Annotated in this window: 49 protein-coding genes; 31 read left to right on the top strand and 18 right to left on the bottom strand. The window is 65.5% G+C overall.

Going from position 1 to position 57,671, the window contains the following annotated elements:
• Positions 1–134: 134 nt before the first annotated feature.
• The 5 genes from U5A57_RS04710 to U5A57_RS04690 form a co-directional block, all read right to left on the bottom strand.
• Positions 135–557: a hypothetical protein gene (locus U5A57_RS04710; RefSeq protein ID WP_321908658.1), complete on the bottom strand. Its 423-nt coding sequence runs from the start codon at positions 555–557 to the stop codon at positions 135–137.
• Between the two features lie 238 nt (positions 558–795).
• Entirely contained in the window at positions 796–1,416 is a 621-nt protein-coding gene (locus U5A57_RS04705; RefSeq protein WP_321908656.1) for a 2-hydroxychromene-2-carboxylate isomerase, read from the bottom strand.
• A gap of 86 nt (positions 1,417–1,502) precedes the next feature.
• Positions 1,503–3,086: an efflux transporter outer membrane subunit gene (locus U5A57_RS04700; RefSeq protein WP_321908655.1), complete on the bottom strand. Its 1,584-nt coding sequence runs from the start codon at positions 3,084–3,086 to the stop codon at positions 1,503–1,505.
• Positions 3,083–6,238, bottom strand: a complete 3,156-nt coding sequence (locus U5A57_RS04695; RefSeq protein WP_321908653.1) for an efflux RND transporter permease subunit — start codon at positions 6,236–6,238, stop codon at positions 3,083–3,085. Before U5A57_RS04695 ends, U5A57_RS04700 begins: the two co-directional genes overlap by 4 nt.
• Positions 6,235–7,371 (bottom strand): efflux RND transporter periplasmic adaptor subunit, encoded by a 1,137-nt coding sequence (locus U5A57_RS04690; protein ID WP_321908651.1) that lies wholly within the window; start codon positions 7,369–7,371, stop codon positions 6,235–6,237. Before U5A57_RS04690 ends, U5A57_RS04695 begins: the two co-directional genes overlap by 4 nt.
• 264 nt (positions 7,372–7,635) lie before the next feature.
• Here U5A57_RS04690 and U5A57_RS04685 point away from each other — a divergent pair, with 264 nt between their 5' ends.
• Positions 7,636–8,253, top strand: coding sequence for a TetR/AcrR family transcriptional regulator (locus U5A57_RS04685; RefSeq protein ID WP_321908648.1), 618 nt, complete (start codon positions 7,636–7,638; stop codon positions 8,251–8,253).
• Positions 8,254–8,287: 34 nt separating this feature from the next.
• On the opposite strand, the gene U5A57_RS04680 is transcribed toward U5A57_RS04685, so the two are convergent.
• The 6 genes from U5A57_RS04680 to U5A57_RS04655 all read right to left on the bottom strand — a co-directional run bounded on the left by U5A57_RS04680 (position 8,288) and on the right by U5A57_RS04655 (position 14,727).
• A complete protein-coding gene (locus U5A57_RS04680) occupies positions 8,288–8,518 on the bottom strand; it encodes a DUF2795 domain-containing protein (RefSeq protein ID WP_321908647.1) in 231 nt (76 codons plus the stop codon).
• A 219-nt stretch (positions 8,519–8,737) separates the two neighbouring features.
• Positions 8,738–9,010, bottom strand: coding sequence for a hypothetical protein (locus U5A57_RS04675; protein WP_321908645.1), 273 nt, complete (start codon positions 9,008–9,010; stop codon positions 8,738–8,740).
• Between the two features lie 247 nt (positions 9,011–9,257).
• Positions 9,258–10,616: a C45 family peptidase gene (locus U5A57_RS04670; protein ID WP_321908644.1), complete on the bottom strand. Its 1,359-nt coding sequence runs from the start codon at positions 10,614–10,616 to the stop codon at positions 9,258–9,260.
• A gap of 162 nt (positions 10,617–10,778) precedes the next feature.
• A complete protein-coding gene (locus U5A57_RS04665; RefSeq protein WP_321908642.1) occupies positions 10,779–12,524 on the bottom strand; it encodes a ClcB-like voltage-gated chloride channel protein in 1,746 nt (581 codons plus the stop codon).
• A gap of 148 nt (positions 12,525–12,672) precedes the next feature.
• Positions 12,673–13,407 carry a glutathione S-transferase gene (locus tag U5A57_RS04660; RefSeq protein WP_321908641.1) on the bottom strand — a complete coding sequence of 245 codons (735 nt, stop codon included), beginning with the start codon at positions 13,405–13,407 and terminating at the stop codon, positions 12,673–12,675.
• A 246-nt stretch (positions 13,408–13,653) separates the two neighbouring features.
• On the bottom strand, positions 13,654–14,727 hold the full coding sequence (locus U5A57_RS04655) for a YeiH family protein (RefSeq protein ID WP_321908640.1): 1,074 nt from the start codon (positions 14,725–14,727) through the stop codon (positions 13,654–13,656).
• Between the two features lie 145 nt (positions 14,728–14,872).
• Here U5A57_RS04655 and U5A57_RS04650 point away from each other — a divergent pair, with 145 nt between their 5' ends.
• The 8 genes from U5A57_RS04650 to U5A57_RS04615 all read left to right on the top strand — a co-directional run bounded on the left by U5A57_RS04650 (position 14,873) and on the right by U5A57_RS04615 (position 22,675).
• Positions 14,873–15,793 (top strand): LysR family transcriptional regulator, encoded by a 921-nt coding sequence (locus U5A57_RS04650; RefSeq protein WP_321908639.1) that lies wholly within the window; start codon positions 14,873–14,875, stop codon positions 15,791–15,793.
• 166 nt (positions 15,794–15,959) lie between these two features.
• A complete protein-coding gene (locus tag U5A57_RS04645) occupies positions 15,960–16,766 on the top strand; it encodes a TIM barrel protein (RefSeq protein ID WP_321908638.1) in 807 nt (268 codons plus the stop codon).
• Between the two features lie 53 nt (positions 16,767–16,819).
• On the top strand, positions 16,820–17,806 hold the full coding sequence (locus U5A57_RS04640) for a sugar kinase (protein WP_321908636.1): 987 nt from the start codon (positions 16,820–16,822) through the stop codon (positions 17,804–17,806).
• A gap of 133 nt (positions 17,807–17,939) precedes the next feature.
• Positions 17,940–19,223 carry an MFS transporter gene (locus U5A57_RS04635; RefSeq protein WP_321908635.1) on the top strand — a complete coding sequence of 428 codons (1,284 nt, stop codon included), beginning with the start codon at positions 17,940–17,942 and terminating at the stop codon, positions 19,221–19,223.
• Between the two features lie 21 nt (positions 19,224–19,244).
• Positions 19,245–20,210: a D-glycerate dehydrogenase gene (locus U5A57_RS04630; RefSeq protein ID WP_321908633.1), complete on the top strand. Its 966-nt coding sequence runs from the start codon at positions 19,245–19,247 to the stop codon at positions 20,208–20,210.
• Positions 20,207–21,304 carry a substrate-binding domain-containing protein gene (locus tag U5A57_RS04625; protein WP_321908632.1) on the top strand — a complete coding sequence of 366 codons (1,098 nt, stop codon included), beginning with the start codon at positions 20,207–20,209 and terminating at the stop codon, positions 21,302–21,304. Before U5A57_RS04630 ends, U5A57_RS04625 begins: the two co-directional genes overlap by 4 nt.
• 161 nt (positions 21,305–21,465) lie before the next feature.
• A complete protein-coding gene (locus tag U5A57_RS04620; RefSeq protein ID WP_321908631.1) occupies positions 21,466–22,275 on the top strand; it encodes a YhfC family intramembrane metalloprotease in 810 nt (269 codons plus the stop codon).
• 34 nt (positions 22,276–22,309) lie between these two features.
• Positions 22,310–22,675 (top strand): DUF3022 domain-containing protein, encoded by a 366-nt coding sequence (locus U5A57_RS04615; protein ID WP_321908630.1) that lies wholly within the window; start codon positions 22,310–22,312, stop codon positions 22,673–22,675.
• Positions 22,676–22,755: 80 nt separating this feature from the next.
• Here U5A57_RS04615 and U5A57_RS04610 read toward each other — a convergent pair whose 3' ends face one another.
• Together U5A57_RS04610 and U5A57_RS04605 are read right to left on the bottom strand one after the other, a co-directional pair.
• Positions 22,756–23,190 carry a PGDYG domain-containing protein gene (locus U5A57_RS04610; protein ID WP_321908629.1) on the bottom strand — a complete coding sequence of 145 codons (435 nt, stop codon included), beginning with the start codon at positions 23,188–23,190 and terminating at the stop codon, positions 22,756–22,758.
• Positions 23,191–23,366: 176 nt separating this feature from the next.
• Complete coding sequence (locus U5A57_RS04605) at positions 23,367–23,912, bottom strand: Spy/CpxP family protein refolding chaperone (protein ID WP_321908628.1); 546 nt, start codon at positions 23,910–23,912, stop codon at positions 23,367–23,369.
• Between the two features lie 225 nt (positions 23,913–24,137).
• On the opposite strand from U5A57_RS04605, the gene U5A57_RS04600 reads away from it, so the two are divergent.
• Both U5A57_RS04600 and U5A57_RS04595 read left to right on the top strand, forming a co-directional pair.
• The gene (locus U5A57_RS04600) at positions 24,138–24,602 is read left to right on the top strand and encodes an Lrp/AsnC family transcriptional regulator (protein ID WP_042265707.1); all 465 of its coding nucleotides are present in this window, start codon (positions 24,138–24,140) and stop codon (positions 24,600–24,602) included.
• 220 nt (positions 24,603–24,822) lie between these two features.
• A complete protein-coding gene (locus U5A57_RS04595) occupies positions 24,823–25,926 on the top strand; it encodes a saccharopine dehydrogenase family protein (protein WP_321908627.1) in 1,104 nt (367 codons plus the stop codon).
• A gap of 4 nt (positions 25,927–25,930) precedes the next feature.
• On the opposite strand, the gene U5A57_RS04590 is transcribed toward U5A57_RS04595, so the two are convergent.
• Together U5A57_RS04590 and cydX are read right to left on the bottom strand one after the other, a co-directional pair.
• Positions 25,931–26,524, bottom strand: coding sequence for an ATP-binding protein (locus U5A57_RS04590; protein ID WP_321908626.1), 594 nt, complete (start codon positions 26,522–26,524; stop codon positions 25,931–25,933).
• Positions 26,521–26,700, bottom strand: a complete 180-nt coding sequence (gene cydX / locus U5A57_RS04585; RefSeq protein WP_321908624.1) for a cytochrome bd-I oxidase subunit CydX — start codon at positions 26,698–26,700, stop codon at positions 26,521–26,523. Before cydX ends, U5A57_RS04590 begins: the two co-directional genes overlap by 4 nt.
• Before the next feature lie 144 nt (positions 26,701–26,844).
• On the opposite strand from cydX, the gene U5A57_RS04580 reads away from it, so the two are divergent.
• From U5A57_RS04580 to U5A57_RS04485, 20 genes are all read left to right on the top strand, one after another.
• Complete coding sequence (locus tag U5A57_RS04580) at positions 26,845–27,315, top strand: hypothetical protein (RefSeq protein WP_321908623.1); 471 nt, start codon at positions 26,845–26,847, stop codon at positions 27,313–27,315.
• A 215-nt stretch (positions 27,316–27,530) separates the two neighbouring features.
• Entirely contained in the window at positions 27,531–28,508 is a 978-nt protein-coding gene (corA, locus tag U5A57_RS04575; protein WP_321908622.1) for a magnesium/cobalt transporter CorA, read from the top strand.
• A 192-nt stretch (positions 28,509–28,700) separates the two neighbouring features.
• Complete coding sequence (locus U5A57_RS04570; RefSeq protein WP_321908620.1) at positions 28,701–29,663, top strand: sugar ABC transporter substrate-binding protein; 963 nt, start codon at positions 28,701–28,703, stop codon at positions 29,661–29,663.
• 282 nt (positions 29,664–29,945) lie between these two features.
• Complete coding sequence (locus U5A57_RS04565) at positions 29,946–31,667, top strand: sugar ABC transporter ATP-binding protein (RefSeq protein ID WP_321908619.1); 1,722 nt, start codon at positions 29,946–29,948, stop codon at positions 31,665–31,667.
• Positions 31,664–32,752, top strand: a complete 1,089-nt coding sequence (locus tag U5A57_RS04560; RefSeq protein ID WP_321908618.1) for an ABC transporter permease — start codon at positions 31,664–31,666, stop codon at positions 32,750–32,752. Before U5A57_RS04565 ends, U5A57_RS04560 begins: the two co-directional genes overlap by 4 nt.
• A 138-nt stretch (positions 32,753–32,890) precedes the next feature.
• A complete protein-coding gene (locus tag U5A57_RS04555) occupies positions 32,891–33,928 on the top strand; it encodes a LacI family DNA-binding transcriptional regulator (RefSeq protein ID WP_321908617.1) in 1,038 nt (345 codons plus the stop codon).
• Between the two features lie 49 nt (positions 33,929–33,977).
• Positions 33,978–34,919, top strand: a complete 942-nt coding sequence (gene rbsK, locus U5A57_RS04550; RefSeq protein ID WP_321908616.1) for a ribokinase — start codon at positions 33,978–33,980, stop codon at positions 34,917–34,919.
• Positions 34,920–35,112: 193 nt separating this feature from the next.
• The gene (locus U5A57_RS04545; RefSeq protein ID WP_321908615.1) at positions 35,113–36,891 is read left to right on the top strand and encodes a methyl-accepting chemotaxis protein; all 1,779 of its coding nucleotides are present in this window, start codon (positions 35,113–35,115) and stop codon (positions 36,889–36,891) included.
• A gap of 359 nt (positions 36,892–37,250) precedes the next feature.
• Positions 37,251–38,012 (top strand): hydratase, encoded by a 762-nt coding sequence (locus tag U5A57_RS04540; RefSeq protein WP_321908614.1) that lies wholly within the window; start codon positions 37,251–37,253, stop codon positions 38,010–38,012.
• Positions 38,013–38,785: 773 nt separating this feature from the next.
• Positions 38,786–40,708 (top strand): PrkA family serine protein kinase, encoded by a 1,923-nt coding sequence (locus U5A57_RS04535; protein WP_069265701.1) that lies wholly within the window; start codon positions 38,786–38,788, stop codon positions 40,706–40,708.
• Between the two features lie 175 nt (positions 40,709–40,883).
• The gene (locus U5A57_RS04530; protein WP_321908613.1) at positions 40,884–42,152 is read left to right on the top strand and encodes a YeaH/YhbH family protein; all 1,269 of its coding nucleotides are present in this window, start codon (positions 40,884–40,886) and stop codon (positions 42,150–42,152) included.
• Complete coding sequence (locus U5A57_RS04525; RefSeq protein WP_321908612.1) at positions 42,149–43,873, top strand: SpoVR family protein; 1,725 nt, start codon at positions 42,149–42,151, stop codon at positions 43,871–43,873. The genes U5A57_RS04530 and U5A57_RS04525 overlap by 4 nt, the downstream gene beginning before the upstream one ends.
• A gap of 194 nt (positions 43,874–44,067) precedes the next feature.
• Complete coding sequence (locus U5A57_RS04520; protein WP_321908610.1) at positions 44,068–45,744, top strand: SulP family inorganic anion transporter; 1,677 nt, start codon at positions 44,068–44,070, stop codon at positions 45,742–45,744.
• Between the two features lie 208 nt (positions 45,745–45,952).
• Positions 45,953–47,356, top strand: coding sequence for a GH1 family beta-glucosidase (locus U5A57_RS04515; RefSeq protein WP_321908608.1), 1,404 nt, complete (start codon positions 45,953–45,955; stop codon positions 47,354–47,356).
• 214 nt (positions 47,357–47,570) lie between these two features.
• The gene (locus U5A57_RS04510; RefSeq protein ID WP_321908606.1) at positions 47,571–48,809 is read left to right on the top strand and encodes an ABC transporter substrate-binding protein; all 1,239 of its coding nucleotides are present in this window, start codon (positions 47,571–47,573) and stop codon (positions 48,807–48,809) included.
• 8 nt (positions 48,810–48,817) lie between these two features.
• Entirely contained in the window at positions 48,818–49,762 is a 945-nt protein-coding gene (locus U5A57_RS04505) for a sugar ABC transporter permease (protein ID WP_321908605.1), read from the top strand.
• Positions 49,759–50,688: a carbohydrate ABC transporter permease gene (locus U5A57_RS04500; RefSeq protein WP_321908604.1), complete on the top strand. Its 930-nt coding sequence runs from the start codon at positions 49,759–49,761 to the stop codon at positions 50,686–50,688. The genes U5A57_RS04505 and U5A57_RS04500 overlap by 4 nt, the downstream gene beginning before the upstream one ends.
• A gap of 9 nt (positions 50,689–50,697) precedes the next feature.
• On the top strand, positions 50,698–51,795 hold the full coding sequence (locus U5A57_RS04495) for an ABC transporter ATP-binding protein (RefSeq protein WP_321908603.1): 1,098 nt from the start codon (positions 50,698–50,700) through the stop codon (positions 51,793–51,795).
• 35 nt (positions 51,796–51,830) lie between these two features.
• Positions 51,831–52,838 (top strand): substrate-binding domain-containing protein, encoded by a 1,008-nt coding sequence (locus U5A57_RS04490; protein WP_199272081.1) that lies wholly within the window; start codon positions 51,831–51,833, stop codon positions 52,836–52,838.
• Positions 52,839–52,960: 122 nt separating this feature from the next.
• On the top strand, positions 52,961–53,731 hold the full coding sequence (locus tag U5A57_RS04485) for an IclR family transcriptional regulator (protein WP_321908599.1): 771 nt from the start codon (positions 52,961–52,963) through the stop codon (positions 53,729–53,731).
• A gap of 73 nt (positions 53,732–53,804) precedes the next feature.
• On the opposite strand, the gene U5A57_RS04480 is transcribed toward U5A57_RS04485, so the two are convergent.
• From U5A57_RS04480 to U5A57_RS04470, 3 genes are read right to left on the bottom strand one after another with little or no spacing between them, the layout of a single operon-like run.
• On the bottom strand, positions 53,805–54,647 hold the full coding sequence (locus U5A57_RS04480; protein WP_321908598.1) for a citryl-CoA lyase: 843 nt from the start codon (positions 54,645–54,647) through the stop codon (positions 53,805–53,807).
• A gap of 3 nt (positions 54,648–54,650) precedes the next feature.
• Positions 54,651–55,850: a CoA transferase gene (locus U5A57_RS04475; RefSeq protein WP_321909190.1), complete on the bottom strand. Its 1,200-nt coding sequence runs from the start codon at positions 55,848–55,850 to the stop codon at positions 54,651–54,653.
• Between the two features lie 21 nt (positions 55,851–55,871).
• The gene (locus tag U5A57_RS04470; RefSeq protein WP_321909189.1) at positions 55,872–57,296 is read right to left on the bottom strand and encodes an MFS transporter; all 1,425 of its coding nucleotides are present in this window, start codon (positions 57,294–57,296) and stop codon (positions 55,872–55,874) included.
• Positions 57,297–57,671: the final 375 nt, after the last annotated feature.

The raw sequence follows: 57,671 nt of genomic DNA, 5'->3' as shown, positions 1-57,671 counted from the left end.
AAACTGTGGGTAACTTCCGCGCTGACTTTTCCACAGTTTTTGTTGAAGCCCCTGTTCATAACCCTGGGATATCGAAGCTAACTGCCTGACGCCAAAGGCATTGTGCGCAGGCGAGCCGCATGAGGCATTGCGCGTCAAAACACATTGTCGTAACGCAGTCCGAAGGTTTGGCTGTGCGAACCGCGCGAATACGTGAGGGCCCAGTGTGCGAGCCACGCACCCGTGAGGGCGCCGAGCGTATCGGCAAACAGGTCCTTAAAGGAGAAGCCGTTGGTCCGGCAGGTCCCGTCGAGCGTTTCCTTCAGGAGTCCCGGGACCGTGCCGATCAGCGTGCCATACACGACCGGGTGGTCCGTGTCGCGCGTGAGCCAGCCTCCGAGCGCGCCGAACGGCGCGGACACCGCGAAGTGCTCGAGCTTGTCGGTGCCGGTCCAGCTATCGTCGGTCTGGAAGCGGAAGCCGCCGCGCGAGCCTTCGCAGTCGAGGCCAGCATGGGCAGCGGCGCTGGAGATAATTAATACTGCGAAGCAAATGCTACGCTTCACTTGATGTCCCATGGTCGTGATCTCCCCGGTTGTCGTGCGTCGCTTCTTTCTCACTGCTCATGCCGATCGAAAGAAGAAACGACTCCCTCTCCGATGAGGGTGTCTCTACATATGTAGGAATGCGAATAGTTATGTGGAGATAAAGTCAGGAAAACCTGACTCACGTTACGGCGCAGTGTAACAGTTCTATCCCGAAAATAAGGGTCAGAAAATCCTGACAGAGCAACGACGGAGGACGCAGGGAAGAGGGCTACACGCTGTCCTGATTCTGCGTCGCACAGAGCGCCGCTTCGATAGCGTCTTCCAGCCGGTCGTTACCCCAGAACATGTCCTTGCCGACGAAAAACGTCGGCGCGCCGAAGATGCCCAGGTCGCGCGCCGCCTGGGTCCGCTCACGCAGCCGCTGCCGGTTCGCATCGCTGCCGGCTTCCTCGATGAGCGGCTGCGCCGGGAGCCCCAACGCGGTGAGCATGTGTGCGACCGCTTCGGGCGAATCGACCTCACGGTCGTCGCCGTAGTTGCGCGTCATGACGGCGCGGCACCAGCCGGGCAGCCACGGTTCGTCGGCGGCGAGCACGGCGACGCGCGTGGCGAGCACGGTGCGGCGGGGAAACTCGGTGGGCTGTTGCCACGGCAGCGCGTATTTGCGGCACTGCCGACGCATGTCCTGCCACACATACGCGCCTTTTTCCTTCTGCACGACGAAGGGCGGGCCTTCCCAGCCGAGCGCGTCGAGAATGGGGCCGAGCAGGAAGGGGCGCCAGCGCACCGCTACGCCCGCCCGCCCGGCGAGCGCTTCGATGCGCATCACGCTCAAATAGCTGTAGTTGCTGGCCAGGTCGAACCAGAAGTCGAGCGAAGGGCTGGGCATGATGTCGTCTCCGTGATGCGGTTGCGCCGTCGCAAACGGCGCGCTGCCGATCATGGTATCGCGAGACACGCGGAAAAACGCGGGTGTTACTTGTCCTGCGCGGCAGCGCCAACGTTCGCAGCCGGCGCTGTCGCCGCTGTGCTCGCGGCGTGCTCGCTGCCGAGCGTCGCCGGATTCACCGGCGGATTGCCCATTGCCTGGAAGAGCGCGGCCGTATCGGAAAGCCGCGTGCCGCGATAGCGGATTTCGTCGAGCCGCGCGTTACGCCATTGCTGCTCGCTTTGGCGCACCGCGTACCACGGCACGGCACCCAGCTTGTAGCGCGCGTTGGTGTCCTCATAAACGCCCTGGGCCGTGCGCGCCGACGTGCTCGCCGCGTCGAGGGCCTGGGCGTCGTGCTCGAGCGCGGCGAGACGGTCGGCGACATCCTGGAACGCCGTCAGTACCGTTTGCTTGTACGTGTCGTTGGCCGCCTCGTACGACTGCAACGCCGCGCGCCGTTGTGCGAGGAGCGCACCGCCATGAAAGATCGGCTGCGAAAGCGAAGCGCCGATTGCCCATAGCGCGCCCGCGCCAGACGTGACGACGGGCCAACTGAAGCCGCCCTGGCCGAGCGCCGCCGAAAGGGTGATGCTCGGGTACATCTGCGCGGTCGCGGCGCCGACACCGGCTGCGGCAGCCTTGAGCGTGGCTTCGGCGGCTTCGATGTCAGGACGGGTTCTCAGGAGTTCTGAAGGGATGACCACGGGCACCCGCGCAGGCAAGGTCAGGCTGGAGAGATCGAGGTCTGGCGGCGCCTGGTCGGGTGTGCGGCCGATCAGCACGGCCAACGCATGGCGCTGCGCGACCCATTGCTGGCGCAGCCCCGGCAGACTCGCCGCGAGCGACGCCGCGCTTTGCTGCGCGCTTAATAGATCGGTGTGCGAAGCGGAGCCGAGCGCGTAACGCTTTTGCACGTCGTCGGCCTGCGCGTTGGCGAGCGCAATCAGTTGTTCGGTCGTGTCGATCTGCGCATGCAGCGTCGCCGCGCCGAGCGCGCTCGCCACGATGTTCGCGGCAAGCGCGCGCTGCGCAGCCTCGAACTGGAACGCCTGCACGTTCACGCGCGAGGCGAGCGCCGCGTTGTTCAGGCGGGTCGCGCCGAACACGTCGAAGGTATAGCGAACGTCGATCAGGCCCGCGAAAATCCCGTACTGCAACTGGTCGATGCCGAACTGCGGGATCGCGGGCTGCTGCTGGCGTTGCGCGATGCCGATGGCGTCGACGGTCGGCAGGAGCGAGCTGCCGATCTGGCCGCGCAATTGCTCGCGGGCCGCTTGCAGGTTGTGGTCAGCGGCGGCGAGATTCGGGCTGTGGGCAAGACCCTCGTTCACGAGCGCGTCGAGCGCGTCGGAGCCGTAGAGCGTCCACCATTGCGGCACCGGTTGCGCGCCCGTGACGAACTGCTGGGCGACGCCCTGGGCGGCGACGGTCTGCGCCCGTTGCGCCTCGGTGCCGTAGTGCTCGGGCTGAGGCATGGCCGGCGGCTCGCCGGTCGGCCCCATCGCGCAGCCTGCGAGCGCGAGCGCGACGCATGCGGCGAGCGATCGCAGCGCAAGCACGGAACCTGTTGCCTGCGAGCGCGCCGTGTTGCGCGCGCCCGACGCCGAAGTCAAAGAAGCCTTCTTCATGATGCCTGTTCCGGCGCGCTGCCGGTCTCGTCAGTCTCGCTGCTGCGCACGCGGAACGCGGCCGCGTAAGCCGCGGGCAGGAAGAACAGCGTAAGCACGGTCGCAATCGTGATGCCGCCCATCAGCGCCGTGGCCATCGGCCCGAAGAAGTTCGAGCGCAACAGCGGAATGAGCGCGAGCACGGCGGCCGCGGCGGTCAGCATGATCGGCCGGAAGCGGCGCACCGTTGCGCCCACCACGGCGTCGAAGCGTTTGTGTCCGGCGCGAATGTCCGTCTCGATCTGATCGACGAGAATCACCGAGTTGCGCATGATGATCCCGAACATGGCGATCACGCCGAGCATGGCCACGAAGCCGAACGGCTGCCGGAACACGAGCAGGGCGATCACCACGCCGATCAGACCGAGCGGTGCGGTCAGCACGACCATCAGCACGCGCGAGAGGCTTTGCAGCTGGATCATCAGCAGCGTGAGCACGGCAATGGCGAGCACCGGCAACTGCGCGAAGATCGACGCCTGGCCCTTCGCGCTTTCCTCGACGGAGCCGCCCACCTCGATGTGGTAGCCGGGTGGCAGCGCCGTTTTGACCGACTCCAGCTGCCGGTCGAGCGCATGCGTGACATCGATGCCTTGCGCGCCCGCGCGCACATCCGACTGCACGGTGATGGTGGGCTGCCGGTCGCGCGACCAGATCACGCCGTACTCCAGATCGTTGGCGAGATGCCCGAGCGCGCCGAGCGGCACCGGGCCGTTGGGCGTGGGCATGGCAAGCGTGAGGAGGCGCGCGGGGTCGACGCGTTCGGCGGCGGGCGAGCGCAGATCGACGCTGATGAGCTTGTCGCGCTCGCGATACTGCGTCACGGTGTAGCCCGAGTAGGTCATCTGCAGGAAGTTGGCGATGTCCTGCGACGAGACATTGAGCGCGCGCGCCTTTTGCTGGTCGATCTGGAAGTGCAGCGAGCGGCCCGCGGGCTCGTCCCAGTCGAAATTCACGTTGTCGGTGCGCGGATCGGCGCGCAGCGTCGCCGCCACCTTGTTGGCGATGTCGCGCACCGTCGGGATATCGTCACCGCTCACGCGGAACTGCACGGGGTAGCCGACGGGCGGCCCGTTTTCGAGGCGCGAGAGGCGGGTGCGGATAGCCGGGAACTGCTCGCGCAGCATCGGTTCGAGCCAGCTTGCGAGCTTCTCGCGGTCTTCGACCGACTTCGTCGTGATCACGAACTGCGCAAAATTGGGCTGCTGCAACTGCTGGTCGAGCGGCAGATAAAACCGCGGCGCGCCGGTGCCGACGAAGTCGATGAAATGGTCGATCTCGGGGCGGCCCTTGAGCGCCGCTTCGAGGCGCTTCGTTTGCCGCAGCGTCGCATCGATCGAGGCGCTTTCCGGCAGGCGCACGTCCACGAGCAGCTCGGGGCGGTCGGAACTCGGAAAGAACTGTTGCGGCACGAGCTTGAAGCACGCGAGCGCGGCCACGAAAAGCGCGATGGTCAGGACGAGCACGATCGCATGGCGCTCGATGCACCAGCCGATCCAGCCGCGCAGGCGCCGATAGAAACGCGTGTCGTAGATCTCGTGCTCGTGGTCATCGCCATGGGCGGCATTCGGCGCGTTCGGGTCGGGCTTGCGCTCCGGCAACAGCCGGTAGCCGAGCAGCGGAATCAGCACCACGGCCGCGAACCATGAGGCGATCAGCGCGATGGCGGACACCTGGAAGATCGAGCGCGTGTACTCGCCGGTGCTCGACCTCGCGAGCACGATGGGCAAAAAGCCCGCAACGGTGACGAGCGTGCCGGTGAGCATCGGGAACGCCGTGCTGGTGTACGCGAACGCGGCGGCGCGCGTGCGGTTCCAGCCCTGCGCGAGTTTCACGGCCATCATCTCGACGGAAATGATGGCGTCGTCCACGAGCAGACCGAGCGCGAGCACGAGCGTGCCGAGCGAGACTTTGTGCAGGCCGATGCCGAAGAGGTACATCGCGAGCGAGGTGACGGCGAGCACGATCGGAATGGTGATCACGACCACCATGCCCGTGCGCACGCCGAGCGAGACGAGGCTCACGAGCAGCACGATGCCCACGGCTTCGGCCACGGCTTCGACGAAGTCGTCCACCGAGCGCGAGACGGCATCGGGCATGCTCGAGACTTCGACGAGCTTCAGGCCCGCGGGAAGTTGCGCGCGCAACTGCTCGACGCGCGCATCGAGCGCCTTGCCGAGGCGAATGACGTCGCCGCCTGGCTGCATCGTGAGGCCGATGCCGAGCACGGCCTGGTTCTGAAAGCGCATCTGCGTGGCGAGCGGCTCGTCGTAGCCGCGCCGGATCGTCGCGATGTCGCCCAGGCGAAAGGTGCGGTCGTTCACGCGAATCAGCGTATCGGCAATCGCGCCCAGATCCTCGTACTGGCCGCTCGGGCGCACGAACACACGGTCGTCGGCGGTCGTGAGCGTGCCCGCCGACGAGACGCTGTTCTGCGCGCCGATCACCTGTCCGAGCTGCGTGGGCGAGATGCCGAGCCGCGTCAATTGCGTGTTCGGAATCTCGATGTAGATGCGCTGCTGGGGATCGCCGAAATAATCGACCTTGCCCACATCGGGCACGCGCAGCAGTTGCTCGCGCAATTTGTCTGCGTAGTCGTGCAGTTGCGCGGGCGAGAAGCCGTCGCCTTCCAGCGCGTAGATGTTGGTGTAGACGTCGCCGAACTCGTCGTTGAAGAACGGTCCTTGCACGCCCTGCGGCAGCGTGTAGGCAATGTCGCCCACCTTCTTGCGCACCTGGTACCACGTCTCGCGCACTTCGCTCACGGGCGCGGAGTCCTTCATCGTGAAGAACACGAGCGATTCGCCTGGGCGCGAGTAGCTGCGCAGGAAGTCGATATAAGGCGTTTCCTGCAGCTTGCGGCCGATGCGCGTCGTCACCTGGTCCTCGACCTGGCGCGCGGTGGCGCCTGGCCAGAAGGTCTGGATCACCATCACGCGGAACGTGAAGGGCGGATCTTCCGACTGCGCGAGCCGCGTATAGGCGAGCGCGCCGAAGATCGTTGCCAGTGCAACGAGAAAAGTCACGAGCGCCCGATGCCGAAGCGCCCACGCTGAAAGGTTGAAGCGGCCCTCTTCGTGATCGGCGCCTGGACCCGAGCCTGTCTCCTGGCTCATGACGCGAAGTCCTCGGGATGCAGCGGCGCGACCGGGCGCACCTGTTCGCCTGCGTGGACCGTGTGCACGCCTTGCAGCACGATGCGCTCGCCGTCGTGCAGCCCGCCCGTCACGCTGATGGTGCGCGCGTCGTAGCGCGCGACGCTCACGCGCCGCAGCTGCAGCACGTTGTCGGGCGCGTGGACGACCCAGATCGCAGGCGCTTCGCCGTCGTGAAAGAGTGCCGTGGCCGGCACCGTGAACACCGCGCTCGCGCTGGCCTCGCTCGGGGCCGCGAACGCCACGTTGGCGGTCATGCCCAGACGCACGTCGGCGTCGGCGTGTTCGAGCGTGAGCTTCGCGCGCCACGTGCGGCTTTGCGGGTCCGCCGCGGCGGCGAGTTCGCGCAGGCGGGCCGTGTAGTGGCGGCCGGGCAGGGCGCCGAGCGTGACCTGCGCGGTGTCGCCGGTATGCAGCGCGGCCACGGCGCGCTCGGGCAGGTCGCACACCACGTCGATGTCGCCCGTCCACGCGAGCTGGTAGACGGCCTGGCCGGCCTGCACGTTCTGGCCGGTATCGGCGTTTTCGGCGGTGATGACGCCGGCGTGGTCCGCGACGATCTGCGTGTAGCGCAACTGGTTCTTTGCCAGTGCGAGCTGCTGCTGCGCCTGGTCGCGCTGGGCCGCGGCCGATGCGTAGGCATCCTGCGTCTGTTCGAGTTGCGCGCGGGCGATGAGGTTGGCCGCCGATTGGGCCGTGTCGCGATCGAGCTGTTGCTTCGCGAAGACGAGGCGATGCTGCGCAGCGTCGAACTGTGCCTGCGCGCTTGCCGCGTTTTTCTCGAAGTCAGCGGGATCGAGTTGCGCAAGCGTCTGGCCGGGTTTGACGCTGTCGCCAAGCCGCACGCTACGCTCGATGATCTTGCCGTTCACGCGAAACGAGAGCGGCGTGGCGTTGCGCGCCTCGATCTCGCCGGGGTAGACGGGGCTCACGCCGCCGCCGTCGGGGTGCACGACCATTGAGACGGCCGGGCGCGGCTGCGGCGCCGCCTCGTTTTGCTTGCCACACGCAGCCAGCGCGGCAACGCCGAGCACGAAAAGCACGCGTGCGCCATGCCGCCACAGCGCACTGAATTTACCGGTACCACTGCGCATCCTGCTCGATGCGCCACGACCGCGACGATTCACTTGGACCTCGCTTGGACCACGACATGCCTTGTACGCACGCAAACCCCAAAACCACCTGGCCGGTTGCGCCGCCGTTGAGTCGCGGGCGCGGCGCGGCTCGCGCCCCGACCCGGACTTGGGATGATGAGTCGGATTCTAATACAACCTTGTATCCGAGTGCGAAACTGAATCCGAGGAATGTTTCAGTGCTAGACTCGCGTCAATCCACGACACATCACGATGCCCCCAGCCATGAAGCGCATTCGACTCACCCGCGAGCAGAGCCGCGATCAGACGCGCGAGCGCTTGCTCGACGCCGCGCAGGCCACGTTCATGAAAAAAGGGTTCGTAGGCGCGAGCGTCGAGGACATTGCGCACGCGGCGGGATACACGCGCGGCGCGTTTTACTCGAACTTTTCGGGCAAGTCGGACCTGCTTGTGGAATTGCTGCGGCGCGATCACGAAGCCATGCAGACCGACTTGCGCGCCATCTTCGAGACCGAGCTCTCGCGTGAGCAGATGGAGGCGCGCGTGCTCGCCTATTACAGCCGCATGCCCCAGGACAACAAAGTTTTCCTGCTGTGGGTGGAAGCCAAGTTGCTGGCCGCGCGCGACGCACGCTTTCGCACGCGCTTTAACGCTTTCATGAAGGAGAAGCGCGAGAGTCTGGCCGTCTATATCGAGGAATTTGCGGCGCGCGTGGGTACGCCGGTGCCGCTCGATCCCGAGCTGCTCGCGGTTGGCCTGATCGGGCTGTGCGACGGGGTGCAGTTTCTCGCCACGGCCGATCCGCAGCATGTCACGCCGCCGGTCGTCGAAACCGTGTTGGGGACCTTTTTCGCGCGAGTCGTCTTCGGCCGAAGCGCGTGAGCCCGGCGCGCACGAAGCCCGCGACGCGCGCGATTCAGGCGCCGAGGCCAGGGCCGTAGTTGCTGCCGATCAGCCGCGTAACGGACGCGACGTCCTGATAATCCTGCTCGGGCATGCCGTCGAGGATGGCCAGCACCTCGTTGCTCGCGCCGGCCTCGCGCGCGGCGTTCACGAGTTCGTCCTTGTTGGCGGGCCAGCGCACTTCGCGCAGTACGTCGGCGAATTGCAGATCGATGGGTTCGTCGGGAATGCGAGAGGCAGGCATGCGTGGCGTCCTTTGCGCGGGGGGCCGGCGTGGGCGGTCCGCGTCGTCGTCTCGTTCGTTATGCGGAATTTGTTCAGATGATGTCCGCTTCGGGTTTGCGTTGCAGCGGGCAACGCTAGCGCGGCGCCTCAAGCATACACAATCGGCCTCGCACGCCTTCGCAGCGTGCGCAGGCGCTGCTCACTCGCCGCATGTTCGCAACCGGGGGGCCGGTCGGGCTCAGGTCTGCTCGTGCAGGTCCGGGCTAAGTGTTTTGTCGAGGCGGTGCGATTTGGGCAGCGTGAGGTATTCCCAGTGTTGCGGGCCGTTCACGATCACTGGCACGTTGGGAGCGGGCGGCGCCACGGGGGCGTCGTAGGCGTGGGACTGTCCATTTGCGAGCGGGATGTGCGCGCTGGCCTGGGCGACCGGTGATTCCTGCGCAGTGCGTACCGGAGCGGCGAAGCAAGACGCCGACAACAGCACGGTGGTCATCAGTGTCGAGGTTTTCATCGCTCGACCTCCTTTCTCATGCGGCCCATCGGTCGCAGCAAGCGCCGTACCGCGTCCGCCATGTGTGGTGGCGGGGCAGGCGGCCGCGCCAGCCGGGGCGGCCAGGCGCGCCGCTACGCGAAGGGCACAACGAGTCGATCAACGGCTCATGTGCGCGAGGCGCATACGGAAATACCATAATGGCAGGAAATGCACCGGCGCGTCTCGAACGCGTGTGCTTTTTTGTGGGCGATGGCGTTACGCGGGATTAAAGCGAGGGTCGACGCAGCGCCTCGAAGCGCGTCCAGGGCCATGAGGGACGGTCGCGCATATAGCCGTTGAGCCAGTTCCACTGCGGGTGGCGCTGCATGAACGCCTGGGCGTCGAACGGGCGGCCGCACGGGTGACCCCAACGCGCCCAGAACGACAGATCGCGCGCCATTTCGCCGTCGACCACCTTGCCGTCGTTCGCGCCCCATGGGTTGAACGGCCCGTGGTCCGCGCCGCCGAAGCGCGCATCGTCGAGTTCGAGGTGCCCGCAGATCGTGCGAGAGCAGGGGTTGTCGCTGCGCTCGAGATAGACGTCGTGATGGTCGGCGATCATCGCCTTGGCGAGTTCGGCGTCGATCGCGCCGTGGTGCTCCTGGGCGAGCTGCATGAAGCGCAGGCGGCGCGCGCCGTTGTGGCGCACGTCGGTGTAGTCGTCGGCCTCGCCGGTGCACTCCTGGTTGCGGATCCTGAGGTCGGTGGCCGCGTTGAAGCCGCTGTAGAAGCCGTCTTTCGTGCTCTCGAAACCCGCGTGCTGCAGGCCCAGTTCGTAGCGCGCGATTTCGCCGGTCTTGGTGTCGCCGAGGAGCCAGCTGTTCACATAGCCTGCGTTGTTCGCCTGCGCGAACATCTCGCACCATTGCGCAATGCTCGACGCATACTGCGTCGCCCGGCGCGAGCGATAGAACTCGGGGGCGCCGTTCGCGCGATAGCCGACGAAGTTCGAGATGGTCGTCTCCGTCACCATGAGGCCCGCGCCGTTGATCCAGAAGTCGGTGAGGCTCGAGATGCAGCCGGGCAAGCCCTGCATGAGGATGCGGTGCCCCGAGTCGGGCACGATGTCGAACACGATATTGAAGGCGTCGCCGGCCGCGTAGCGGTCCCACGAGTTGTGCGCCATGACGATACGGCCGTCGCGCGTCGCGCTGCCCGTGGCAATGAAGGCGCTGCAGTGGTGGCCGCGCCGCCCGCGCCACGGGCGCACCGCCGGTTGCCCCTGGGGCGCTTGCTGCGCCGCAGCATGAACCGGCCACCAGCTCTGCAGCAGGTCCATGTAGCCATTCCAGGCGAGCACTTCGGCGAACTTGAGGCCCGCGCCGTCGGCGATGCCCTGGATTTCGTCGGCGAACTCGGTGTCGAGGCGCGGCGTGAACTGCGCAATCGCGGCGTTGATGAAGGTGTCGAAGTCCTCGCCCGTGTCCCATTTCGCGAGGTAGCGCGCGGTGTGGATCGCGTTGCGGATTTCGTTGGCGAGCAATTTGCCGTGCTGCTCGCCCCGGTCGTATGGCTCGCCCTGCAAGTGCACGAATATCCAGCCCGCGTGGTCGCGGCGTACGGCTTCGAGTGAGGGTTCGCTCATCTTCGCTCCGGTGATCCCCGCGTCGATTCTCGCGGCCTTGCGCACGCGCGTCGGTGCGCGGGCGCACAGCACGGGCCGCGTAGCGCCTGCTTTCTGAAACTGCCCTCTGAATTCTAGAAAATCCGCCGCGCTTTGCCACACGCGACACGCCACGCGCGAGACTTAGCGCTCGGCGTTCATGCGCTGATAGGCGTCGAGAAGCGAGGTCTTGTACACCACGCCCGCGAGCGTCGGCTCACGCGTGCTTTCGACCACGGGCAGGCGCTCGCCCTGGAACGACATGAAGTGCTGCAGGCCAACGGCGAGCGGCATGTCGGGCGTGAGCACGTCGAACGTCGGCTTCAGGTAGTCGCGGGCGTGCTTGTTCGAGGTGTCGCGATTTTGCAGCAGATCCGAAGTGATATCGGCCAGCGCGACTGCGCCGAGAAAGCGCCCCGTTTCGTCCGTCACGTAGAGGTACTTCACCGGATATTCGAGGAACACGCGCGTCATTTCCTGCACCGTGGCGCTCTCCAGCACGACAGTCTGCGCGGGGCGCACCAGCTCGCGCATCTGCGTCATGCGCAGGCGCATGCGTTCGGCTTCCTCGCGGTTGCGATGCAGCGTGATTTCGTACATCGACGCCTTGCCGATCGCGCGCGCGACGAAGTACGCGACCACGCACGAAAGCATGAGCGGCAGCACCACCTGGTAGCTCAGCGTCATTTCGAAGATCATCAGGATCGCCATGAGCGGCGCCTGGGTCGCGCCCGCGAGGAACGCGCCCATGCCGACCATCGCGTAGGCGTACGAGGCGGACGTGCCGTCGGGCCAGAGCGCGTGCATGCCCTGGCCGAACAGGCAGCCGAGCACGGCGCCCATGAACAGCGTTGGCGTGAACACGCCGCCCACCGCGCCGGAGCCGACCGTCGCGGCCGTCGCGATGAGCTTGAAAACGAGCACCGTGGCGAGCGCGGTCCAGGTCCACGGCGAATGCAGGATGGAGTTCACGACGCTATAGCCGTTGCCCCACACCTCGGGCGTCCAGACGGAAAGGATACCGACCACGAGGCCGCCGAGCGCGAGCCTCACGGGCAGCGGCGCGTTGAGCCGGCCGAAGCCCTTTTTCGCGGTATCCATCATCATGAGGAACTGCGGCGCGAGCGCGCCGCACAAGAGGCCGAGCGCCACGAACAGCAGCACCTCGACGCCCGTTACCGCCGGAAACACCGGCATTTCATACGGCGGCTTGTAGCCCGCGAACTCACGCATCGTGATGTTGGCGACCACGGAGGAGACGACGATCGGCCCAAAGCTCTCCATGACGATGGAGCCGAGCACGATCTCGGTCACGAAGAACGCGCCCGCGATAGGCGCGTTGTACGCCGAGGTGATACCGGCCGCCGCGCCGCACGCGACGAGCAGGCGCAGGCGCGACGGATCGAAGTGCACCCAGCGGCCGATCAGCGAGGCGGCGAGGGCGGCGAGTTGCACCATCGGGCCCTCGCGGCCGATCGAGCCGCCGCTCGCGATCGTGAAGAGCGACGAGAGACTGCGCCAGATGCTCGTGCCGATGGGCATGACGCCGTCGCCGATCGCCACCGCCTCGATGTAGTCGGCGTGGATCGCCTTGCTGCCGTTGCTCGGTGCCTTGCGCCGCGCGAGCAGCAGCAGGCAGCCCGCGATAAAGCCGCCGACGGTTGGCATCCAGATGCGCCGGTGCCACGGCAGATGGCGCGCCATCTCGACGAGGCTGCCTTCGCTGCCCGTGAAAAACAATTGCACGTGCGCGATGCCTTCGCGAAAGATCACGGTCGCAAACGCGCCCGCAACGCCCACGATGACCGACCAGATCAGCATCGTGTGGGCGTCGGACAGGCGAAAGAGATCGCGGGCGCGAGTGCGCAGTTTCAGCAGGAATGACAGCACGGCGAGCGGGTCGGGTTACGGGTGAAAGAAAGCCGCGCGTGCGCAGAGCGCGACGTGCGGCAGGAAGCATAACGGGTGCGCGGCGGCAACTGTGCGCCGCGTGCGCGAAACAGGGCGGCTGCGGTCACGTCCCTCGGCGCGCGCGCAATCAGCGCACGGCCCGGTCGAGTTCGGGGTAGTGCCGGAAGATGCCCGTTTCGTTGAACGGCAACCGCCGCTCCGAGGCAAGATAGGCGGCGATATTCGGTCGCTTCGCGACGGCGTCGTGCAGCGCGACGACATGCGGATAGTGATCCGCGAAATGCTTCGTCGCTTTTGGAAACGCGTAGCGCAGGCCCTCGACGATCTGAAACATCGAAAGATCGACATAGGTGAGCGCGGTGCCCACCATGTGGCGCGGGCCGTCCGGATTCTGCGCGAGCACGCGCTCGAAATAGCGCATGAATTTCGGAATGCGATGCGCGATGAAATCCGCCGAGCGCGCCTTCGCGGCGTCCTTCTGGTCCTCGTAGTAAAGCGCGCTCGCGATGGGGTGATGCGTGTCGTGCGCCTCGGTCACGAGGTCCGCGATCGTGAGCTGCAGGCCGTTCGCGACGATGCGCAGGCCTTCGTCGCGCGGCGCGAGCTTGAGCTTCGGGCCGAGATAGAAAAGGATGTTGGCGGTTTGCGACACGATGAGGTCGCCGTCCTTGAGGAAGGGCGGCGCGAATGGCGGATACGGCTGCGCGCTTTCCAGCTCGCTCATCATCGCGCCGATGCCGAGGCCTTCTTTCTTCTCGCCGCGCGCGACATCCACGTAGGGCGCTTGCGCTTCTTCCAGCGCGAGCCGCACGAATTCGCCCCGGCCCTGCAAGCCGTCCCAGTAATAGAGCTCGTATGCCATCGGTCGTCCCCTTGCTTTCAGTGCCGTGCTCGCCACGGCCCGCGCGGCGGCTGCCCACGCAACGGGCAGCAACGCACAGTATCGCTCGCAACCGTCGCGCCTGGTTCGCGCGTGGCGCGCACTCGCGAGATGGCGCAAAACGGCCGCGCGCAGAAACGCAAAAAGCCCCGCTGTAAGCGGGGCCGGTGGCCGGGCGCGCCGGCACACAGGGGAACGGGGCGGGGCGCGCGGCCCCTGGGCGCCGGATCATCCGAACAGGCGCTCCACGCCCCAGGTGATCGCAAGACCGCCGCCAACCAGCCACAAGTAGATGATGAAACCGGCTGTCAACGCCCGCGGGCCGGCCTGGCGGATTTGCGAGACACGTGTCTCGATGCCGAGCGCCGTCATCGCCATGGTCAGCGCGAAGGTGTCGAGCGTGTTGACCGCATGGGTGGCCGTTTCGGGCAGTACGTGAAGCGAATTCACGATCACGAGCGCGAGGAAGCCGAGCGCGAACCAGGGCACCGCGAGCTTGCGTGCGCCGCTGTGGCTGGCATGGCCGTCGGCCAGCGCCTTGCTGCGCGCCGCACGGTTCAACCACACGCCGAGCACGAGCAGCACGGGTACGAGCAGCATCACGCGCGTCATCTTGACGATGGTGGCGATATGCGTGGCCTCCGGGCTCACGTTGCTCGCCGCGCCCACCACCTGGGCGACTTCGTGAATCGTGCCGCCGAAGAAAAGCCCGGCGCCGAGCGTGTCCAGATGCAGCCAGCCTGCCTTGTAGATCACCGGGTAGAGGAACATCGAAAGCGTGCCGAACAGCACGACGCTGCCCACTGCCATGGCGCTCTTGTGCGGCTTCGACTGCAGCGTGGATTCGAACGCGAGCACGGCGGCCGCGCCGCAGATCGCGCTGCCGGCCGCCGTGAGAATGGCGGTGTCGCGGTCGAGCTTGAGCAGCTTCATGCCGACCCAGGTGCCGATCACCAGCGTGCTCACGACGATCACGACCGACTCGACGAGCCCCGGCACACCGACCTGGGCGATCTCCTGCAGGCTCACGCGCAGCCCGAAGAACGCAACGGCAATGCGCAGCAGTTTGCGCGCGGAGAAGTTCACGCCGGCGGCCCAGCTTTCGGGCATGCCGTCGCGCAGCGCATTGCCGTAGATTGCGCCCGCGACGATGCCGACGATCAGCGGGCTCATGCCGAGCCCGGCGATGGCGGGCAGCGAAGCGATGCTGGTGACGGCCGCCGCGAACAGCGCGACGAACAGCACGCCGTTGAGCTGCCCGCGGGTGGACGGCAACGCGTGCGCAAGACTGGGAGTAGACATGACGGCCTCTCTACCGGATGCACCGGTCGAAAAATGGGGTAGCGAACAGGTCGCTATCGAATGGCCTAATCCTAAGTTAGATATATCGATATGAAAAATCGTGATTTGTGAAGTAATATATAGGACAACACGATGGTTTTCCACGATGACCCCGGAACAACTGATAACTTTCGCGGCAGTCGCCGAGCATCTCAACATCAGCCGAGCTGCGCTGGCGCTGCATTTGTCGCAGCCGGCCGTTTCGGGCCAGCTGCGGCTGCTGCAGGAGGAGATTGGCGAGCCGCTTTATCAGCGCGACGGCCGGGGCGTACGCCTCACGCCTACGGGCGAGCAACTCGCGGGCTACGCGGCCCGCTTGCGCGACACCTGGCGCGACGCACTGACCTACCGCGACGCGTTGCGCGGGCTCGAGCGCGGCACGCTGCGCATCGGCGCGACCACCACGCCCGCGAGCTACCGGCTGCCGTATCTGGTGGCGCAATTTCATGGGCGCTATCCGCAGGTCAAGCTCGAAACGTCGAGCGGGAATACGACAGACGTCGTGGGCATGCTCGGGGCAGTCGACATCGCGCTGATCGAAGGGCCGGTGGGCGAGCAGTTGCCGCCGGATACGGCCGTGCATCCGTGGCTCGAGGACGAAATCGTCGCCATCGTGCCGCGCGCTCACGCGCTGGCGTCGCAGTCCGACACGCAAGGGGAGTCGGCCGCGCCGATGCCGGCCATTACGGTGGAAACGCTCGCGCAGTGGCCGCTCGTTTTGCGCGAGGATGGCTCGGGCGTGCGCCAGGTGGTCGAACGGGCGTTCGCGCGCGCGGGCGTGCCCATGCGCGTGGCGCTCGAGATCGCGGGCGTGGAGGGCGTGAAGGAAGCGGTGCGGGCGGGCATGGGCATCGGCTTCGTTTCGGCCATGTCGATGCGCCACGAGAACGGCGCGCTGCGGCAGATCAGCCTCGGCCCCGAACCGCTTGCGCGGCGCTTCTCGATTCTGGTGCCGCACGCGGGCGCGGCTTCGCGCGTCGCACAGCGCTTTCTGGAACTGTGTCTCGCGGACGTTCCCGGCGCGTAATTCACCAGACACACCCGACCCAGGGCAATCCAGAATGGCGGCCTGAGCGGCTAGCGCGCACTATCCGCCCTAATCAACCGGCGCGCACGCGCTTTTTTTCGGGCTGGATTTGGAACCGGTTCCAAGAAAAGCGAAATGCGCGGTGGCAGGCAACAGGAAGAAGGCAATGGCGGAAGTAGCAATCGTGGCGAGCGCGTTCGGCGCGCAGGCAATCAGGCGTGACGGGCATGCGGCGTGGAGCCGGCCGGCGCGGCGCGCAGGCGCTCAGGCGTTCGAGGTGCGGCGCGAACTGATGCACGATGCCGACGTGCAGCCCGATGCGCTGCGCGCGCTCGGAACTGCACTTGCGAACGAAGGTTTGTGGCGCGTTTGGTCCACGCCGGACGCACTCTATGGCGACGATGGCGCGCTCGACGAGGCCGCGCTTTCCTCCGCGCTCGCAGCGGGCCGTGCGCTTGGCGCACGCTTCGTGAAGCTGCAGCTCGGCGGTTTCGCGGGCGAGGCTTGCGCGGCGCGCCTCGCGAGTCTGCTCGAAGAATTGGGGGCGTGCACTGGCGGAACTGACGACCGGGCGCAAGCGGGCCACGGTCCTCGCGTCGTCGTCGAGAACGGTCAGCTCGAGCAGGGCGGCAAGCTCGACCAGTTCATCGGCCTTTTCAACGCGTTGCGCGACGGCGGTGCACCGGGCGTGATCGGCATGACCTTCGACATCGGCAACTGGCAATGGCCGGGCGAGCCGCCTCTGCTTGCCGCCGCCGCGCTCGCGCCGTACGTCGAATACATCCATTGCAAGGCCGTGGTGGGCGAGGGCGCACGCCGCTTCGCCGCGGCGCCGGGCGACGACGACGCGGTGTGCCGCGCCGCGCTCGCATTGCTGCCGACACACGTGCCACGCGGCATCGAGTTTCCGTTCGATCCGGCTCGCGTGGAAGACGACGCCGCGCATTACGTCGAATGGCTCGCAGCCGCTTGAGCACACGCAGCCGGGCCGCAGACACCCCATACGATTCATCAGGAACGCATCTCATGACCGCAGCACTCGATGTCATCACCTACGGCGAAGCAATGGCGATGTTCGTCGCTACCGACCCGGGGCCGCTCGCCGAGGTCGCGCATTTTACGAAGCGCGCGGCGGGCGCGGAGCTCAATGTCGCGACCGGCCTCGCGCGCCTCGGCTTCAAGGTGGGCTGGATCAGCCGCGTGGGCGCCGATTCGTTCGGCCAGTTCGTGCGCGACGTGCTCGCGCACGAAGGCATCGACGCGCGCTGCGTGAGCACCGACACGCGCTTTCCGACCGGCTTCCAGCTCAAGTCGAAGAACGACGACGGCAGCGATCCGGCGGTCGAGTATTTCCGCCGCGGATCGGCTGCAAGCAAGCTCTCGGCTTGTGACTATCAGTCCGACTATGTGCTCGGCGCGCGTCATCTGCACCTGAGCGGCGTGGCGCCTGCGATTTCCTCGTCGTCGCGCGAACTGGCTTTCAAGCTTGCACACGAAATGCGGGCCGCGGGCCGCACGATCTCGTTCGATCCGAACCTGCGCCCGACGCTCTGGGGCTCGCAAGCCGAGATGGTCGGCACGCTCAACGAACTCGCGAGTTTTGCCGACTGGGTGCTGCCAGGCGTGGGCGAAGGCCGCGTGCTGACGGGCTCGGACGATCCTGAAGCCATCGCGCAGTTCTATCTTTCGCGCGGCGCGCGCGGCGTGATCGTGAAGCTTGGTGCAGAAGGCGCGTACTACGCCACGGCCGAAGGCGAGCAGGGCCGCGTCGCGGCGCAGCGCGTGGAGCGGGTGGTCGATACCGTGGGCGCCGGCGACGGCTTCGCCGTGGGGGTGGTAAGCGCGCTGCTCGAAGGGCGTGCGCTTGCTGCCGCGGTCGCTCGCGGCAACCGCATCGGCGCGCTGGCCGTGCAGGTGATCGGCGACTCGGAAGGCTTGCCGACGCGCGCGCAGCTCGACGCGCTAGAAGGTGCACGAGAGCAGGCGGGCGCCGCTGCCCCGACGGCTGTATAGCGGAATTAGCGCGGCACAAGTCCGAACCCCGCAGCGCAACGCAAAGCGAATTCGCAGGCGCCGCGCCAAATGACATGAGACCAGAGGGCGGCACCACCCGGTACCAAGCCCCCCCGTTCAACTGGAGACACCGATGACCTCAACCTCGCTCGCACCGCGCCGCTGGTGGGCAATCATGCCGATCGTGTTCATCACGTACAGCCTGGCCTACCTTGACCGCGCCAACTACGGCTTCGCCTCGGCGGCGGGCATCAACCGCGATCTCGGTATCAGCCCAGGGCTTTCGTCGCTGATCGGCGCGCTGTTCTTCCTCGGCTATTTCTTCTTCCAGCTGCCGGGCGCCATGTATGCCGAGCGGCGCAGCGTGCGCACGCTCGTGTTCGCGAGCCTCGTGCTGTGGGGCGGCTGCGCGGCGCTCACGGGCGTCGTCACGAACATCCCGTCGCTCATGGCGATCCGCTTCGTGCTTGGCGTGGTCGAAGCGGCCGTGATGCCCGCCATGCTCATCTTCATCAGCAACTGGTTTACGAAGTCCGAGCGCTCGCGCGCCAACACGTTCCTGATTCTCGGCAACCCGGTCACGGTGCTGTGGATGTCGGTCGTCTCGGGCTATCTCGTGCATGCGTTCGGCTGGCGTCACATGTTCATCGCCGAAGGCGCGCCGGCTGTTTTGTGGGCCGTTTGCTGGTGGTTCCTCGTGCGCGACAAGCCCGCACAGGTGACCTGGCTCTCCGACGCTGAAAAGCGCGCACTCGACGCCGCGATGCGCGCCGAGCAGGCCGCCATCAAACCGGTGCGCAACTACGCCGAGGCGTTCCGCACGCCCGCCGTGATGCTGCTATCCGCGCAGTACTTCTGCTGGAGCATTGGCGTGTATGGCTTCGTGCTGTGGCTGCCTTCGATCGTGAAAAATGGCTCGGCGCTCGGCATGGTCGAAACGGGCTGGCTCTCCGCGGTGCCGTATCTTGCGGCGACCATCGCGATGCTCGCCGCCTCGTGGGCCTCGGACAAGCTCGACAATCGCCGCGCCTTCGTGTGGCCGTTCCTGCTGGTCGGCGCGCTCGCTTTTGCCGGCTCTTACGCGCTCGGCTCGACGCAATTCTGGATTTCCTACTCGCTGCTCGTCGTAGCCGGCGCGGCGATGTACGCGCCGTATGGCCCGTTCTTCGCGATCGTGCCGGAACTGCTGCCGAAGAACGTGGCCGGCGGCGCGATGGCGCTCATCAACAGCATGGGCGCGCTCGGCTCGTTCGTCGGCTCGTACGTGGTCGGCTATCTGAATGGCGCGACGGGCTCGCCTGCGGCATCCTATGCGTTCATGAGCGTGGCGCTCCTCGTTTCGGTGGGCCTCACGCTCGCCGTGAAGCCGCAGCGCGTCGCCGCCCGTGCTTATGTATCGCCGGCTCACGGTAAATAACCCTTCTTATCCAGCGCACTTATGAAGCCGAAAATCGTTGTCTACAAAGCCGTGCCCGCCGATGTCGCCGACTACCTGCGCGAGCACGCCGACCTGATCGAAGTCGACGCCGACCAGCCCGGTGCACTCGCCGCCGCGCTAAAAGACGCCGACGGCGCGATCGGCGCGAGCGTAAAGATCACGCCGGCGATGCTGGAAGGCTCGCGCGTGAAGGCGCTCTCCACGATCTCCGTGGGCTACGACCAGTTCGACGTGCCCGATCTCACGAAGCGCGGCATCGTGCTGGCCCATACGCCCGACGTGCTGACCGAATCGACGGCCGATACCGTGTTCTCGCTCATCCTCGCGAGCGCGCGCCGCGTGGTCGAACTGGCCGACTGGGTGAAGGCGGGCCACTGGAAGGGCAGCATCGGCGCGCCGCAATTCGGCGTGGAAGTGCAGGGCAAAACGCTCGGTATCGTGGGGCTCGGGCGCATTGGCGGCGCCGTTGCGCGGCGCGCGGCTCTCGGCTTCAACATGAAGGTGCTCTACACGAACCGCAGTCCGAACGAGGCGGCCGAGCGCAACTATGGCGCGCGCCGTGTCGAACTCGACGAACTGCTCGCAAGCTCGGACTTCGTCTGCCTCCAGGTGCCGCTCACCGACGCCACGCGACACCTGATCGGCGCGGAGCAACTGCAGAAGATGAAGAAGAGCGCGATTCTGATCAACGCGTCGCGCGGTGCGACGGTGGACGAGCCAGCGCTGATCGCGGCGCTCGAAGCGGGCACGATTCACGGCGCGGGCCTCGACGTGTTCGAGCGCGAGCCGATCGATCCCGCGTCGCCTCTGCTGCGTATGCCGAACGTCGTGGCGCTGCCGCACATCGGCTCGGCCACGCACGAGACGCGTCACGCAATGGCGCGCTGCGCGGCGCAGAACCTCGTCGCGGCGCTCGCCGGCACGCTCGACGTGAACGTCGTCAACCGCGAAGTGCTCACGCGATGAATATGGCTGCGGGCGGCGCGACGCGTTCGCACAACGGCGATGACGCGGAAAAGGACGCCGCGGCCACGGCGCCGCGCCGCGCGACCATCAGCGACGTGGCGCGTGAAGCGGGCACGGGCAAGACCAGCATTTCGCGCTATCTGAACGGCGAGCTGAGCGTGCTGTCGCCCGACCTGCGCGCGCGCATCGAAGCGGCGATCGAGCGGCTCGACTATCGCCCCAACCAGATGGCGCGTGGCCTCAAGCGCGGCCGCAACCGTCTGCTGGGCCTCTTGCTCGCCGATCTCGCCAATCCGTATTCGGTGGAGATCCTGCAGGGCGTGGAGGAGGCGTGTCACGCGCTCGGCTACATGCCGCTTATTTGCCACGCGGCGAACGAAATCGACATGGAGCGGCGCTATCTGCAACTGCTGACCACGTATCGCGTGGAAGGCGTGATCGTCAATGCACTCGGCGTGCGTGAATCGATGCTGAAGCCCGTGGCGAGCGGCGGCATTCCGGCCGTGCTGATCGACCGTACCGTCGACGGTCTCGATGCGGATATGGTCGGCCTCGACAATGCGGCAGCCGTGCGCCTTGGCACGGAGCACTTGCTTGCGCGCGGCTACGACGACATCGTGTTCGTCGTGCAGCCGTTCGAGCAGGTGAGTTCGCGGCGCGAGCGTGAAGCGGCGTTTCGCGAGTCGATGCAGGCGACGAAGGGCGCGGCGCGTGGCCTCACGCACGTGCTCGATCTGCACGACGAAGCGGCCGTGCAAGCCGCGCTCGCGGCGCTCGACGCCCATGTGGCCGAGGCGCTCGCGCGCGGGGCGCGCTGCGCGCTGTTCGCAGCCAACGCGCCGGTCGCGCTGCGCCTGGCCTTGCATCTGAAGGCGGCGCTTGGCGCGCAGTGGCAGCAGCGCGTGGCGCTCGTCGCCATCGACGATCCGGAGTGGGCCGAGCTTGCCGGCATCACCACGATCCGCCAGCCCACGCGCGAAATCGGCTATCGCGCCGTGGAGTTTCTGCACGAGCGCATCGAAGGCGCGGCACTCAAGGCCCGCGCGGCGGCGTTCGAGGGCGAGCTGGTGGTGAGGGCTTCGACGCTCGGGTGACTGCGGCGCTATCCCCCCAGCACGTTTTGCGGGTTGAATGAGCGCTTCAACGGCACGATTCCCAACCCTGCGCGCAGCCGGGCCTGCGCGCAGGCGCCAATATCTGCGATCATTCGGGCTGCGGCGCGCGTGCGTGCGTGCCGAACGTCATAAGGAAGCCCATGTCCGTAGCCCCGATCACGCTCGTCTGCCTTTCGCTCGCGACGCTGTTCGTCGCCGCCTTGCCCGTATCGCTCTATCGCCGGCTGCGCGCGCCATTCGCGCTCGACTGGCGCGATACGATCGCGGGCGTCGCCGTCTTCGCCTTCTTCGCGACCGTGATCGAGCGCGCCATCAACGACTACATGCTGCACGAGAACGCCGCCGCCGCGCGGGTGCTCGCCAATCCCGCTTTCTTCGTGCTGTACGGCGCGCTCATCGCGGGCGTGTGCGAGGAGGTCGGCCGCTATATCGCCATGCGGATCATCGCGCGCCGCGGCGCGCGCAAGCCCAATACCCCCGCGGACGGCGCGGCGTTCGGCTACGGCATCGGCCATGCGGGCGCGGAGGCGTGGTTCGTCGGCGTGCTCGTGCAACTGCAGTGGATCGTGTTTTCGGTGCTCGCCAATCGTGGCGATCTCGACGAGCATCTCTCCAACCTCACGATGGACTCGGTCTTGCGCGTGCATCTGATTCTCGCGAGCCTCTCTCCGCTTTTCGCGGGCGTGTTCGCGCTCGAGCGTACGGCCGCATTCGTATTTCAGATTGGGTTGTCGGTGCTGATGTGGCGCGGCGTGCGCGCGGGATGGCGGGGGATTCTGCCGCTCGCGATCTTGGCGCACGCGCTCATCGACGTGCCTGCGGCGATGTATCAGGCGCGTCTCGCGCCGCTCGTCGTCGTGGATGCTGTGTATGCGGTGGCGGCTCTCGTGGTCGCCGTCGTGCTTTTCAGAACGTGCCGCGCTGAGCGGCGCGTCGCGCGCGCGGCTTGAGGCCGCGCGTTTCACTCTCATTTTTCTGGCGTCAATGGAAGCCTATTTGTTTGAATGCGCGAGCCCCGATTTCGACGAGCTCGCCCGCGTGATCGCCGACATCTTTCCCGAGCAGACGCGCTTTGCCGAAGAGCCGAACGAAAACGGCGTGCCGCAACTGGTCGTGCACTGGGTGGCGATGCGCTTTGGCTCGAAGGCGCGCCGCATGGCGCTTACGGTCGCGATCACGCCTGCAGCGCTCGCGCGCTATCGCGCGTTGCCGCCGCGGCTGCGCGGGCGTAGCTTCGCGGTATTGCGAGCCTATGTGGAGGCGACGATCGAATCGCTCGAGGAACAGCACGCGAAGGGCGAAGACGTGCCGCGCGAGGTAACGATCGCGCTGGACGAAGAGTTTGCGTAAAGGATGAAGAGGACGAAGACGCGACGACTTGGCGGCGAAGCGCGGGGCGCACTGCGCCCCGTTCAGCGTTGTCCTGAAGCTCAGCTGGCGAGCTTGTAGACCTTGGCGAAACGCGCGGCCTGCACGACGCCATAGTCGCCGGGCGCGTATTGCATGACCCAGTCGCCGGCCACGCCGCTCAGGCGATCGCCGCCGGCCGAACGCACGAGCGTAAACGGCTCGTCCATGCGCCTGGCGAGCACCACGACCTGGTGGTTGCGATACGCGCCGACTTCGCCGTGGGCGAGGGTGTCGCTCGCCGGCAGGTACTTCGCATCGAACCGGTCGCGAGATACGACCCAGCGATCGCCGGTCGAACCGGTGATGATGGCGTCGCCCGGGGCATAACGGTTCGGGCCTTCCAGGCTCATCAGTTCGCCGGCAGCGGCTGCGAACTCGACGCTCACGGTTTCGTCCTTGACTACGCGCTGTGCGGCAGGGTCGACGCGCAGGTCGAGTTGGGTCAGTTCAATCATGGCGGCAGCAGCGGACCTGCTTCACAAGAATCGGGTTCCAAAGAAACGACGGCCGGGCGAAACTGCCCGGCCGTCGCGCGGTCCGCAAGGGTACCCTGGATCGCGCCGCCGCGCACGCCTTGGAGCGTGGCCCGTTCGACGGGTGCTCTTACTGTGCCTTTTTGCGGGACGCGGCGTTACTGCGCGGCCGGCGTGCTGGCCGCTTCGCCCTCGCCTGGCGCTGCTTCCGCGGACGGCTTTGCCTTACCCTTGTGCTTCGGCTTCATCGGCTTGCCCGACGGGCCATGCTCGCTGCCGTGGCGGAAGGTCTGGTCGGCGAGCTTCTTTTGCTCGGGCGAGAGGCTCGTGTAAAGCGGCTCGAACGCCGTGACGAGCTTTTGCATGTCGTCGGCGTGGGCCTGCGAGATTTGCGCGTACTGCTTCATGTCATCGAGCGCGTTGCGCGTGCTCTCGCCTTCCATGCGCTGCTTGTAGAGGCCGGCCATGGTCTGGCCGTTGCTGCGCATGACATCGGCGAACGTCTTCCATTGCGGCTCTTGCTCGGGCGTGATCTTGAGCTGCGTATGCAGCCACGTGATGCGCTCCTCGACACGCTGCTGATGCTGCGCGGCGCGCACGTCGGCGCTCGATGCGGCCGAGGCTGCGGCGGCCGGAGCGGCGCTTTGTGCAAATGCGCCGCTCATCGAGAGCGTGGCGGCAAGGATGACGAAAGCTTTCTTCATTGTGACTCCTTGAATCATTTCGTAGCGGGTAGCACGGCCAGATCGGCTGCAGCCGTTATTAGTACCACGTTCTCGCTACACGACGGCCCGGCTGCGACACTTGCTTACAAACGAAACGCGTGGAAATACCCGTCGCGCATGGCTTGCACGCCGCGACCGCCGCTCGGCCGGCGAGCCGCGCGCGATAATGACGCCGTTCAGACCTCTCGAAGAGACCACCGCCCGATGAGACCTCCGCGCCTCGATCAACTCGACGACCTAGACCGCAGCCTCGTTGCGCTGCTGCAGGAAAACGCGCGCGAAAGCGTCGCGAATCTCGCACGGCGCCTGGGCGTCGCGCGCACCACGGTGCTTGCACGCATCGAGCGTCTCGAGCGCACGCAGGTGATCGCCGGCTACGGCGTGCGTCTCGGCCAGGACGTGCTCGACGCGAGCTTGCAGGCGTGGGTCGGGCTCATCATCGCGCCGCGCCACGGGCCCGATGTGCAAAAGCGCCTCGGCAAAATGCCCGAAGTGCAGTTGCTGTGCGCCGTGAGCGGCGAGTACGACTACGTGGCGTGGCTGCGCGCCGATTCGCCCGACCGCCTCAACGACTTGCTCGATCAGATCGGCGGCATCCCGGGCGTGGAGCGCACGACCACCTCCATCGTGCTCGCACGCAAGGTCGATCGCGGCTCCGTGACGGGCTGAGTGACGGGCGAAATGCGGACCAAACGGGAGGCTGGACGACGGGGTTTGCCGCATCGAAATTGACCGTTTTCGTCATTTCGACGAAATGTATCGTCATAATGACGAAAACCACGGTCTAAACGCATCGTTTTGTGTCTATGAACCGTTTTTGTCTCTCCCTAGACTGTGTTTGAGCGGGCGCTGCCCATCCCCAAGCATAGAAAACCAAAGGAGATGACACATGAAAGTTGCGATTGCAGGCGCCGGCCTGATCGGCCACACCATTGCCCACATGCTGCGCGAGAGCGGCGACTACGAAGTGGCTGCCTTCGACCGCGATGCGAAGGCGCTCGAACCGCTCGCCGCGCAGGGCATTCCCACCGCGCGTGTCGATTCCGGTGACGCTGCCGCGTTGCGCGGCGCGCTCGAAGGCTACGACGTGCTCATCAACGCGCTGCCGTATTACCTGGCGGTGAACGTCGCCTCGGCGGCCAAGGGCGCGGGCGTCCATTACTTCGATCTGACCGAGGACGTGCGCGCGACTCACGCGATCCGCGCGCTGGCCGAAGGCTCGGATCATGTCTTCATGCCGCAATGCGGTCTCGCGCCCGGCTTCATCGGCATTGCGGCGCATGCGCTCGCGAGCCGCTTCACCGAGATCCGCGACGTCAAGATGCGCGTGGGCGCGCTGCCGCAGTTCCCCACCAACGCGCTCAAGTACAACCTCACCTGGAGCGTGGACGGCCTCATCAACGAGTATTGCCAGCCGTGCGAAGCGATCCGCGATAGCCGCACGCAGTGGGTGCAGCCGCTCGAAGGCCTCGAGCATTTCTCGCTCGACGGCGTGGAGTACGAAGCCTTCAATACCTCCGGCGGTTTGGGCACGCTTTGCGAAACGCTTTCGGGCAAGGTTGAATCGCTCGACTACAAGTCGGTACGCTATCCGGGGCATCGCGCACTCATGCAGTTCCTGCTCGAAGACCTGCGTCTTTCGAGCGACCGCGACACGCTCAAGTCCATCATGCGGCGCTCGGTGCCCGCCACGGAGCAGGATGTCGTGCTCATCTTCATGACCGTGACCGGCATGCGCGACGGCAAGCTCGTTCAGGAAGTGTTCACGCGCAAGATCTTCGCGAAGACGGTGTGCGGCGTGCCCATGAGCGCGATCCAGATCACCACGGCCGGCGCCATGTGTGCGGTGCTCGACCTGTTCCGCGAGCAGCGTCTGCCGCAAGCCGGGTTCGTGCGCCAGGAGCAGGTGTCGCTTCAGCAGTTCCTTGCGAACCGCTTTGGTCAGGTGTACGAAGGCGCGACGCTCGACAGCCGCGCAAAGGTGGCGGCCTGACGTTTCAGGTCGATGCCGTTGCCGACACGATGCGCTGGAGCAGCGCGTCGTAGTCGGCGGCGGCGGGCGCGGTGTTGTCGAAGAGGAGAAGGCCGTCGAGTTGCTCGCCCGACGGCATGAAACGCCGCTGCCGGTATTCGTCCCAATGAGCGAGCTTGTAGGCATCGATGGGATGGGCGCGCGCGACGATGCGCGCGTGCGCCGTTTCCTCGCTCGTATGCACCCACACCACGGTGAGCCCCACATCCGGACCGACGCCAAGCCACGCGCGGTCGAACAGCTTGCGCTCGCGCACTTCGCGCGACAGCGGGCCGACCAGGAGCGCATTTACGCCAAGCTCGAGGTTTTCGCGGGCGGTGTCGATGAGCCCGCGGTACTCGGGTTCGCGAAAATGCTGCAGGAAGAGCGGGCTGTCGCGATCGTTCGGGTCGTGCGTGAGCGCACCCATCGCGGCGGCGCTATAGCCGCCGTAGAGCGTGTCTTTGTCCAGCAGGCAGAAGGGTTCACCAGTCTCGCGAGCGAGCGGGGCGAACAGCCGTTTGGCGAGCGATGTTTTGCCGGCGCCGGCGTGGCCACAGAAGAACACCAGTCTTGTCACGGGCGGCGTGCCTCGCCGCGTGTAGTGCCGGCGTCTGCCGACGGGGTCTTTTCCGGGCCGTCCTGTTCGGAGCCGTGCCCGTTCAAGAATCTACCGTTGGCGTCGAGCCACATCACGTTGATGATGCCAAAGCCGAGCGCAACGCCAATGCCGAGGATCCACGAGAAGTACCACATGGCCGCTGCCTCCTCTTTGTGCAGGTTGCGAGCGCTGCCGCGCATTCCCCGAAGCATATAACATCGATGATCGATCTGGCGCCCGTACGTATATGATGAGCGCGAACCAGAAGCCTCGCCTCGTAAAACAAGGGGAAAGCGCCTATGCCGCTGATACCGCCGCGCAGGTCGATTGCGAGCATCGCCGCCACCGGCGCTTTGGTAACCGCTTTGGTAACCGCGTTAGTAACCGTGTTCGCGCTCGGCGGCTGCGCCGAGGAGCCGGCGCCGCCTGTGCCATTCAAGCCCGTGCCGGCCGAGCGCATTCTGAAGCCGGGCTACACCGAGCCCGGCGAGGGCCTCGTGGCCGTGGACGTGCGCCGCGAGCGCACCCGCAACGTCATCGTCAAATTCCGCGATGCGCCCGTCTACATCGACGGCGAGCGCGTCACCGACCTGATGGACGGCGAGCACGTCACGTTCTACCTGAAACCGGGCGTGCACCGCATTGCCGTGACGACGCAGTTCGATCCCGTGATCGAGCTGCGCTTCCTCGTGGACCCGCGCTACACCAACCGCGCGAGCGTCACATTCGACAAGAATGACCGCATCGGCATCCGCCGCGTCGCGCAGTAGGCCGGGCGCCTCCCGCCAGTTCGCCACCGCCGCCGCACCGCGGGCACGGGCAGTGCTGTCACGCGGCAGTTCGGCGCGCGAAACGGGCGCTAGCCACAGGCGAGCCGCTCGGGAACCTCGTCCAGACGCCGCCGGTCAACGGAACGCCTTACACTTGGCAACCGGTGCAACTCGAAGCGGCGCGGGCGCGACCCGCCGCGCGGAAGAAAAGAAACATGCTAATCAACTGCGTCGCGTATCAAGGCGGCAAAAAACTGGCCGACGTCTCCGTCGAGGCCATCAGCGACTATCTGGCGAAGCCCGAGTGTTTCGTGTGGGTCGCGCTCAAGGACCCCGACGCGGGCGAAATGGCGGCGATGAAGGAGGAGTTCGGCCTCCATGCGCTCGCCATCGAAGACGTGATGAACGGCAACCAGCGGCCGAAGATCGAGGAATACGGCGACACGCTCTTTTGCGTGCTCCACACGCTCGAGCTCGACGACGACGGCGAAGTCATCACCGGCCAGGTGAACGTATTCGCCGGCCCCAATTTCGTGCTCTCGGTGCGTCACCGCGCGCAGCAGGGCTTCACCGACGTGCGCGCGCGCTGCGAGCGCGAGCCCGACCTGCTGCGCGAAGGCTCGGGCTTCGTGCTCTACGCGCTCATGGACAGCGTGGTCGACCGCTACGCGCCGGTGCTCGAAAGGCTCGCTGCCGAAATCGAGGAACTGGAGGACCGTATCTTCGAGAAGCACGATCTCGCGGGCTCGCGGGCGATCATCGAAGATCTCTATTCGCTCAAGCGCCGCCTCGTGATCCTCGCGCATCACGTCACGCCGCTCGTCGATGCCGTCGGCAAGCTCGTGGGCGGCCGCATCCCGCAAATCTGCGCGGGCATGCAAGCGTATTACCGCGACGTGTACGACCATCTCGTGCGCGTGTCGAACATGATCGACGCGCGCCGCGAAATGATCGTCACGGCCATCCAGGTGAACCTCGGCATGATCTCGCTCGCGGAAAACGAAGTCACGAAGCGGCTCGGCTCGTTCGCCGCGCTGTTCGCGGTGCCGACAATGATTGCGGGTATCTATGGGATGAACTTCGAGCATATTCCCGAGCTACATTTCAGGTTCGGCTACCAGATCTGTCTCGGCGCCATGCTCGTGCTCGACATCTTCCTGTTTTTCCTGTTTCGCCGCATTAACTGGCTCTAAGGTCGGGCGGGTGAGCTTCGGGTTGCTGCGCTGCCGCATCGATACCCGGGGCGGGTGCCTCAGTCTGGCACCCGAGTGGCACCTGAGTTGACATCGTTCAGCGCCTGCGCCGAGAATGGGCCGGCAGAAAACGTTTGCGCATAACCAGAAAGCAGGGCCCAGCCGGGCCCGACAAACCGGAGACTCCCTGAAATGAACTCCCGCATTCGCCGCCGCATCCTCCTCGCCGCCAGCGCGCTCGCCACCACCGCCGTGACAGGCGCCTTGCCGCTCGCCGCGCGCGCGCAGGCGCCTCACAAGCCGAAGGTCGCGCTCGTCATGAAGTCGCTCGCCAACGAGTTCTTCCTCACCATGGAGACCGGCGCGAAGGAGTACCAGAAGCACAACGCCTCCGAGTTCGATCTCATCACCAACGGCATCAAGAACGAGACCGACACCGCCGCGCAAATCCAGATCGTCGAGCAGATGATCGTCTCGAAGGTCGACGCCATCGTGCTTGCGCCCGCCGACTCCAAGGCGCTCGTGCCCGTCGTGAAGAAGGCCGTGGACGCGGGCATCATCGTCGTGAACATCGACAACAAGCTCGACGCCGACGTGCTCAAGTCCAAGGACCTGAACGTGCCGTTCGTCGGGCCGGACAACCGCAAGGGCGCGCGCCTCGTGGGCGACTACCTCGCCAAGCGCCTGAAGTCGGGCGACCAGGTGGGCATCGTCGAAGGCGTTTCCACGACGACCAACGCGCAGCAGCGCACCGCGGGCTTCAAGGACGCGATGGACGCCGTGGGCGCGAAGATCGTCTCGACGCAGTCGGGCGAGTGGGAGATCGACAAGGGCAACGCCGTCGCTTCCGCCATGCTCAACGAATACCCCGACATCAAGGCGCTGCTGTGCGGCAACGACAACATGGCCATCGGCGCCGTGTCGGCCGTGCGCGCGGCGGGCAAGCAGGGCAAGGTGTACGTGGTCGGCTACGACAACATCGACGCCATCAAGCCGATGCTCAAGGACGGCCGCGTGCTCGCCACCGCCGACCAGTACGCGGCCAAGCAGGCCGTGTTCGGCATCGACACCGCCTTGAAGGCGCTCAAGGAGCACAAGAAGCAGTCGGATCTGTCGGGCATCGTCGAAACGCCCGTGGTGCTCGTCACGAAGTAGGCTGCGCGACGCCTGCCGTGGCCGGCGAGGGCGCCGATGTGCGCCGCCACGGCGGTATTTGTTCACCGAACTCAATAAACGCTCAAGAATCTCGCCGGGCGGCCGTTATTTGTACCGGGATGGCCGCATGGGCGGCCGTCTTCCGCCGGGTCGCGAATCGCTGCCCGGCGCGCCGTCCGATGACGCTCTACCGGAGCGCCACGGCGGCGCGGACCCGCAGTATCCGGGCGGCGCTCCCTACCGGTTGAACCCGGCGGCGCGGCTCGCGACTACAGGATCGTGATGGATGCAAATGTCCCCGACGTAGCGTCACCTGCGCCCGCCGTGCTTTCGGTCACGGGCGTCGGGAAGACCTACGAGCAGCCGGTGCTCGCCGACGTCAGCCTCGCGCTGCACGCCGGCGAAGTGCTTGCGCTCACGGGGGAAAACGGCGCGGGCAAGAGCACGCTCTCGAAGATCGTGAGCGGACTGACGGCGCCGAGTGCGGGCAGCATGACGCTGATGGGCCGGCCCTACGCCCCGGCGAGCCGCCGCGAAGCCGAGGCGCTCGGCGTGCGCATGGTCATGCAGGAGCTGAACCTGCTGCCCACGCTCACCGTCGCGGAGAATCTTTTTCTGGACCGCCTGCCGCAGTCGGGGCCGCTGCGGTTCGGCTGGATCGACCGCAAGCGGCTACGTGACAACGCGCGGGCCGCGATGGCGCAGGTCGGGCTCGAGGCGATCGATCCCGACACGCCGGTGGGGGAGCTTGGCATCGGGCATCAGCAGCTCGTGGAGATCGCGCGCAACCTGATCGGCAGCGCCGATGGTGCCAGTGGTGCCGATGGTGCTCATCGCAGCGACATGCGCGTGCTGATCCTCGACGAGCCCACGGCCATGCTCACGGCTCGCGAAGTCGAGCTGCTGTTCGAGCAGATCGCACGGCTGAAGGCGCGCGGCGTGGCGCTGGTCTACATCTCGCACCGGCTCGAAGAACTCGAGCGCATTGCACAGCGCGTCGCGGTACTGCGCGACGGCAAGCTCGTGCGCGTGGACGCCATGGCGAACCTCACGCCGGAGCGCATCGTCGCGCTGATGGTGGGCCGCGAGCTTGGCGAGCGCATCGATCTGGGGCAGCGGCGCATCGGTGCGCCGCTTTTGAAGGTTGAAGGGCTCACGCGTGCGAAGGCCGTGCGCGACGTATCGTTCGAGGTGCGCGCAGGCGAGATTTTCGGCGTTTCGGGGTTGATCGGCGCTGGCAGGACGGAGCTGATGCGGCTCATCTACGGCGCTGACCGCATGGAGCGCGGCACGGTGGCGCTGGCGCCCACGCCGGGCGCGACGCCCGCGCCGGTGCAGATCGCTTCGCCCGCCGACGCGGTGCGGCTTGGCATCGCGCTCATCACCGAGGACCGCAAGGGCGAAGGGCTGCTGTTGCCGCAGCCGCTCGCCGCGAACGTGACGCTTGGCAACGTGGGCGCCGTGTCGCGCTACGGCGTCGTGGACGCGGCGCGCGAGAACACGCTCGCGCGCACACAGATCGACGCGCTACGCATCCGCACGTCCGGGCCGGCACAGCCGGTGGGCGAGCTTTCGGGCGGCAACCAGCAGAAGGTCGTGATCGGCCGCTGGCTCGCGCGCGACATCACGCAGTCGATGCGCGTCGTGCTGTTCGACGAGCCTACGCGCGGGATCGACGTCGGTGCGAAGTTCGACATCTACGCGCTGATGGGCGCGCTCGCGCGCGAAGGCCGCGCGCTCGTGGTGGTGTCGAGCGACCTGCGCGAGCTGATGCTGATCTGCGACCGCATCGGCGTGATGTCGGCGGGGAAGATGACTGCGATCTACGGCCGCGATGAATGGAGTCAGGACAAGTTGCTGGCCGCCGCCTTCGCGGGACTGCGCGCCGAGGATGCGCTCGTTGCCGACGCGGCGGATCTGCCCGACATGGGTGATGTGCCGCCACACGCAGGAACGCGCAAGCTGCAGGAACGAAACGACGACCCACGAGGGAGCGCTTCATGACGAACGACCCGTTGCGCGGGCAACCGTCGCCTCAGCGCGACGAAAACGTCGGGGGAACCCGTTCGGCCAAAATCGCGCCGGCCGCCGCGCCTGAGTCGGCGCCGCATGCGGTGCAGGCGAGCGGCAAGCCCGCGGGTACGCGCTTTGGCTTTTCGAACTACCTGGGCCTCGCGCTCGCGCTGATCGCGATGGTCGTATTGTTCTCGCTGTTGAGTTCGCACTTCCTCACGTACGATACGTTCAGCACGATCGCGAACCAGATTCCCGATCTCGTGGTGATGGCCGTGGGCATGACCTTCGTGCTGATCATCGCGGGCATCGATCTTTCGGTGGGCTCGGTGCTCGCGCTCGGCGCTTCGGTGGTGAGCGTGGCGTCGCTCAAGTGGGGTTGGGGCGCGCTGCCGGCGGCGCTGCTCGGGCTGGTCGCCGCGGCGGCTACGGGCACGCTCACCGGCGCGGTGACGGTGGGCTGGCGCATCCCGTCGTTCATCGTCTCGCTCGGCGTGCTCGAGGCGGCGCGCGGGCTGGCGTATCAGATGACGAATTCGCGCACGGCGTATATCGGCGACGCGTTCGACTTTCTCTCGAACCCGATCGCATTCGGCATTTCGCCGGCGTTCCTGATCGCGGTGGCGGTGATGGTGATCGCGCAACTGACGCTGACGCGCACGGTGTTCGGACGCTATCTGATTGGTATCGGTACCAACGAGGAAGCGGTGCGCCTCGCGGGCGTCGATCCGCGGCCGTACAAGGTGATCGTGTTCGCGTTGATGGGCGCGCTTTCGGGCCTCGCGGCGCTCTTTCAGATCTCGCGCCTCGAAGCCGCCGATCCGAACGCGGGTGTCGGGCTGGAGCTGCAGGTGATCGCGGCGGTGGTGATCGGCGGGACGAGTCTGATGGGCGGGCGCGGCTCGGTCATCAGCACGTTCTTCGGCGTGCTGATCATCTCGGTGCTGGCCGCGGGGCTCGCGCAGATCGGCGCGAACGAGCCCACCAAGCGCATCATCACCGGCGCGGTGATCGTGGTGGCGGTCGTGCTCGACACGTACCGCAGCAGGCGAAGTCGTAGAAGCAGCAGGACATAACAAATTTTTCGAGGGCGCGGTCCGCAACGCAGCGCGGGCCGTCGGGAATGACCGGGCAAGCGTCGCCAGACCATACCAACAACGGGCGCGCAGAGAGCCGGCAGCAACAGGCAGCGAAAAAGCAGGAGCAACATAAAGATGGCGACGATCAAGGATGTGGCCGCCGTGGCGGGGGTATCTTTCACGACGGTGTCGCATGTGGTGAACAATTCGCGTCCGGTGTCGGCGGACGTGCGGGCCAAGGTCGAGCGCGCGATCCGCGACCTGAACTACGTGCCGTCGGCGGTGGCTCGCTCGCTCAAGGCGCGCGCCACGGCGACCGTGGGGCTGCTCGTGCCGAACGGCACGAACCCATACTTCGCCGAGCTAGCGCGCGGCGTTGAGGACGCCTGCGCGCGCAAGGGCTACTGCGTGTTCTTCTGCAACTCCGACGACGACCCGGACAAGCAGCGCAGCTATCTGCGCGTGCTGCAGGAAAAGCGCATCGACGGCCTCATCGTCGCCTCGGCCGGTGACGACGCCGTGCTCGCTTCGACGCTCGCCGACACCCGCGAGCCAATCGTCGTCATCGACCGCAACATCGAGGGGCTCGACGCCGATCTCGTGCAGATCGACCACGAGCGCGGCGCCTGGATCGCCACGCGCCATCTGCTCGAACTCGGGCACTCGCGCATCGGCTGCATCACCGGGCCGGTCACGACTGCGGTAAGCGCGATGCGCATGCACGGCTTCTTGCGCGCCATGTCGGAGCGCGGCGTGGAGATCGCGCCCGGTGCGATCGTCGAAGCTGACTTTTCCGGTGCGGGCGGCTACCGCGCGGCGGCACAACTGTTCGACAGCGTGCGGCCGACCGCGATCTTCGCCGGCAACGACATGATGGGCATCGGCGCCTTGCGCGCGGCCGCCGAGCGCGGGTTGCGCGTGCCGGGCGACTGTTCGATCATCGGCTTCGACGATATCGAGCTTGGCAACTTCACGTGGCCCGCGCTTTCGACCGTCGGACAGCCGGCGCGCGCGCTCGGCGACATGGCGGCGCTCACGCTGATCGAGCGCATTGCGAGCACGCGCGAGGAAGGCGCGACGGCGCGCCGCCGCGTGATGCCGCCCACGCTCTTCGCCCGCGAATCGACGGGGCCCTGGGTCGGCGCAGAGGAATATGCGCCGCTCGCGGCCTGAGGCAGGGCAGCCGCACCCAAGGCGCGCAAGCCGCCATCAAGGAGGCATCGTGACGACTGACGCAGCAAAGCCGGCCGGCGCGCGCGCTCGCGTGGCCGTGGTCGGCAGCCTGAACATGGATCTCGTCGCGCGTGCGCCGCGTCTGCCGGCTCCCGGCGAGACGCTCGCGGGCAGTGCGTTTGCACAGGTCGCGGGCGGCAAGGGCGGCAATCAGGCGGTGGCCGCGGCGCGCCTCGGCGCCCAGGTGGCAATGGTCGGGCGCGTAGGCGCCGACAGCAACGGCGAAGTCCTGCGCGCGGGCCTGGCGGCGGAGGGGATCGACTGCGGCGCGCTCGAAACGTCGCCTGGTGCGCCAACCGGCGTGGCGCTGATCACGGTCGACGACGCGAGCCAGAACGCCATCGTCATCGTGGCGGGCAGCAACGGCGAAGTCACGCCAGAGACGATCGCGCGACACGAGGCCGTGCTCGCGCAGGCCGACGTCGTGGTCTGCCAGCTCGAAACGCCCCCGGACGCCGTGGCGGCCGCGCTCGCCACCGCCCGTCGGCTCGGCAAGATCACCATCCTCAACCCAGCGCCCGCTACGGGGCCGCTGCCCGCGCAGTGGCTTGCGCTCATCGACTACCTCGTGCCGAACGAACTGGAGGCCACGGCGCTCACCGGCTTGCCCGCGAGCACCCCCGAAGCCGCCGCGCGCGCGGCGTCGGCGCTGCACGAGTCGGGCGCGCGCAACGTGCTGGTGACGCTCGGGGCGCAGGGCGTATGCGCGCTGCTAGAAGGCGCGGCGCCAGTTCATCTGCCCGCGCCGCGCGTAGATGCCGTCGATACGACGGCGGCCGGCGACACCTTCATCGGTGCATTGGCCGCGCGCCTCGCCGCAGGCGAAGCTGCGCTCGAAGCCGTTGCGTTCGCATTGCGCGCGGCGTCGGTTTCCGTCACGCGCGCGGGCGCACAACCCTCCATTCCGACGCTCGCCGAACTCGCCGGCTGAGCGAGTTTGCGCGTCTGGCAGACCTGGCCGGACCTAGCGCCGGCTATTCGCGCTGCGCATGAATGGTTTTCACTAATACTTCATACGATATACAGATTTCAAGACCATGAAATCCCGTGCCGTAAACGCTTGTTAGAGGAGCAACTCTATGTCGGGCGCTGGGCCCGATCACACTACAAGCATTGGGGGAGTCATGGGCAAGGGCATCAGTATCAAGGCGCGCATTGGCATCACAATGGGTTTTCTGGCGACGTTGATCGTCGTGATCAGCGCGGTCGGATTGCTCGGTCTCACGCGTTCGAACGACGCGTATCGCGAGACCTTCACCGACCAGATGCCCAGTTCGCATGCGGTCAACCTGGCTGAGATCTATGCGGCGCGCGAGCGGCTCGCACTCGACCGGGCCGCCTTCGAACTGGGTACGCCGGACGCCGCCGCGACGATCGAGCGGGCGCGTATGCTGCGCGGCATGTCGGACGACTACTGGAAGAAGTACATGGCCTTGCCGCGCGTCGGCGAGGAAGCGCGCCTCGCTCAGGACGTCGCCGCCCGGCGCGAAGCCCTGCACCAGATTGCGGACCAGTTCTCGACCACGGTCCAGTCGGGTGACCAGGCGAAAGTCACGGCGGGCGCCAAAGCGCTCAAGGAAGCCTACGACGGGCTCTCGAAGGCCGACGCCGTGCTCGACAAGTTCCAGATGACGCAGGCGCAACTGGGTTTCGACGACGCCCAGGCCGCGTTCTCGCAACTGCGCATTGCGTGCATTGCCGCGCTGCTGGTGGGCATCGGCGCTGCCGCTTATTCATTCTTCTCGCTGCGCCGCGCCATTGCCGAGCCGCTCGGCGAAGCGCTCGGCGCCTTCCATGCGATCGCCGCGGGCGACCTGCGCCGGCCCATGGTCGTGCGCCGCAACGACGAAATGGGCGAACTGCTCGGCGGCGTCGCGCAGATGCAGCGCAGCCTCACCGAAACGGTGCGCTCGGTGCGCTCGGGCACCGAATCGATCGCCACGGCCACGCGCGAGATTGCCGCGGGCAATCTCGACCTGTCGTCGCGCACCGAAGAGCAGGCCTCGGCGCTCCAGGAGACGGCCTCGAGCATGGAACAGCTCACCGGCACCGTGAAACAGAACGCCGACAACGCCCGCCAGGCCAGCGCGCTCGCCGCCAACGCCTCGGAAATCGCCAACAAGGGCAGTTCGGTCGTCAATCAGGTGGTCGGCACGATGGGCGACATCAACGACAGCTCCGCGAAGATCGCCGACATCATCACGATCATCGAAGGCATCGCGTTCCAGACCAACATCCTGGCGCTCAACGCGGCCGTCGAAGCGGCGCGCGCGGGCGAGGAGGGCCGCGGTTTCGCCGTGGTGGCGGGCGAAGTGCGCAGCCTTGCACAGCGCTCGTCGGCGGCGGCCAAGGAGATCAAGGGGCTCATCGACACTTCGGTCGAGCGCGTGCAGGCGGGGTCGGCGCTCGTTGACGAAGCAGGGCGCACGATGACCGAGATCATCGCCGCAGTGCAGCGCGTGACCGACATCATGGGCGAGATTGCGGCGGCTTCCCAGGAGCAGTCGGGCGGCATCGACCAGGTCGCGCGCGCGGTCACGCAGATGGACGAGGTGACCCAGCAGAACGCGGCGCTCGTCGAGGAGGCGGCGGCCGCGGCGCAGTCGCTCGAGGACCAGGCGGGACGCCTGCGCGAAGCCGTAGCGGTGTTCAGCCTCGACGAAGCGGCGCTCGGCGCGGCCCCGGCGCAGACGGCGCGGGCAGCTGCCCGGTCACCTTCTGCGGCCCGTTCTGTTGCGCGCCCGGCACCGGCCGCCGCAGCGTCTGCCGCCGCGCCAAAGCGCTCGCCGCGTGGCGCCCCCGCCGCCGCCCAGCCGGCCGCGCGGCCGGCTGCCGCCGCGAGCGCACCCGTGAACGCGCAGGCAGCGGGCGCGGGCGCGAACGGCGATTGGGAGACCTTCTGAAGCCATTTTTGTCAGGGGCGGACCGTCCCTGTGCCTGAGAGCCAGCCGCTGCGCCGCAGCGGCTTTTTTTTCGCCTTTGGCCCCGATGTGCGGCTCCGCCATGCGCCATGCGCGCGCCGTTACGGTACATTGTCAGCCGTGTCATCTGCGCGGCCCGGTCGGCGCGCTACACTGCGGCGCCCAGCGGTGCCCGCGAGTGGCATGGCGTCGCGCTGGACGGCTCAGCCCGCGCACACGCTCACGCGCGGACCGCACGGGGTGGCGCCGCAGGGCAAGGGAGGGCGCATCGCGCCACGCAGCACGGATTGCGCCGGCATCGAGCGCCGGCGCCGCATGACAGCACAAACAAGGAACCCGACATGACGCATGACGATCTCGCGCAACGCCTCGTGAATGCGCGCCGGCATCATCATCTGATCGAAACCCTGGAACCCGAGCGCGTGCCGCCGGACGCGGCCACGGCCTACGCGATCCAGCAGGCGGTGCTCGCCGGGCTCGAAACGACCACGGGCGGCTGGAAGGTCGGCGCGCGCGCGCCGGGCGGCCCCGCTTCCGGCGCTCCGATCCCGGCGCCGCTCGTGCACGCCTCGCCGGCGCGCTTCGAGCGACGCCACTTCTTCCGCGTGCTCGTGGAACTGGAGATCGCGTTTCGTTTTTCGGAACCGATCGTCCCGCGCGCCGAAGCCTATGCGCGCGACGAAGTGCTTGCGCGTGTGGGGCAGATTCTCCCGGCCATCGAGATCGTCGATAGCCGCTTCGCGCAGTGGCCCAACGTCGCGCCGCTCGCCCAGCTCGCAGATGCGCAGAACAATGGCGCACTCGTGACCGGGCACGCGCTGCCGTATGCCGCACTTGCCCGCGCGCTCGATTTCGTCGCTCCCGAGCTCGAACTGACATTCGACGGCGCCTCGCTCGTGCCGGAGGCGCCAGGCAACCCTGCCGGCGATCCGCGCGAACTGCTCGTCTGGTTCGTCAATCATTGCGCTGCGATGGGCATCACGATCGAGCCCGAATGGACGATTACGACCGGTACCTATGTTGGTGCGCACCGCATCGACAAGCCCGGCCTTCTGCACGGCCACATCGACGGGTTAGGGGAAGTCGAAGTCGAATTTGTCTAGGTCGCGCAGGTGCGCACGCTGTAACAATCGTACCTGTCATATTGGCTCTAATGAACAGCCGCCGCGCGCATTGCGCGGCGGCTTTATTTTTTTGTGCGCATTGCGCGCCTCATGGGTGTAAACCTGGCAACCTGTCACGCGCGTCATCATCATTGTGCGCGCGCGTCGTTCGAACGCAGCGGGGAAAACCACTACTGTCAACAGGGCTTGTCAACGCCGGCTCGCATATGCGCAAGAATGCGCGGCAGGTCACCGACGCTGGCGAAATCGACGCGTAAAACGGGAAAAAAATCGCATTGACGCGTGCTCACAACAATGGCGCGGCAGCGCGCAATACGAGCGCGCCATGTGGGCACGCGAACAAATCGTAACGAGTGGCTGTGCACCGGCGCTTCGCTGGTGCGTTTGATGAAGAGGCGCTGCGTATGCCGTAACGCCGGACCGGCCGGGAAACAAGGCGAGAACCGGTCGAATGTCAGGTAAGAGGACGGGTTGCTGCGACCGCTCAGCGCGAGAGATTTGGGCGACACGCGGGCACAGCATGTGAGATGGAGCGTGACCCCGGTCTGAAATTTGCACCAATGGGGAAGATCATTGTAAGTCGTTGTCTGGCGCCCTCCAAGCGCTCAAAAATGCTTAGCTTTCGAGGGCACATCCGGCGCGATTTAACGGTGCGAAAAATTTCAAAAGGGTTTAGGATGAATTTGAGCGATGTCGTTTCCGAATAGCGCGCCGCGCACGACATCGGTCGCAGATCTCGGCGAGGAGGTAGCATGGATATCTACAGCAGCTTCGCGACCCGCTTCGAAAAAACGCGAGAGGAGGAGTTCTCGCTCGAGGAGTATCTCGCGCTCTGCAAGGAAGATCCCAATGCGTACGCCACGGCTGGCGAACGCATGCTGACGGCAATCGGCGAACCCGAACAGATCGACACCCGCAACGATCCGCGCCTGTCGCGCATCTTTGCGAACAAGGTCATCAAGGTGTATCCCGCATTCCGCGAGTTCTATGGCATGGAAGACGTGATCGAGCAGGTCGTCGCGTACTTCCGCCATGCGGCGCAAGGACTCGAAGAGAAGAAGCAGATTCTCTATCTGCTCGGCCCGGTTGGGGGGGGCAAGTCCTCCATCGCCGAGCGTCTGAAGCAGCTCATGGAGCGCGTGCCGTTCTATTCGATCAAGGGCTCGCCCGTGAACGAATCTCCGCTAGGGCTTTTCGACTACGACGAAGACGGTCCAATACTCGAAGAGCAATACGGCATACCACGCCGTTACCTGAGGAGCATTCTGAGCCCATGGGCGGTCAAGCGCCTGCACGAATATAACGGCGACATCCGCAAGTTCCGCGTGGTGCGCCGCTTCCCCTCCATCCTGCGGCAAATCGGCATCGCGAAGACCGAGCCTGGCGACGAGAACAATCAGGACATCTCGTCACTCGTCGGCAAGGTGGACATTCGCAAGCTCGAGCAATATGCACAGGATGACGCAGACGCGTACAGCTACTCCGGCGGCCTGTGTCTTGCGAATCAGGGCTTGCTCGAATTCGTCGAAATGTTCAAGGCGCCGATCAAGGTGCTGCACCCGCTGCTCACGGCCACCCAGGAAGGCAACTTCAAGGGCACCGAAGGATTCGGCGCGATCCCGTTCAACGGCATCATCCTCGCGCACTCGAACGAGTCGGAGTGGAAGGCGTTCCGCAACAACCGCAACAACGAGGCGCTGCTCGATCGTATCTTCGTGGTGAAGGTGCCGTACTGCCTGCGCTACTCGGAAGAGATGAAGATCTACGAGAAGCTGCTGCGCAATTCGTCGTTGGCCGAGGCTGTGTGCGCGCCGGGCACGCTGAAGATGATGGCGCAGATGTCGGTGCTCACGCGCTTGCAGGAGCCGGAGAATTCCAGCCTCTTCTCGAAGATGCAGGTGTACGACGGCGAAAATCTCAAGGACACCGATCCAAAAGCGAAGTCGTATCAGGAGTACCGCGATTTTGCGGGTGTCGACGAAGGCATGAACGGGGTCTCCACGCGCTTCGCGTTCAAGATCCTCTCGCGCGTGTTCAACTTCGACTCAACCGAAGTGGCTGCGAATCCGGTGCATCTCATGTACGTGCTCGAACAGCAGATCGAGCGCGAGCAGTTCCCGCCGGAAACCGAGCAGAAGTACCTGTCGTTCGTGAAGGACGTGCTGGCCTCGCGTTACGCGGAGTTCATCGGCAAGGAGATTCAGACCGCTTACCTCGAGTCGTATTCCGAGTACGGGCAGAACATCTTCGACCGCTATGTCACGTACGCCGACTTCTGGATTCAGGATCAGGAGTTCCGCGACCACGACACGGGCGAGAGCTTCGACCGTGCGGCATTGAACGCCGAGCTCGAGAAGATCGAGAAGCCCGCGGGTATCAGCAATCCGAAGGATTTCCGCAACGAGATCGTGAACTTCGTGCTGCGTGCGCGTGCGGCCAATGCCGGCAAGAACCCGGCGTGGATCAGCTACGAGAAGCTGCGCGTGGTGATCGAAAAGAAAATGTTCTCGAACACGGAAGAACTTTTGCCGGTCATCTCGTTCAATGCGAAAGGATCGGCGGAAGAGCAGCGCAAGCACGAGGACTTCGTCAACCGCATGGTGGCGAAGGGCTATACGCCGAAGCAGGTCCGGTTGCTCTGCGACTGGTATCTGCGGGTGCGCAAGTCGTCGTGATCGAAGAGGCTTTACCGTCCGAGCGCGCCGCCGCGGTTTTGCGGCGGCGCAAAAGGACTACCGGCGGGGCGCAGGCGGCGTGGCCATGAGCGGGTGAACGCGGCACGCACGATGGCAGACGCGGCAATGAACACTGCGCACCTCGCCCATTCGAAACTGGAGCGGGAGACTAGATGTGCTTCATCAAATCATCGACCGCAGGCTGGCCGGAAAGAACAAGAGTATTGCCAATCGCGAGCGCTTTTTGCGCCGTGTGAAGAACTATATTCGTCACGCCGTTTCGGAAGCGGTGCGTGACCGCAGCATCAAGGACATACAGAGTAACCAGAGCATCACCATTCCGCGCAAGGACATTGCGGAGCCGTCGTTCCGGCACGGCCCGGGCGGCAAGCGTGAAATGGTTCACCCAGGCAACGAGGACTACATTCGCGGCGACCGCATTCCGCGCCCACAGGGCGGCGGAGGCGGTGGCGGCAGCCAGGCGAGCAACGAGGGCGAAGGTCAGGACGACTTCGTGTTCGAACTCTCGCGCGAAGAATTCATGCAGTACTTCTTCGACGACCTCGAACTGCCGCGCCTCGTCAAAACCCATCTCATGGCCGTGCCTACGTGGAAGAGCATCCGCGCGGGCTGGGCCGCCGAGGGCACGCCGAACAACATCGACGTCGTCCGGTCGCTACGCAGTGCACTCGGCCGGCGCATTGCGCTCGGCGCGCCGCTCGTGAACGAACTGCACGACCTCGAAGAACAGCTCGAAGCGCTCAAGGCCGACCCGGCCGACCGGCGCGAAGAGATCGCGTTGCTCGAAGAGCAGATTCATCACCTGCGCGGGCGCATCTGGCGCATTCCGTTCATCGACCCGTTCGATCTGCGTTACGTGAATCGCGTGAAGCAGCCGCAACCGTCGAGCCAGGCTGTGATGTTCTGCCTGATGGACGTGTCAGGCTCGATGGACGAGCAGCGCAAGGACCTGTCCAAGCGCTTCTTCATCCTCCTGTACCTGTTCCTCAAGCGCAATTACGAAAAGATCGAGGTGGTCTTCATTCGCCACCACACGCGCGCCGAGGAAGTGGACGAGGACACCTTCTTTCATTCCACCGAAAGCGGCGGCACGGTTGTGTCGAGCGCGCTGGAGCTGATGAAAAAAGTGATCGAGGACCGTTATTCGCCCAGCGACTGGAATATCTATGGCGCACAGGCTTCGGACGGCGACAATTGGACTGACGATTCACCCAAATGCCGCAAGATTCTTGCGGATGACATACTGCCTCAGGTGCGCTATTTTGCGTATATTCAGGTGACGCCCGAGGAACAGAACCTCTGGCTTGAATACGCGCAGCTCGCACTCACCGAACCGCATCTGGCGATGAAGAAAGTCGACACCGCGGCGGACATCTACCCGGTGTTCCGGGAGCTTTTCGAAAAGCAGGTGGAGCACTCATGACGACACGCCACCTGCACAATGAGGCGCGCGGCTACCAGCCGGAGCGCCGGAAGACGAGCGGCCACGAAAAAGGGCATCATGGCGAACACGGTGACGAGCACAAGCCCGATCACCGCGAAGACGCCGAAGCGCCCGGAACTGCCGCCGGGGCTGCTCGCCACAAGGAGCATGGGCTCGCCCAGCAAAGGGAAGTGCAAATGAACGTAGCCGACAAACGGCCGTTGCCGTGCCCCTCCGACTGGACCTTCGAACTTATCGAGGAGTACGACACACATATCTCTCATGTTGCAGAGCAATATGAACTGGACGTCTATCCCATCCAGCTCGAATTGATCAGCGCCGAGCAGATGATGGACGCCTATGCGTCCGTCGGCATGCCGGTGAACTATCGCCACTGGTCGTTCGGCAAGCACTTTCTCTCCACCGAAAAGAGTTATCGCCGCGGCCAGATGGGTCTCGCGTACGAGATCGTCATCAACTCCAATCCCTGCATTGCGTATCTCATGGAAGAGAACACCATGACGATGCAGGCGCTCGTGATCGCGCATGCCGCGTACGGGCACAACTCGTTCTTCAAGGGCAACTATCTGTTCCGGTTATGGACAGATGCGCACGCCATCATCGACTACCTCGTCTACGCGAAGAATTACATCGCCGAATGCGAGGAGCGTTTTGGTCTGGACCGCGTGGAAGAGTTGCTCGACTCGTGCCACGCGCTGATGAACTACGGCGTGGATCGCTATAAACGGCCGCAGAAGCTTTCTCTCGAACGCGAGGCAGCACTGCGTCGGGAACGCGAGGCTTATCTGCAGTCCCAGGTCAATGAGCTGTGGCGCACGTTGCCCAAGCAGCAAATGCCCGTTGCCGAGGAATTCGACGAACGCTTTCCGCCGGAGCCGCAGGAAAACCTGCTGTACTTCGCCGAAAAGAACGCACCGCTGCTCGAGCCGTGGGAGCGGGAAGTCATCCGCATCGTGCGCAAGATCGGGCAGTACTTCTACCCGCAGCGGCAAACCCAGGTCATGAACGAAGGCTGGGCCACGTTCTGGCATTACACGCTGCTCAACACGCTCTATACGCAGGGTAAGCTCGAAGACGGCTTCATGATGGAGTTCCTCCATTCGCACAGCAACGTGATCTATCAGCCGCCCGTGACGAAGCCGTATTACAGCGGCATCAACCCATATGCGCTCGGATTTTCGATGATGAGCGACATTCGCCGCATCTGCGAGAACCCCACGGAGGAGGACCGCAAGTGGTTTCCGGAACTGGCCGGCAGTCCGTGGCTCAAGGCGCTGCACTATGCCATGCGCAACTTCAAGGACGAGAGTTTCGTGGCGCAGTATCTGTCGCCGCATCTGATCCGTGAAATGCGGCTCTTCTCGGTGCTCGACGACGACATGCGCGACGCGCTCGAAGTCTCGGCCATCCACGACGACAGTGGCTATCAGTACGTGCGCCAGGCGCTTTCGCGTCAGTACGACATGCATCACCGCGAGCCGAATATCCAGGTGTGGTCGGTCAACACGCGCGGCGATCGCAGCCTCACGCTGCGTCACTTCATGAGCGATAACCGCCATCTTTCGGGCGACACCGACGAAGTGCTGCGCCACATGGCGCGCCTCTGGCAGTTCGACGTGTTCCTCGAAAGCGTGGACGAAAACGGCACGGTCCGAAAACGCTATGAATGCCGCTATATGCCGCCGCCGATTCGGGTATAGCCATCTCGCTGCGTTACGCGATTGAGCGTATAAGTCATGAGGCCAGCCTGCGGGCTGGCCTCTTTCATTGATGCGCGTGCAACGACGTTGCAATCGAACACGTCCCGGAACGTCCACGCGCGCTAACATACTGCGCCAGTGAACCCGCAGCAAAAAAACACCGCACGCAGAGGCGGATTTCGAAAGGATGGCGTATGGCGTTTGAACTGTTTCGCGGCGTACGGCCGCTTTCTCGCGCGTCGGCATTGCGCGACGCGCTTGCCGGTGTGCAGCTCGCCTCGATGAACGTGCCGCAACTGCTTGGCTACGCGCGCATCGCGGGCATGCCTGCCGTCACTGGTTTGTACACGGGCTTTTTACCGCTCGTTGCATTCGCGCTCTTTGGCGCGTCGCGTCACCTCGTCGTCGCCGCCGACTCCGCCACGGCCACCATTTTCGCGAGCCGTCTCACGACCATGGCGGCGCCTTCGAGCGATGAATACGTCGCACTCGCGGGCATGACCGCCTTGCTCACGGCCGTGCTGTTGTTGATCGCGCGTGTGTTCCGTCTCGGCTTTCTCGCGGACTTTTTGTCCCGCACCGTGCTCGCCGGCTTTCTCACGGGTGTGGGCGTGCAGGTCGGCGTGGCCATGCTCGGCGACATGCTTGGCATTACTGTCAATTCGCGCCGCACGGTCCTGCAGATCAAGCAGATCGTGACGCAATTGGGCACGATTCACTGGGCGACGCTCGCCATCGCCGTGGCCGTCGTGGCCGCGATCCTGGTTTTCAAAAAGCTGCGCCCGCGCTGGCCCGTGCCGCTCGTCGCGGTGGTGGGAAGCATCGCGGCGAGCGCCGTACTGAACTTCGCGGGCCATGGCATTTCCGTGATCGGCCCGGTGCAGGGTGGCTTGCCGCACATCAGCTTTCCCGCCGTGGGCTGGTTCCAGATGATCGACCTGCTGCAGGTGGCCGCGTCGTGCTTCGTCATCATCGTTGCGCAGAGCGCCGCCACGAGCCGCGCGTTTGCCGAACGCTACGGCGAGCGCACCGACGAGGACGCCAATCTCCTCGGCCTCGCGGCGGCCAATGCGGCGGCTTCGTTCAGCGGCGCTTTCGTCGTGAACGGCAGCCTCACGCAGACCGCCATGGCCGATCAGGCGGGCGCGCGCAGCCAGTTCGCGCAGCTCGTGTTTGCAGGCGTCGTGCTCGTCGTGCTGCTGTTCTTCAGCCGCCTGCTGCAGTACCTGCCGCACTGCGTGCTGGCTGCGATCGTCTTCACGATTGCCGTGGGGCTTGTGAACATTCGCCAGCTGATCGATATCCGCCGCGAAAGCCCCGGCGAATTCCGGCTTGCGGTGATCACGGCGCTTGGCGTTGTCGTGATCGGCGTGGAGAACGGCATCCTCATCGCGATCGGCCTTTCATTGCTGCGCCACGTGCGCCATAGCTACCGGCCGCACACCATGGTGCTCGTGCCAAACGAAGAGGGGCACTGGCTGCCCGAACCCGCGCAAGCCGGTCAGCTTACGGCGCCTGGGTTGATCGTCTATCGCTTCGGTGCGGACCTGTTCTATGCGAACGACCACCTGTTCGTCGACGAACTGCGCGCGCTGATCGATCGGGCGCCGACACCGGTGCATTGCGTGGTCGTGGATGCGGGTGCGATTACCGATCTCGACTATTCCGCGGGGCGTGCCGTAATCGACCTTTGCGCGGAGCTCGGAGAGCGCGGCGTGAAGGTGATTTTCGGGCGCGTGAACCGCTATTTGCTTTCGGATATGGACCGGCACGGCATCACGCCTGTGGTCGGGCGTGCGAATATCTTCCCGACGCTGCACGAGGCACTGGCAGCGGTGCGGCCCGATCTGGAGTCGCGCTCGGATGCGTAGCGCTCGTGTAGCCATGCTACAAGCCGAAAAGCGCTGTAGTGCGAAAAACATGTGAAGCAGCTACATAAAAAGGTACAGAAAAACCCCGATTGTCCGTTGGATTTGGCCACTGTTATTGTGCGCCTCAAGCGCTGTGGAAGCGCTTCCACTCCAACCCGATCCGGCTGCCCAGAATGCATACGCCGGTGATTCCCGCGCAGGAGATTTCGTGAATCAGGACACCGCATTGCCGCATGCCGACGCCGCAGTCGCCGACGATCCGTTCACTCCGCCCGCCAGCTCCGCACTGTGGCGCAGCGACTTCCTTTTGGGCGCGGCCACGGCTTCGTATCAGATCGAAGGCGCGATCCACGAGGACGGCCGCCTGCCGTCGATCTGGGACACGTTCAGCGCAACGCCCGGCAAAGTGCTCGCGGGCGACACGGGCGCCGTGGCCTGCGACCACTATCACCGCTGGGAAGCCGACCTCGACCTGCTCGAAAGCCTGAACTTCGAGGCGTATCGCTTTTCGATCGCATGGCCGCGCGTGATGGACGAGGCGGGACGGCCCAATGCCAAAGGCATCGCGTTCTACAAGCGTTTGCTGGAGTGCCTGAAGGAGAAGGGCGTGCGCACCTTCGCCACGCTCTACCACTGGGACCTGCCGCAGCACCTGGAAGATCGCGGTGGCTGGCTCAACCGTGACACGGCGTACCGCTTCGCCGACTACGCGGACCTCATGAGCCGCGAACTCTCCGGCCTCGTTGACGCCTGGATGACGCTCAACGAGCCGTGGTGCTCGGCGTACCTCGGCTACGGCAACGGCCATCACGCGCCGGGCCTCGCGAACGGCCGCTACGCCACGCAGGCCATGCATCACCTGCTGCTCGGCCATGGACTTGCCACCAACGTGCTGCGCGCGAACGACCCGGGCTCGACCAAGGGGATCGTCGCGAACGTGGGGCGCGGCACGCCCGACTCCTCGTCGCCGGAAGACGTGCGCGCCGCGCGCCGCTTCGAAGTGCAGCACAACGCGTGGATTCTCGATCCGCTGCTCAAGGGCGCGTACCCGGAAGAGTTGTTCGAGTTGTGGCCGGGCACCGAGCCGCTCGTGCTCGAAGGCGACATGAAGACGATCTCGGCGCCGCTCGATTTCCTCGGCATCAACTATTACTTCCGCACCAACGTGAAGAGCGACGGCGCGCACGGCTTTGTCGAAGTGCCGCTGAAGGACGTCGAGCGCACGCAAATGGGGTGGGAGGTTCACCCCGACGGTCTGCGCGATCTGCTGATCGGTTTCGGGCGCAACTATGAGAACCTGCCGCCCATCTATATCACCGAGAACGGCATGGCGTCGGACGACCGCGTGAGCGACGGCGAGGTGAACGACACGCAACGCATCTCGTTCCTCAAGCGCCACCTGGCCGCCGTGGACGCCGCAATCAAGGCCGGTGTGGACGTGCGCGGCTATTTCGTGTGGTCGCTGCTCGACAACTTCGAATGGGCGTTCGGCTATGAGCGCCGCTTTGGCGTCGTGCATGTCGACTACGACACGCAGGTTCGCACGCCCAAGCGCAGCGCGGAACTCATCGCGCATTTCATCGCGCAGCGGCGCGCGCTCGAAGGTGCTTGAAAACGCTTCAGGGTGTTCGACAGGGTTCCCGGGCAAGGGCAACAACTAGTGTGACAACCACGGCATGGCATGCGACGCTCGGGCATGCCGCAAGACGCGCCGTGGCCGCGAAACTTCCAACCATAAGCTTTTGCAGACCAACCCGGAGCAACCGGAGCCCTGCGCGGGACCGGTTCAAGCGCGGCGCGCCCGCTCCGGATCGACAGGAGACGCAATGAAGCATAACGCACCCGTTCTGCGCGGCATCGTGGCCGCTCTCGCGCTGGCCGGCGCGCTCGCGGCCAACGCCGCGGAGCCGCTCAAAGCCAACGTGATTCACTGGTGGACTTCGGGCGGCGAGTCGGCCGCGATCAAGCAGTTCGCGCTTGCCTACGATCAGGCGGGTGGCAAGTGGGTGGACAATGCGATCGCCGGTGCGGATCAGGCGCGTGCAACGGCAATCAACCGCATCGTGGGCGGCGATCCGCCCACCGCCGCGCAGTTCAACACGTCCAAGCAGTTTCACGATCTCATCGACCAGGGACTCCTGAACAATGTCGATGCGGTCGCGACGAAGGAGAACTGGGGCGGAACTTTCCCCGAGTCGATCGTCAATGCGATCCGCATCAACGGGCATTACTACGCAACGCCCGTGAACATCCACATGCAGGACTGGTTTTTCTATTCGAAGCCCGCTTTCGCGAAGGCCGGCATCAAGGGTGAACCGCAGAATTTCGACGAGCTTTTCGCCGATCTCGACAAGCTCAAGGCGGCAGGCCTGATTCCGCTCGCACTGGGCGGCCAGGCGTGGCAGGAGAAGATCACCTTCGACGCGATCTTCGCCGACATGGACCGCGATCTCTACATGAAGGTCTACCGCGACCGCGACGCGAACGCCGTGAATTCGCCTGCGTTCCGCAACGTGCTCACGACCTTCAAGCGGTTGCATAATTATGTCGACCCCGGCTCGCCGGGCCGCAACTGGAACGACGCCACGGCGCTCGTCATTTCCGGCAAGGCGGGCATGCAGATCATGGGCGACTGGGCCAAGGGCGAGTTCTCGGCGGCGAACCAGGTGGCGGGCAAGGACTTCGGATGCTTTCCCGGTTTCAAGAATTCGCCGTACATGATCGCGGGCGACGTGTTCGTGTTCCCGAAGACCGACAACGCCGAGCAGGTCAAGGCACAGCAACTGCTGGCGACGGTCATGACGTCGCCGGGACCGCAGGCAGCGTTCAACCAGCGCAAGGGCTCGATCCCGATCCGCCCGGACGTGGACACTTCGGGCTTCGACATCTGCGCGAAGGAGGGCATGGCGATCATGAAGGACAAGTCGCGGCAACTGCCGAATCCGGAAATGCTGATTCCGCCTGATGTCCAGGGCGCGCTCCAGGACGTCATCACGAACTTCTGGAACAAGAACCAGTCGGCCGAAGACGCGCAGAAGGCTTTCGCGTCCGCAATCAAGAGCTGAGCGCAATCATGTACGCCGCCAAGCTGCATCCGGCCAAACGTCAAGCGGGGCAAGCGCGTAGCGTGCGCCCCGTGCGACGGCGGCTCTCGCTCGCCGCCTGGATCGCGCTCGCGCCCATGGCGGCGACGGTCCTGTTCGCGTATCTGGGCACCATGTTGTTCACAGCGCGCGTCTCGCTCAGCTTCTCGCGCTCGCTGCCGACCAACACGTTCGCGGGCGTGACGCAGTATGTGCGGCTCTTCCAGAACGACCGCTGGATCCTGTCGCTGCAGAATCTCGTGATCTATGGCGCGTGCTTTATCGTGGCGTGCCTCGTGATCGGGCTTCTGCTCGCGATCTTCATCGACCAGCGCGTCGTCGCGGAAGGTGCGCTACGCACGGTGTTTCTTTACCCCTACGCGATGTCGTTCGTCGCAACGGGTCTGGTATGGCAGTGGATCCTCAATCCGGAACTCGGCGTGCAGGCCGTATTGCGGCAGATGGGCTTCGAGCATGCGCGCTTCGACTGGATCGTCACGCAGCGCTTTGCGATCTACACGCTCGTGATCGCCACGGTGTGGCAAGCGTCGGGCCTCGTGATGGCGCTCCTGCTCGCGGGGCTGCGCGGCATCGACGAGGAGATCTGGAAGGCCGCGCGCCTCGACGGCATTCCGCGCTGGCGCGTGTACGCGAGCATTGTCGTGCCAATGCTCAAAACTTCGCTCTCCACCGCGTTCGTGTTGCTCTTCGTGATGGTGGTGAAGCTCTACGACGCCGTGGTCGCGATGACCCAGGGCGGCCCCGGCACCGCGAGCGAAGTGCCCGCGAAATTCATCATGGATTACCTGTTCAACCGCGCGAACATCGGGCTGGCTTCGGCAGCATCGATCGTGCTGCTTGCCACCGTGCTCGCGATTCTTGCGCCGTTCTTCTACGCGCGCAGCCGCGCAGCGCTCAAAGGAGACCGCGCATGAGCACGCCTGTGGCCGACTCGCTGCGTCCCGCGCCCACCCAAGCGCGTGCGGCGCAATCGAGGCGCAAGCCCCGCAAGCATTTCACGCCCGCGCGGCTCGGCGTCTACGTGTTTCTGCTAACGGCGGCGCTCTTTTTCCTGCTGCCGCTGTACGTGATGGTCGTGACCTCGGTGAAGCCGATGAGTGAGATCCGTCTCGGTCATCTGCTCGCACTGCCGGCGCAATTTACGCTCGCGCCGTGGCGTGATGCGTGGTCCTCCGCCTGTACGGGCCTCGACTGCGACGGCATTCAGGTGGGTTTCTGGAATTCGGTGCGCATCGTCGTGCCGAGCACTGTGCTCTCGATCGCCGTGGGAGCGGTGAACGGCTATGCGCTGTCGTTCTGGCGGCCCCGCGGCGCGGGCGTGCTGTTCGGCATTCTGCTCGCGGGCGCCTTCATTCCCGTGCAGGTGATGGTGTACCCGCTCGTGCGCGTGCTGGCCTTCGTGCATCTTTTCAGCTCGCTGCCGGGCATCGTGCTGATTCACACGATCTTCGGCATGCCGGTCATGACCCTCCTGTTCCGCAACTACTATGCGTCCTTGCCGCAGGAACTGTTCAAGGCCGCGCGCATCGACGGCGGCGGGTTCTGGCGCATTTTCCTGCAGCTCATGCTGCCCATGTCGGTGCCCATTATCGTCGTGGCGATCATCATGCAGGTCACCGGCATCTGGAACGACTACATTCTCGGCCTCGTGTTCGCGGGCACGAAGAATCTGCCGATGACGGTTCAACTGAACAACATCATCAACACGACGACCGGCGAGCGTATCTACAACGTCAACATGGCCGCGACGATTCTCACGTCGGCCGTGCCGCTCGCAATCTATTTCATTTCCGGGCGCTGGTTCGTCCGCGGCATCGCCTCGGGCGCGGTGAAAGGCTAGGAGCAGGGCATGGGAAATCTCACGAACGTTTCCGTACGCAATCTGCGCATCGACCTCGGCGCGAACACGGTGATCGACGAACTCGATCTCGACGTGCGCGCAGGTGAGTTCGTCGTGCTGCTCGGGCCGTCGGGCTGCGGCAAGTCCACGCTGCTGCACAGCATTGCGGGCCTCGTCGACGTGACCGACGGCAGCATCGAGATCGGCGGGGAGGACATGACATGGGCCGACCCGAAGGATCGGGGCGTGGCGCTCGTGTTCCAGTCGTACGCGCTCTATCCGACCATGAACGTGGAGCGCAATCTCTCGTTCGCACTCCGTATCAACGGCACGCCCAAGGCGGAGATCGACCGCCGTGTGAAGCGCGCCGCCGACATGCTGCAGCTCGGGCCGCTGCTTTCGCGCAAGCCCGCGCAGCTCTCGGGCGGCCAGCGCCAGCGCGTGGCGATCGGGCGCGCGCTCGTGCGCGAGGCAGACGTGTTCCTGTTTGACGAGCCGCTCTCGAACCTCGACGCCAAGTTGCGCACCGAGTTGCGCCGCGAGCTCAAGCAGTTGCACCAGCAACTCGGGGCGACGATGATCTACGTGACGCACGACCAGGTCGAGGCGATGACGCTCGCCACACGCATGGCGGTGATGAAGGGCGGGGCGATCCAGCAGTTCGGCACACCGGCGGAAGTCTACGCTCGCCCCGAGAACCTGTTCGTCGCGACCTTTCTCGGCGCGCCGCCGATGAACCTGCTGCGAGGCAGGCTCGAAGCCGACGAAGGCCGGCTGTGCTTTCGCGGGCAGGGCCTCGACGTGGACGTTTCGGCTTACGCGTTCAAGGGCGCACCCGATCCAACGCGCGCCTGCGTGCTCGGCGTGCGCCCCGAGGACGTGCGCGCGGGGGGCGCGATGCGCCCGCACGAGGCCGCGTGGGAAGGGCGCTTGACGCTCGTGGAGCCAATGGGCAATCATCGTGTACTGTGGATCGAGCATCAAGGGGGGCAGATCGCATCGATCGATCAGGACAAGACGCCACTCGCAAGTGGGGCGGCAGTGCCGTTCTCCATCGACGGGGCGCACGTTTCGCTGTTTGACGAAGAAACCGGCGCACGAATTTGATGGACATTACCGACAACAAGAGAGAGACCAGGAACGTGGCGACCCTGAAAGACGTGGCGGCGCTGGCCGGCGTGGGCCTTTCAACAGCTTCGCGGGCGATATCGGGCAACGGTCCGGTGTCGGCGGAGGCGGCCGCGCGCGTGCAGGCCGCGATCGAGCAGCTCAATTTCCGGCCTTCGTCCATCGGCCGGGCGATGGCCACGAAGTCGCTCGGCATCATCGGCATTTTCGTGCCGACCTTTTTCGGCTCGTACTACGGCACCATCCTGAAGGAAACGGATACGCAACTGCGCGCCGTGCGGCGCCACGTGGTAGTGGCCACGGGTTGCGGCGAAGCCTCGCCGCGCGAGCAGGCGATCGAGGCCGTGCGCTTCCTGATCGGGCGCGACTGCGACGGCGTGGTGGTCATCAGCCACGATCTGTACGACGACGACCTGCAGATGCTGCACGCCATGCACCCGCGCATGGCGTTCCTGAATCGTGCATTCGATCAGTTGCCCGAAGCATCGTTCTGCGCCGATCACTTTCACGGTGGCGAGATGGCTGCGCGCACGCTCATCGAACACGGCCATCGCGAGCTTGCGGTCATCGGCGGCCCGTCCACGTCGTCGGACAATGCGGCGCGTTTGCACGGTTTTTTCGCCGAACTGGCGCGCCACGGCATCGAGCGCAGAACCGTGCCGCATATCGTGTCGGACTTCTCGCCCGAAGGCGGCTACGTGGCGGCCGGCACGCTCCTCGAGCGCAAACACCGCTTCACCGGGCTCTTCTGCGCGAACGACACGATGGCCATGAGTGCGCTCGCGCGCCTGCAGCAGGCCGGGTTGCGCGTGCCCCACGACGTCTCTGTGATCGGCTACGACGACGACTATTCAGCCGCCTATATGGCGCCGGCGCTGACCTCGGTGCACATTCCCACCGCCGAACTCACGCGCAACGCGGTGCGCTGGCTTATCAACCAGTGCTACGGCACGCAGTGGCCGATCGAGCGCACCTTCCCGGTTAGCGTGACATTGCGCGACTCGGTGGCGCGGGTGAAGTGAACCCAGCCGGCCGGGGCGCATGCGTCGGGCGACAGCGGTGAAGATGAGGGTGGGGAGCCTCCCCAGGGTAGCAGCAAGTCGCGTAAAATCGAACGCGTTCCCCATCCCCACGTTTGCCATTCATGCCCGCGCAAGATCCGGCTGGTACGGTCAAGAAAGAAGAAGGCGTCGCTGTCATCGACCGCGCGTGTGCCATCCTGTTCGCGTTTCGCCCCGGAGATAGCGCGCTCACGCTCGCCGAACTCGCGGCGCGCACGGGTCTCTATAAAAGCACGCTGCTGCGGCTGGCCGGCGCGCTGATTCAACATCGCCTGCTGCTGCGCCTCGACGACGGACGCTATCAGCTCGGCCCCGCCACGTTCGCGCTGGGCGCCCTCTATCAGCGCAGTCTCAACATGGGCGACATTCTGCTGCCGCTCATGCGCGAGCTGGCCGCGGCGAGCGGGGAGAGCGTGTCGTTCTACGTGCGCGACAACGCGGTGCGCGTGTGCCTGCATCGCGTCGATTCACACCATGTGGTGCGCCACCACGTGCGCGAAGGGGACGTCCTGCCGCTGGAGAGCGGCTCAGGCGGGCACGCACTGCTCGCGTTCGGCGGCGAGCCGGGCGAGCCGTTCGAAAGCATTCGGCGCGACTTCTACTGCATATCGATCGGTGAGCGCGACCGCGAGACCGCGGGCGTGTCCATGCCCGTGTTCGGCATTCACGAGACGTTGCGTGGCGTGCTCACGCTCGCCGGACCGAGTTCGCGCATCGACGGAGCATTCATCGAGCGCCATCTCGATGCGTTGTTCGATTGCGCGATACGCGCTACCGACGCGCTCGGCGGCGACTCGCGCGTGCTGCGCGCCGCCCGAAGCGCGCACGCGGCGCGTGCGCGCCAGGACGCCTGAGTCCGCACCGAGCTAGCGGGAGCACCGCGGGCTTGACCGCAGCTTGCATGCGGTCTCCTTCACTGTGTATTGATCAGGACTGCTCCAGATGCCGCTCCGGCGCGCCGGTGTAGGCATAGGCAATCTGGCGCGGCATGGGTCCTTTGTTACGCTCGCCGCGTCCGCGTTGCTCCCACGCATGCGCGAGAATGCCAACCGCGCGCGAGAGGCAGAATACGCCGCGCGCCAGTTCCGGCGCGAACCCCAGCTCCGCGTAGATCACCGCCGTGACGCCATCGATATTCATCGGCACGGGCCGGTCCTTGCGTCTTTTCAGCAAAGCCTCGATGCCGCGCGCTATCGCCGCATAGCGGCCCTTGATCGTGCCGGACGCCACGCGCGCATCGACGAGCGCGAGCAGGCGCCCGGCGCGCGGATCGACAGGATGAAAGCGATGGCCGAAGCCCGGCAGATATTTGCCGTGAACGGCGATGAACTCGTCCACGCCTGCCTCGACCGCTGCATCGAACGGACTGCCTGCCACGATACGCGCGGCGATGTCGGCATAGAGTTCGACCGCCTGCTGGCCTGCGCCGCCGTGCACGTCGTCGAGTGCGTTGAGCGCCGATGCCATGGCGCCATTGATCGGCAGGCCACAGCTCGTGGCCATGCGCGAGATCGCGATCGACGGTGCGTGCGGCCCGTGATCGACCGAGGCCACGAGCGCGGCTTCGAGCAGCGTGGCCTCCTCGTCGCCGGGCAGCTCGCCGCGCAGCATCAGCCAGATCATCTGCGGGAAGCTCACGTTGCCGATCAGTTCCTGGATCGGATAGCCGCGCACCTTGATCGAGCCCGGATGAATGTCGGTGATCGAGGTGCTCCAGTAGTCGGCGCAGAGGGCGGCGAGATCGGGTGGGGTGGTGTTCGTCGTCGACATGGTTCAGATCACTCCGTCGTGGTGCAGGGCGTCGATTTGGGCGGCCTCGTAGCCGAGTTGTGCAAGCGTTTCGCGCGTGTGAGCGCCAAGCGTTGGTGCGGGCGTGGCGGGTGCAGCGTCGGCATCGGCGAGCCGCAGGCCCGCGCGTGTCACGCGCTGTGCCGCTTCGCCCTGAACTGCCTCGAACTCGCGTATGAAGCGCCGTTCGGCCAGATGCGGATGCGCGAGGATTTCGGGCACCGAGAGCACGCGACCCACCGGCACGCCGCGCTCGAGCAGACGCGTTTCCCAGTTGGCCGCGCTGTCTGCCGCGAGTGCGGCTTCGATCTCGGCCTTGAGCGCTTCGCGATACTGCTTGCGCGTATGGCGCGCGGAAAATCGCTCATCGTGCGGCAGGTCGGGGCGGCCAATGACTTCGCACAGGCTCTCGAACTGGCGCGTTTCATTCGCAGCGATATTGAGCAGACCCGTGCCGGTGCGGAACGTGCCCGAGGGCGCGGCCGTAAAATTCTCGTTACCCATCGGCGCGGGCTCCACGCCTGCGTTCAGGTAGTTCGACACGACCCAGCCCATGGTCGCGAGCGTGGCTTCGAGCATCGAAACATCGAGGCGCCGCCCGCGGCCACTCGCGCGCGCATCGACGAGTGCCGCGCAGATGCCGAACGCAGCGGTGAGGCCGCCCACCGTATCGGACACGGGATAGCCCACGCGCAGCGGCGCGCTCTGCGCGTCGCCGGTTACGCTCATCACGCCAGACATGCCCTGAATGATCTGGTCGTAAGCAGGGCGGCGCGACAGCTCACCTTCGTCGCCGAAACCAGAAATGGCACAGTAGACCAGCGCCGGATTCACTTTGGATAACTGATCGTATCCAAGTTCGAGGCGGTCCATTACGCCGGGCCTGAAGTTCTCGACGAGCACGTCGGCGTGGCGCACCAGATCGAGCAAGATGGCTTTGCCGCGCGGGTCTTTCAGGTTCAGCGTGATCGAGCGTTTGCCCGCGTTCACGGCCACGAACGACGCGCCCATATCGCGCGCCGCAGCGTCCTTGTCGGCACCCAGACGCCGGGCGAGGTCGCCGCCTTCAGGATGTTCCACCTTGGTGACTTCGGCGCCGAAGAGCGCGAGTTGATAGGCGCAGAACGGACCCGCGAGCACATTCGACAGATCCAGGACGCGCACGCCGGCTAACGGAAGCATGATTGAATTCTCGTATTCAAAAGATTAGCGGGAGATGTCGTCGAGCGCGCGATTGTTCGTGCGCGGCCCGAAGATGCCGATAGCCGCCATCACCACGATCATTGCGCCGGTGATGAGCGCGAATACGCCTGGCACACCGAAGTGACGTAGCGCGAACGCGATCATGAAGCCGGAGAACATCGCGGAAAGGCGCGACATCGAATACACGAAGCCAACGGCCGTGGCGCGCATGCGAGTGGGGAACAGCTCGACCTGGTACGCGTGATAGCCGACGGAAAGCAGCGTGCCGCCGAGCGTGATCAGGACGCCGAGGAACATGAGCATGCCGGCGGAAGTCTGCATGGCGAATAGCGTGCCGCACACGGCGATCGCGAGCGCCGAAAGCACGACAAGCGTCTTGCGCTCGATGCGGTCGGCAATCGCCATGCCGAGCAGCGGGCCGAACGGATTCGAGGCGGCGATCACGAACGAGTAGAGCAGGCTGTGTGTGACCGTGATGCCTTTGGAAACGAGCAGGGTCGGCACCCACGACGCAAAGCCATAGAAGCCGATCGCCTGAAACAGATTGAACACGAGCAGCGTGATGGTGCGGCGGCGATACGGCGGTTGCCAGATTTCGGCGAAACGCGCCTGACTGACGGTTTGCGCGCCGGCCAGTTCCACGACAGGCGCGGGCAGCGGGCGCCCGGACTGCGCCTCGATCTTCGCTTCGAGCCTGGCGAGAATGCGCGCGGCTTCCTCGGTTCGGCCGCGCTGCGCGAGCCAGCGTGCACTCTCGGGCACGCGGCGGCGGATCGCCCAGGCGATGAGCGCACCGAACGCCCCGAACATCACGACCCAGCGCCAGCCATCGAAACCGAGCGGCGCGCGCGGCACGAACCACCACGCGAGCAAAGCGACGGCTGGCACCGCGGTGTACTGCACGAGATGCACAAACGCGAACGCGCGGCCACGCATGTGCTTGGGCACGAGTTCGCTCACATAGGTGTCGATGGTGACGAGCTCGACCCCCACGCCAATGCCGGCGATGAGTCGCCACAGGTTGATGCCGGGTGCGCTCGTCTGCAGCGCCATGATGCAGGTCGCCACCGAGTACCACAGCAGCGACGCCGTAAACAGTGTGCGGCGGCCATAGCGGTCGGCAAGCCTCGTCAGGCAGAAGGTGCCGATGAAAAGCCCCGCGAACGAGGCCGCCACGAAGGCACCGAGCCCCGAGAACCCAAAGAACGAAGCCGTGGTGGTCGAGTAGAGACCGCTTTTCACGAGGCCTGGGCCGACGTAGGCCGTGAAGAACAGGTCGTAGAACTCGAACCAGCCGCCCATCGAAAGCAGGAACACGAGCGTCCAGATGGCGCGCGTGGCCGGCAGGCGGTCAATGCGCGCGTTGATCTCGGCCGCGGTGGCGGGCGCGGCGGCATCGTCCCGGAGCGACGCGCGCGTCGCTCCGATTGGCAGGCTGGACATTGAACTCTCCTGAACTCTTCGGTTACGTGTATTACGCGTCTTCGTTCTATCTGATAGAACTACGTTCTGAAAATGTGACTCGATAATACTGCGCGACGTCGAGCCAACCGACCAGGGCTTTTACTAAGGGGGCCGCGGCGCGAGCGCTCAGGGCGAGGTTAGCCTGCAGGCGTCACATGGGGCCACATTGAGGAGGCTCAGTGACAAGGGGTGCGGGAACTGCTGACAAGCAGTGCCACACGTGGATTATATAATTTTACATAAGATAAATTATCAACTTTTTTAAGATGTTCGCAAACATCGAAAACTCCACATCACATCTCGACAATGACCTTCAACGCGTGCGTGCTCGCCGCCTGC

Source organism: Paraburkholderia sp. J11-2 (genome assembly GCF_905220185.1).
Lineage (GTDB): Bacteria > Pseudomonadota > Gammaproteobacteria > Burkholderiales > Burkholderiaceae > Paraburkholderia.
Note: the sequence above shows the minus strand (reverse complement) of the source record. Positions and strands in the feature narration are given on the sequence as shown.

Bases quoted from the DNA above. Each gene is read 5' to 3' on its own strand.
- U5A57_RS04710 (WP_321908658.1), bottom strand. From the start codon at position 557: ATGGGACATCAAGTGAAGCGTAGCATTTGCTTCGCAGTATTAATTATC.
- U5A57_RS04705 (WP_321908656.1), bottom strand. From the start codon at position 1,416: ATGCCCAGCCCTTCGCTCGACTTCTGGTTCGACCTGGCCAGCAACTAC.
- U5A57_RS04700 (WP_321908655.1), bottom strand. From the start codon at position 3,086: ATGAAGAAGGCTTCTTTGACTTCGGCGTCGGGCGCGCGCAACACGGCG.
- U5A57_RS04695 (WP_321908653.1), bottom strand. From the start codon at position 6,238: ATGAGCCAGGAGACAGGCTCGGGTCCAGGCGCCGATCACGAAGAGGGC.
- U5A57_RS04690 (WP_321908651.1), bottom strand. From the start codon at position 7,371: ATGCGCAGTGGTACCGGTAAATTCAGTGCGCTGTGGCGGCATGGCGCA.
- U5A57_RS04685 (WP_321908648.1), top strand. From the start codon at position 7,636: ATGAAGCGCATTCGACTCACCCGCGAGCAGAGCCGCGATCAGACGCGC.
- U5A57_RS04680 (WP_321908647.1), bottom strand. From the start codon at position 8,518: ATGCCTGCCTCTCGCATTCCCGACGAACCCATCGATCTGCAATTCGCC.
- U5A57_RS04675 (WP_321908645.1), bottom strand. From the start codon at position 9,010: ATGAAAACCTCGACACTGATGACCACCGTGCTGTTGTCGGCGTCTTGC.
- U5A57_RS04670 (WP_321908644.1), bottom strand. From the start codon at position 10,616: ATGAGCGAACCCTCACTCGAAGCCGTACGCCGCGACCACGCGGGCTGG.
- U5A57_RS04660 (WP_321908641.1), bottom strand. From the start codon at position 13,407: ATGGCATACGAGCTCTATTACTGGGACGGCTTGCAGGGCCGGGGCGAA.
- U5A57_RS04655 (WP_321908640.1), bottom strand. From the start codon at position 14,727: ATGTCTACTCCCAGTCTTGCGCACGCGTTGCCGTCCACCCGCGGGCAG.
- U5A57_RS04650 (WP_321908639.1), top strand. From the start codon at position 14,873: ATGACCCCGGAACAACTGATAACTTTCGCGGCAGTCGCCGAGCATCTC.
- U5A57_RS04645 (WP_321908638.1), top strand. From the start codon at position 15,960: ATGGCGGAAGTAGCAATCGTGGCGAGCGCGTTCGGCGCGCAGGCAATC.
- U5A57_RS04640 (WP_321908636.1), top strand. From the start codon at position 16,820: ATGACCGCAGCACTCGATGTCATCACCTACGGCGAAGCAATGGCGATG.
- U5A57_RS04635 (WP_321908635.1), top strand. From the start codon at position 17,940: ATGACCTCAACCTCGCTCGCACCGCGCCGCTGGTGGGCAATCATGCCG.
- U5A57_RS04630 (WP_321908633.1), top strand. From the start codon at position 19,245: ATGAAGCCGAAAATCGTTGTCTACAAAGCCGTGCCCGCCGATGTCGCC.
- U5A57_RS04625 (WP_321908632.1), top strand. From the start codon at position 20,207: ATGAATATGGCTGCGGGCGGCGCGACGCGTTCGCACAACGGCGATGAC.
- U5A57_RS04620 (WP_321908631.1), top strand. From the start codon at position 21,466: ATGTCCGTAGCCCCGATCACGCTCGTCTGCCTTTCGCTCGCGACGCTG.
- U5A57_RS04615 (WP_321908630.1), top strand. From the start codon at position 22,310: ATGGAAGCCTATTTGTTTGAATGCGCGAGCCCCGATTTCGACGAGCTC.
- U5A57_RS04610 (WP_321908629.1), bottom strand. From the start codon at position 23,190: ATGATTGAACTGACCCAACTCGACCTGCGCGTCGACCCTGCCGCACAG.
- U5A57_RS04605 (WP_321908628.1), bottom strand. From the start codon at position 23,912: ATGAAGAAAGCTTTCGTCATCCTTGCCGCCACGCTCTCGATGAGCGGC.
- U5A57_RS04600 (WP_042265707.1), top strand. From the start codon at position 24,138: ATGAGACCTCCGCGCCTCGATCAACTCGACGACCTAGACCGCAGCCTC.
- U5A57_RS04595 (WP_321908627.1), top strand. From the start codon at position 24,823: ATGAAAGTTGCGATTGCAGGCGCCGGCCTGATCGGCCACACCATTGCC.
- cydX (WP_321908624.1), bottom strand. From the start codon at position 26,700: ATGTGGTACTTCTCGTGGATCCTCGGCATTGGCGTTGCGCTCGGCTTT.
- U5A57_RS04580 (WP_321908623.1), top strand. From the start codon at position 26,845: ATGCCGCTGATACCGCCGCGCAGGTCGATTGCGAGCATCGCCGCCACC.
- corA (WP_321908622.1), top strand. From the start codon at position 27,531: ATGCTAATCAACTGCGTCGCGTATCAAGGCGGCAAAAAACTGGCCGAC.
- U5A57_RS04570 (WP_321908620.1), top strand. From the start codon at position 28,701: ATGAACTCCCGCATTCGCCGCCGCATCCTCCTCGCCGCCAGCGCGCTC.
- U5A57_RS04565 (WP_321908619.1), top strand. From the start codon at position 29,946: ATGGATGCAAATGTCCCCGACGTAGCGTCACCTGCGCCCGCCGTGCTT.
- U5A57_RS04560 (WP_321908618.1), top strand. From the start codon at position 31,664: ATGACGAACGACCCGTTGCGCGGGCAACCGTCGCCTCAGCGCGACGAA.
- U5A57_RS04555 (WP_321908617.1), top strand. From the start codon at position 32,891: ATGGCGACGATCAAGGATGTGGCCGCCGTGGCGGGGGTATCTTTCACG.
- U5A57_RS04545 (WP_321908615.1), top strand. From the start codon at position 35,113: ATGGGCAAGGGCATCAGTATCAAGGCGCGCATTGGCATCACAATGGGT.
- U5A57_RS04540 (WP_321908614.1), top strand. From the start codon at position 37,251: ATGACGCATGACGATCTCGCGCAACGCCTCGTGAATGCGCGCCGGCAT.
- U5A57_RS04535 (WP_069265701.1), top strand. From the start codon at position 38,786: ATGGATATCTACAGCAGCTTCGCGACCCGCTTCGAAAAAACGCGAGAG.
- U5A57_RS04525 (WP_321908612.1), top strand. From the start codon at position 42,149: ATGACGACACGCCACCTGCACAATGAGGCGCGCGGCTACCAGCCGGAG.
- U5A57_RS04520 (WP_321908610.1), top strand. From the start codon at position 44,068: ATGGCGTTTGAACTGTTTCGCGGCGTACGGCCGCTTTCTCGCGCGTCG.
- U5A57_RS04510 (WP_321908606.1), top strand. From the start codon at position 47,571: ATGAAGCATAACGCACCCGTTCTGCGCGGCATCGTGGCCGCTCTCGCG.
- U5A57_RS04505 (WP_321908605.1), top strand. From the start codon at position 48,818: ATGTACGCCGCCAAGCTGCATCCGGCCAAACGTCAAGCGGGGCAAGCG.
- U5A57_RS04500 (WP_321908604.1), top strand. From the start codon at position 49,759: ATGAGCACGCCTGTGGCCGACTCGCTGCGTCCCGCGCCCACCCAAGCG.
- U5A57_RS04495 (WP_321908603.1), top strand. From the start codon at position 50,698: ATGGGAAATCTCACGAACGTTTCCGTACGCAATCTGCGCATCGACCTC.
- U5A57_RS04485 (WP_321908599.1), top strand. From the start codon at position 52,961: ATGCCCGCGCAAGATCCGGCTGGTACGGTCAAGAAAGAAGAAGGCGTC.
- U5A57_RS04480 (WP_321908598.1), bottom strand. From the start codon at position 54,647: ATGTCGACGACGAACACCACCCCACCCGATCTCGCCGCCCTCTGCGCC.